We start from the raw sequence: 55505 nt of genomic DNA on the forward strand, positions 1-55505 counted from the left end.
GCATGTGCGCCACCCCTCCGCGCTCGTCTTCGCCCAATCCATGTGGCGCAGAACCCACCAAACCATCAGCAAACGGATCCACTACGCGCAACGACGCCTACGAGCTCTCCAACCGCCCCTGTAGTACTGGACTGCAGGGCCCGGCGCAGGCCGCGCACGGCCGCCAGCTCGGCGGCGGGCAGCAGCAGCTCCTCGCGCCGGGTGCCGGACGGGGTCACGTCGATGGCCGGGAAGATCCGCTTCTCGGCGAGCGAGCGGTCCAGCCGCAGTTCCATGTTGCCGGTGCCCTTCAGCTCCTCGAAGAAGTAGTCGTCGGCCCGGGAGCCGGTGTCGACGAGCGCGGTCGCGAGGATGGTCAGGGAGCCGCCCTCTTCGGCGCAGCGCGCGGCGCCGAAGAGCCGCTTGGGCGCCTGCACCGCGGCGGAGTCGACACCGCCGCTGAGGGTGCGGCCGTTGCCGGGCGCCGCGTTGTTGTGGGCGCGGCACAGCCGGGTGATCGAGTCGAGGAGTATCACCACGTCCTGGCCGAGCTCGACGAGGCGCTTGGCGCGTTCGACGGCCAGTTCGGCGAGGGCGATGTGCTCCTTGGCCGGGCGGTCGAACGTCGAGGCGAGCACCTCGCCGCGCACTGACCGGCGCATGTCGGTGACCTCCTCGGGGCGTTCGTCCAGGAGGACGACCATGAGGTGGGCATCGGGGTGGTTGACGGCGACGGAGTTGGCCAGGCTCTGCAGGAGCAGGGTCTTGCCGGTCTTGGGCGGGGCCACGATGAGCCCGCGCTGGCCCTTGCCGACCGGTGCGACGAGGTCGACGAGCCGGGTGGTGAGGGCGCTGGGCGAGGTCTCCAGCCGCAGCCGCTCACGCGGGTGGACGGGGGTGAGATCACCGAAGTGCGGGCGGACGCCGGGAGCACCGGCTTCGCGGCCGTTGATCCGTTCGACGGTGCCGAGGGCACGCGGCCGGTCGGCGGTGCCTTCGACGAGGTCACCCTTGCGCAGGCCGTACTTGCGGATCTGAGCCGTTGTCACCTGCGGGTCGTCGGGCGTCGGGTGGTAACCGCCGGTGCGCAGGAAGCCCTGGTTGCCGACGATGTCGAGGACGCCGGTGACCGGCGTCGGGAGGGTGGTGCGGGTGGTTCTGGCAGGGGGGTGTTCGAGTGTGGTGGTCATGCTGGGTCCTTTCACGGACATGCCAAAGAAGGGTCCCGGCGGGGGCGGAGTGAGGGTGCGGACGTGTCACGCACCACTGGCTTGCCGACCCGCGAGGGAGAAGGAAGGAGATTCACTGCCGGGCGGCCGGTCCAGAAGGACGGAATTCGCCACGGCGGGGAGTGGAACAAGCACCGGCGCCGAGAAGCGGCGTACTCAAGTGCTGTTCGCACTGTAGCACGCCGCTTCGGGTGGCCGGGGGAATTCCGCCGGAAAGCCGTCGGAAGGCCGTCGGGAACAGCCTTCCACCGCTCTTTCCGGCCTGTCGCGGTCAGCGCGAGCGGAGGTACCGGCGGCGGGCGAAAACGGTACCGGCGGCGGCCGCCACCAGGGCGCCCGCGGCGGCGGACCAGGTCCAGCCGTTCCGGAGCGAGGCGGATTCCGAGGCGGGAGCGGTGGTCATCACCGGTGCCAGCGCGGCGGCCGCCGGCCGGCGCGGCGCCGAGGCGGGCACGGCGCGGGTGACGGTGTTCAGCGTGCCGACCGAGCCGTTCACCCCGGCGGCCTCGAAGCCCCAGTCCAGCAGGGCGCGGGCCTCCTTGTACACGGCCTGTGCGACCCCGGACTGCGGGTTCATCACCGTGGCGATCAGCGTGCGGTCACCGCGCTGGGCGGCGGCGATCAGGGTGTTGCCCGCGTTCGTGGTGTAGCCGTTCTTCACCCCGATGATCCCCGGGTACGTCCCCACACCGTCGGCCCCGGTCAGCAGGCGGTTGGTGTTCTGGATCTGGAACGGCGGCACCTCCCTGCCCCTGGAGTCGGTGCCGCCCGGGAACATCGCGGTGGCGGTGGAGGTGTAGCCGGCGAAGTACGGGGTGGCGAGTCCGGCACGGGCGAAGAGCGTCAGGTCGTAGGCCGACGAGACCTGGCCGGGGGCGTCGTACCCGTCGGGCGAGACCACCTCGGTGTCGTCGGCGCCGAGCATCCGCGCCTTGGCCTGCATCTGGGAGACCGTCAGGGGCACCGAACCGTTCATCCGGGCGAGTACATGGACCGCGTCGTTGCCCGAGCTGAGGAACACCCCGCGCCACAGGTCGGCCACCGTGTACGTCTGCCCCGCCTGCACCCCGACCCGGCTGCTGCCCGCTCCGATACCGGACAGCTCGTCCTCGGTCACGGTGTGGGTGGTCTCCTGCGCGAAGCGCGGCAGGACGGTGACGGCGAAGAGGGTTTTGAGGGTGCTGGCCGGCGGCAGCGCGCGGTGCGCGTCCTTGGCCGCGAGCACCTGACCGGTGCGCGCGTCGGCCACCAGCCAGGACAGGGCCGACAGGCCGGCGGGCAGCGCGGGCGAGCCGGACTTCGGCAGGACGTGCACCCCCGGCCGCGCCAGCGTCGCGCCGCCGATGACGGTGCGGCCGGGTCCGTGGCCGTCGTCACCGTGGGCGAACGCCGGGGCGGCCGGGCAGCTGACGGTCAGACAGACGGCGGTGAGAACCGCCGCGCGGGACCGGAGGGACGGTGTGCGGGCAGGACCGGAAACAGTCATGGGTTCACGGTAGGAACGCTTTCGCCCGTTCTGCGCGGTGACCTGCTCCATACGGTGGAGCAAGCGGCCGGACGGAGGAACCCCGGCGGGTTACGCGCCCTCAGAAACCTGTTCGGACAGCGGATCTGACCGGTCGTCGGAGACCGCCCGGGCGCTGCGCCCCTTGGCCAGCTCGGCGTTGAAATGCGCGCCGACGAGCAGCGCGATGTGGGACACCCACAGCCAGACCAGGAACACGACGGTCCCGGCCAGCGACCCGTACAGCCGGTTGTACGTCCCGAAGACGGAGACGTAGAGGGCGAACCCCACCGAGGAGAGCAGCCACAGCACGACGGCCAGCGCACCGCCCGGCGCCATCGCGCGCAGGGGCCGGAACCTGGCGGGTCCCGAGCGGAACAGGATCAGGACCAGAACCGTCGCCAGACACAGCAGCAGCGGCCACTTCACCACGTTCCAGCTGGTCACCGCCGCCTCGTCCATCCCCAGCACCTGTCCGGCACGACGGGCCAGCTGACCCGTCGCCATCAGGGTGACCGCGCTGCAGACCAGCAGGGTGAGCAGCACCAGCGCGGTGATGACGATGCGCGGCGCGGTCCGCCAGGCCGGCCGGTGGTCGGTCACGCCGTACATCGAGTGCAGCGCCCGCCGGAAGACGGCGAGATAGCTGGAGGCGGACCACATCGCCGCCACCGTGCCGCTGGCCGCCAGGAACCACGCCGCCGAGTGCTCCTGTGCCATGTCCTTCATGGTGCCCGCGACGAGCTGCCGCGACTCGGCCGGCACCACCGCTGTGACCTGGGCGATGAGATCGCTGGTCGAGGCGGTCCCGGCCAGGCCGATCACCGAGACCGTCACCAGGAGGGTGGGGAACAGGGCGAGCATGGCGTAGTACGTGAGCGCCGCGGCCCGCTCGGAGGCGTCCTCGTCCCAGGCGGCGACGGCCGCGCCGCGCAGCGCCGTCAGGATCAGCCGCCGGCGTCCGGTCGCCCGGGCGACCGCCGCGGGCTCGCGGCCGGTGGGCCCCAGGGCCAGTACGGCCTGCTCGTCGATCATTCCGGCTCCTCGGTGGAACGGTGTGCAGCGGATGCTGCCCGGTGGAACGGTGCCCGTCGAGACGGTGCTCGCTGAACGGTACGGAGTCGGCGGTGTGCCGGTCTGCCGGTCGGATACCCGGGAACGGCCGGTCCAGCCCGACCCGGAGCCGGACACGGTTGCCGGGCATCCGGCGGTTGAAGGGCCGAATGCGGGCAAGACGCAGGGATGACCGATCAGTTGTGGACATCGTGTGAACCTCCGGTGTGCTCGGGAGGCTCAAAAAAGCTTGGGAAAGGAAGTCCGGATGCTCGCCATCGCCGCGGCCGTCGTCTTCGCGGTCGCCTTCATCATCAACGCGACCGAAACCTCGACGGACATCGTATTCGCACCCGGTAGCCTCCAGCTCGTGGGGCTCGTGCTGGTCGCCCTCCACCTGGCGGGACTCGGCTCCGGATGGTCCGTCCCCAGCCGCCGCCGGCGCCGCCGCTGACCGCGGACGCCGCGGGCGGACGGGCGGAGAAAGCCGCGGACGGATGTCCGGGGAACACTGAGGTGGCCACCGGCGAGTGGCGCGGCCGGAGCGGGTACAAGACTCCGGACGGGCGCCCGCCGGGCCGGCCCGCCGACTGGAGGACCGGATGAGCGACACCACCCTGGTATGGACCCTGGCGGCACTGGCCGTCGTGGTCATGCTGGTCATCGCCGTACGGCTGGCCGTGCGCCTGGTCCGGGTACGCCGGCTGCTGGTGGCCGCCCATGTTCCGCTGACCGGGAAGGCGATGTTCTGGGGAGCCATCGCCTATCTCGTCTGCCCGGTCGATCTGCTGCCCGACCCGATCCTGATCGACGACATCGGCGTGCTGTGGCTGGCCGTGCGCGCCCTGGAGAGCGCGGCCCGCCGGGCGGGCATCGGCCCGGGCGAGCCGGACGGCGACCGCCCGGCGGCTCCCGCCACGCATGGAACACCGCCGCTGGGGCAGAGGGCGAAGAGAACGAGCACGTGACCGGCGAGGCAGAAGGGGCTCACCCCACATGCTGGATGTACTCACCACCGTGACGGAGCCTCTGCGGCGATCGGTCCGCTACTCGGGCAGAGACGGCAGCATCGCGGCCGCCCGCGACACGGCCGCCGCGTTCCTCGACGACCTCGCCCCGGACCGCGCCGCCCCCGTGCCCGGTGAGCGTGCCGAGGAGATCCTGCTGGTCGTGAGCGAGCTGGTGACCAACGCCGGACGCTACGCCCCCGGGCCGTACGAGATGGAGCTGAGCTACTGCGGCGGCGCCGTCGAGATCACGGTCTGGGACACCAGCTCCCAGCTGCCCCGGCGGTTCGAGCCCGACCCGCTGCGGATCGGCGGTCACGGGATGGAGATCGTCCGCCGGCTGTGCCGGCAGGTCACCGCCGAGCGCGTCCACGGCGGCAAGCGCGTCACCGCCCGCCTGGACGTGGACCGGCCGGCCTGAAGTGACGTGACGCGCGGAGGCCCGGCCGGCGTGGTGCTGGTTGCCGGCCGGGCCGGTGGAGCGGGGATCAGGACGCGTACACCTCGAACTCGGAGAGCTGGCCCGCGGGCCAGCCGGTGTTCGCCGTGAACGTCAGCCGCAGATAGCGGGTGGTGGTTCCGGCGGGCAGCGTGATGCTCGCGCTGTTGCCGCTCGCCGGGTTGAAGGTGTAGCCCGCGGGGCCCTTGAGGGTGCTCCACGAGGAGTTGTCGGCGCTGCCGAGCACGCTCAGGGTCTGCGTGCGGGTGGCCCAGGCCGACGGCGGCGGGAGCTTGAGGACGATCCGGCCGGCCGCGGTCGCAGCACCCAGGTCGACGGTCACCGACTGCGGGAAGGCGTTGCTCGCGCTCTCCCAGTAGCTGGCCGAGTTCCCGTCGTTGGCGTTGCGGGCCGCGTAGACGTCATTGCTGCTGGTGGCGCTGATGTTCTTGCCCGCGGCCAGGTTGCTGTTGGCCGGCGGGGTGGTCGGGGGAGTGGTGGGCGGAGTCGTCGGCGGCGTACCGGTGAGGCGGACCTCCAGCTCGGAGAGCTGGGCGGCCGGCCAGCCGGTGTTGGCCGAGACGGTCACCCGGACATAGCGCACATTCGCCGCGGTGAAGCCGGCGGTGACGGTGTTCGCAGCGCCCGGGTCGAAGGCGTACGCCTTCGGCGCGGCCAGCTGGCTGAAGTTCGTTCCGTCGGCGGAGCCGAGGACCGCGATGTTCTGCGAGCGCGACTCCCAGCCCGGCGGCAGCTTGAACGTCACGCTGTCGACGCCGGTGGCCGCGCAGAGGTCGACGGTCAGCGACTGCGGGAACGCGTTGTTGTTGCTCTCCCAGTAGCTGCCGGCGTTGCCGTCGACGGCGTTCGCCGCACTGTAGCTGCCGTTGGCGCTGGTGGCGGTGACGGGCTTGCCCTGCGCGAGGTTGCCGGTGCCCGGGACGCAGGCCGGCGGGGTGGTCGGGGGAGTGGTCGGCGGCGTCGTGGGCGGGGTGGTCGGCGGGTTCGAGGGGTCCGACGGGATGCCGCCGTTGGTCCAGATCGGGGCGGGCCAGTTGCCGGTGCAGGTGGAACCGGTGTTCCAGCCCGAGTTCCCGCCGCCGTCGACGATCACGAAGCTCGGGCCGACGCAGTTGTGGATCGGGGTGGCCGCCTGGCCGATGTGCTTGGCCGTGACATTGGTGAACTTCATGGTGGCCTGCACCTGGGCCTGGATGGCATAGGTCCCGGCGCCGTCGATGTTGATGTTGGTGAAGTTGACGCCGCTGACGCCGCCCTCGATGGTCTGGATCGCCTCGTAGGAGCTGTCCAGGATGTCGGTGTCGGTGATGTTGATGACCGCGCCGCTGATGGCCTCGTTGAGACCGTCGAACCAGATCGCGCCGACTCCGAAGTTCCAGTTGAAGTCGCTGTTGCCGGTTCTGATCAGGGTGTTGCGGGCCGCGGTGATGGTGCCCGCGACGGCGGTGCCGTTCCCGGACGTGACCCCTGGGTAGCGGTTGGCGATGTGCAGGCCGCCGCCGTTGGAGATGGTGTCCGCCATCACGTTGTCGGAGATCGTGAAGTTCTTGCCGCCGTAGGTGACGATGTTGTTCGCCAGGATCGGCAGGATCACCGTGTTGTGGGTGAAGGAGTCGCCGACGTTCGCGACCCGCTCCGGCCAGGACGCCAGCCCGTCGTCACCGAGGTTGCGCAGGAAGGTGTTGGTGACGGTGGAGTTGGTCACCCCGGTGTGGAAGTTCACGCCGTCCGCGGTCTGGTCCAGGATGCGGCTGTTCTTGATGGTGAAGTTGTCCATCGGGCCGTCCATCCAGGCACCGACCTTGGTGTGCTGGATCCACAGGTTGTCGACCACGGAGTTGGACATCGCGCCGCCGAGGGCGTTGACCTGGTCGTCGTCCGAGCGCTCGCGGATGTCGCCGATGATGGCGAAGTCCTTGAGGGTGACGTTCCGGCTCGGCCCGTTGGCCTCCTGCGGCCGCACCCCGCCGGTGTAGCCGCCGCCGGGGACGTACTTGCCGTAGATGCCCGCGGCGCGGTTGCGGTTCACCGGGTCGCGCCCGCCGAGCACGCTGTACCACGGCCCCGCGCCGGCCAGGGTGACCCCGTCGACGACCACGTGGTCGTAGAGCGTGAAGTTGCCCTGCGGGATGTAGACGGTCCTGCCCTGGGCCTGGCCGGCGTTGACCGCGGCCTGGAACTTGGCGGTGGAGTCGGCGGCGCCGGTCGGGTCCGCGCCGAAGTCGGCGACCACGTCGAGCGCGCCGGCCGGCTTGGCTATCGGGGCCGCGACCTGCTCGAAGTCGGCCAGGTCGATGGTGAAGGTGGGGGAGGCGGCGGTCGAGGCCACCTGCAGCCGGATCTTCGTCCCGGCCGGCAGCGTCGAGCCGAGCAGGGTCCGGGTCTCGTCGTAGAAGTGGTGCGGGTTGGTGTCGCCCGGGTTGTTGTTGAACGGGTAGCCGCCGTAGTACCAGCTGTACTTGGAGGTCACCGGCACGCTCTTCAGCGTGGAGCCGTTGACCTTCAGGTCGATGGCCGCGTCCCGCCCGGCGCCGTTCGACGTGTCGGGCAGGCTGTAGCGGAACGACATGGCGTTCGCGGGGGCGCTCAGTGTGAACTCGACGTACTGCCCGACCGCGTTCAGCGTGACGGCCTGCCGGCCCTGCGCCTCGGACGGCAGATTGCCGTACAGCCGGTCCGGCCCGATCACCGTGCCGTTGGTGGCGGCGTACTCCGCCTCCTGCTCCTTGAACGGCACGACCGCGCCACGGTTCGGAACATCCAGGGGCGACAGCGCGGCGACGCCCGCCGCGTGCGCGGCGGGCGCGGTGGCGAGGCCCACCCCGGTCAGCGCGGCGGCCGCGCTGACGACGAGGGAGACGATCGCGGTGGTACTGCGCCTGAGGCGGGGACTTGGGGGTGCATGCATCACAGAGGCACGTCCTTGCAGGTCGAAGGTGGGGGGCGGGAGGCGCGCGTTGCGGCTGCGCTTCGGGCACGTGTCGTGGGGGTTTCGGCCGGGCGTGGGAGAGACTACGAGCACCCCTGCAGCAAGTCCATAAGTCAGCGCAATATTGCGACGATCGATTGCAAGGAAGAGCTAGACCCATGGCACAAAAGGGCGTTGAAGGGCAGCGCGGGAGACCCGGAGGTCGGAAGCACGCGCTGCGACAGCCGTTTCCGCGGCGGTGGGGACCCGTTATCGGGTGACGAAGACCTCGATGCCGTCGAGCAGGCGGCGCAGCCCGAACTCGAAGATCGTGTCGAGGCTGATCTCCAGGTCGTGGCGCCCGGCGAGGGAGGAGTACGTGGGGAACCGGCCCGACGCCACGATGGCCTGCATCGCCGCGTCGTTGGCGTCCAGATACTGCTGGCTGGTGATCCCGGTGGCGTGCTCGGCCTCCGCCTCGGCCTCCAGGTTCACCGCGGTGCCCCGGGCGTAGTTCACCATCGTGACCGCCACATGGATCATGTCGGCCGGATCGAGGTGGTCCAGTGCGCGCATGGACCACTCGACGACGGCCATCGCGTTGGGCACCAGCGGTGGCCTGGTCGTCGACATCACCTGCGCCAGCCACGGGTGGCGGCGGTACATCTCCCACTGCAGCCGGGTGCCCTGCTCCAGCCGGTCCCGCCAGCCGGACGGTCCCGGCTCGGGCAGTTCGCCCCGGCCGGCCGCCTCGTCGGCCATCAGCACGACGAGCACAGCGTCCGCGAGACCCTGGGCAGCGCCCAGGCGGTGGCCGCGCAGCTGCCCGGCCGGACCGGTGACGCCGTACTGGGCGCGGCGCGCGACGCGTTCGTCGGCGGACTGCACGCCGCCGCCGTCGGCGCCGCGGTGGTGTGCGCCGCGGCGGCCGTCCTCGCGCTGTACGCGCTGCGGGACGTGCCGGCCGCGTCGCCCACCACCGTGGCGGATCCGGAAGCGGGTCAGCCGCGCGGGTACACCGAGGAGAGTACGGACGGCAGCGCGTACCAGTCGGCGGTCACCAGGCTGCCGTGACGCGCGGCGACCTGAGCGGCCTTGGCCCTCGCCTCGGCCTCCGTCGGATGGGTGCCGTCGATGGCGGGCGCCACCTTGTTCACGTCCGTCATCACCACGATGTAGTGCCGGCTGTCGTACCAGGCGGTGTCGATCCCGCCGTCCACATAGGCGGCGGCGTCACCGTCGAAGAACACGAACCACGGACGGAGCGTCGCGTCCGGGTAGCGGGAGGTCCGCGGGTCGGCCGCCGCGGCGCCGTGCACGGCGGGGAAGGCGGCCGCCTGGGGCAGCGTTCCGGCTGCGGCGAGGTTCCGCAGCCGGGTCGCGTACTCCTTGTCGGTCCACAGGCTGTCGAAGGGGTTGCTCTCCTCGACGGTGCCGGGTATCAGGTCGACGAGGAACTTGCCCGCCAGCGCCGCCCGCGTCGGCCAGGCGCCCGCGAGCGCCGCCGCGTCGAGGGTGCCGTGCCCGCCCACCAGGTCCGCCGGGCGGTACAGGGTGTTGCCGAGCTTGCTGCCCACCAGGGCGTCGAACTCGTCGGGGCCCAGGCCGCCCTTGTCGTTGAAGCCGTCCTTCATCTCCACCTTGAGCAGCACCGGGGCGTGTCCGGGGTGCGCGTCGCTCCACGCCTTGATGTCGGCGAGGCAGCCCTCGAAGCTCTGGTTGACCGGCTTGACGCGCAGCTGGGAGGCGTTGGCGGCGTTCTCGCAGTTGTTGTCGTTGCCGAAGGGGTTGCTGTGCGAGACCCGGAACTTCGCGCCGCCCAGCGCATTGGTCCAGACGTCCAGTTCCAGCAGCGCGGCACCGGAGTCCAGCGCGTCGGCGAAGTACGGGTACTTGGCCTTGTCGTACGCGTTGTGCACACCCACCCCGGTGCTGCCGGAGTAGGGGAGGGTGTCGGTGCCCGCCGCCTGCGATCCGGTCGGGACGAGAAGGGTCAGTGCCGCCGCCGCGGCGAGTGCCGCCGCTGCCGATGTGCGTCCGAACATGCGCATGAGCCGCCTCCCATAAAGAGCAAGTGGGAAGCAGGTTAGGGGAGTTGCACTGCCACAGGGTGATCGCGGGACGACGGGAGGTGAACTACTCGGTGCCGGCGGCCAACGAGGACGCCGCTAACCCGTGATGTCCACGATGAAGTTGTCAAAGATGTGCGCACCCGGCCGGCCGCCGGTCTCGGTGAGAGCCTTCCGCAGTGCCGTCAGCTGACCGGTGGTCAGCTGCAGCGGTGGCTCGTCCGGCTGGTATGTGGTGCCGCGCGGATACGCGTCGCCGGGAGTGGTGGTCATCTCGATGTGGCAGCCCAGGATGTGGCTCACCGGGCGGGTGGCGCAGAAGTCGAGCAGCCGGTCGACGGTGGCGGTGAACGCGGCGGTGTCCTGGACGTAGAGCATGCCCGGGTAGAAGGAGTCGCCGGTCAGCAGCAGACCGGTGGCCCGGTCGTAGAGGACGACGGCCGCCTCCTGGTGGCCGGGGCCCGGGATCACGTCCAGGACGCGGCCGCCGCCGAGGTCCAGTTCGGCCCGGGTGTCCGGCCAGCCCGTCAGGCCGAAGAAGTCGATGACGTCCGCCAGGCCGGGTCCCACCACGGTGGTGTCCGGGCGGCCGGTGAACTGGCCGTCGGCCGCGATGTGGTCGCCGTGCCCGTGCGTGTGGGCGACCAGCAGCCCGTAGCCCGGCCGCGGATGGCGTACCAGCCAGTCGTCGATCGCCGCGTCGACCGTGCGGCGCAGCGGGAAGTACCGCTCGTCCGCGGTTGCCCCGGTGTCCAGCAGCAGGGCCCGGTCCGCGCCGAGGAACAGGAAGACGAACGGCGCCTCGAAGTGCACCGACATGTTCTGCCGCAGGATCAGCGTGTGCTCGTCGTACGCGTGCACCTGGATCTCCGGCGCGGGGTCGTGCTTCGCCGACGGCCAGCCGGCGTGCCACCGGACGTCGAGGTCTCCCGGCCCGGCCGGCCCGCTGAAGTCGTTCATGGGGCGACGCTACAGGGCGCCCGCCGGGGTGCCCATGCCCACTGCCACGGCCAGCCGGCCGAAGGAGTCGAGCAGTTCCGCGCGGTCGAAGGTACTGGTGGTCAGCAGGATCTCGTCGGCGCCGGTGCGGCCCACGAGAGCGCCGAGCGCCGCGGCCACCTCGTCCCCGGTCCCGTGGAGCTGGCCCTCCAGCGCCGCGTCGAAGTACGAGCGCTCACGCGCTGACATGTCCAGCGCCTCCACCTCCGCCGTCGGCAGGAGCGGCGGGAAGGCCCCATGGGTGCGGGAGTACGCGCTCGACCAGGCCTCGGACAGCAGCAGCCGGCGCGCGGCCGCCGGTGTCGCGGCGGCCGCGGCGCCGGCGGACACCACGACGTACGGCTCCGCCGACCAGGCGGAGGCACGGAAACCGTCCCGGTACCGCTCGATGGCGCGCAGCATCGGGTCCTCGCCGCGGACGGCGCCGATCACCAGCGGCAGCCCCAGCGCCGCCGCGTGATCGGCCCCGGAGCCGGTGGCCAGCACGAACGCGGGCGGCCGCAGGCCCTCGGCGGGCCAGGCGTGCACCTCGGGGTGCACCCGCTGCTCGCCGGTGAACCAGCCGAGCAGCTCCGTCAGCTGCGCGCCGAAGTCCTCGGCGGCCTCCTTGTCGCGGCCCAGCGCCCGCCGGATGCCGTCGGTGAACCCGACCGACCGGCCCAGGCCCATGTCGACGCGCCCGGGGAAGAGCGCCTCCAGGACGCCGAACTGCTCCGCCACCACCAGCGGCCGGTGATTGGGCAGCATCACGCCGCCCGTACCGACCCGGATCCGCGAGGTGGCGGCCGCGACGGCCGCCGCCAGCACGGTCGGTGCCGAACCGGCCACTCCGGGCACACTGTGGTGCTCCGAGACCCAGAACCGGTGGTAACCGAGCGTCTCGGCCTGCCGGGCGAAGCGGACGGTGTCCCGCAGCGCCTGGGAGTGGCTCTGTCCCTGGCGGGTGCGCGACCGGTCCAGGATGGACAACGGGGTGTCTCGGAGTGCTGATGTCACCTTCGGTTCAACGCCGTGGATCACTGAGGATTCCCGGCCCGGATCCGCCGTCCGGCCCCCGGTGGCGCGGCGCCGGTGCCGAATGCGGGTTCATACGCGAAAATGGGGCAAACGATCAGGACTGCCGAGCCCCAGGAGGCATTGCCGTGCCGATCGCGACCGTGAACCCGGCGACGGGCGAGACGCTCAGGACGTTCGAGGCCCTCGGGACCGCCGGGGTAGAGGAGAAGCTCGCCCTGGCCGAAGCCGCCTTCCGCCAGTACCGCACCACCTCCTTCGGCGAGCGCGCCGAGCTGATGCGCCGCGCGGCCGCGCTGCTGGAGGAGGAGGGCGAGGACATCGCCCGCACCATGACCACCGAGATGGGCAAGACGCTGGTCGCCGCCCGCGCGGAGGCCGCCAAGTGCGCCAAGGCCATGCGCTGGTACGCGGAGCGCGCCGAGGGCCTGCTGGCCGACGAGCACCCGGAACCGGCCGACGTCAAGGACTCCGGTGGCGCGCGCGCCTATGTGCGCTACCGCCCGCTGGGCGTGGTGCTGGCCGTCATGCCGTGGAACTTCCCGCTCTGGCAGGTGGTCCGGTTCGCCGCGCCGGCCCTGATGGCGGGCAACACCGGCCTGCTCAAGCACGCCTCCAACGTTCCGCAGACCGCGCTGTACCTGGGCGACCTGTTCCACCGCGCGGGATTCCCCGAGGGGTGCTTCCAGACACTGCTGATCGGATCCGGCGCCGTCGAGGGGATCCTGCGCGACCCGCGGATCGTGGCGGCGACCCTGACCGGCAGCGAGCCGGCCGGCCGCGCGGTGGCCGCGACCGCCGGTGACGTCGTCAAGCACACGGTCCTGGAACTCGGCGGCAGCGACCCGTTCGTGGTCATGCCGTCCGCCGACACCGCGCGGGCCGCGAAGACCGCGGTCACCGCCCGGGTGCAGAACAACGGGCAGTCCTGCATCGCGGCCAAGCGCTTCATCGTGCACGCCGACGTGTACGACGAGTTCGCCGCGCTCTTCACCGAGACGATGGCCGCGCTGCGGATCGGCGACCCGATGGACGAGTCCACCGATGTCGGGCCGCTCGCCACCGAACAGGGTCGGGCCGACCTGGAGGAACTCGTCACCGACGCCGAGAAGCTCGGCGCGACGGCGCTCTGCGGCGGGCAGCGTCCCGCGTCACAGGCGGCGGGCTGGTTCTACGAGCCGACGGTGCTCGCGGGGATCACCGAGCGGATGCGCATCCATCACGAGGAGGCGTTCGGCCCGGTGGCCACCCTCTACAAGGCCGCGGACCTCGACGAGGCGGTGCGGCTGGCCAACGACACGCCCTTCGGGCTCAGCTCCAACGTCTGGACCCGGGACGAAGCCGAACAGGAGCGCTTCGTACGGGACCTGGAGGCGGGCGGCGTCTTCTTCAACGGGATGACCGCCTCCCACCCGGCCATGCCGTTCGGCGGGGTGAAGCGCTCCGGCTACGGACGCGAGCTGTCCGGGCACGGCATCCGCGAGTTCTGCAACATCACCACGGTGTGGCACAGCGCGGCCTCCTGACGCCTGCCGGTTCGTCCGTGACCCCCGGTGCCCCTGTGGCGCCGGGGGTCACTGCTGAGCGGGTGCGGACATGACACCTGGGGCGGTGTCGGGACGCGGGAGGGGCGGGTGTAGGGTCCGCGTCTCGCACACGCGCGGTTGAACGGGGCTGCCGCCAAGGGAAGTTCATGGAGGATTCATGCAGATAAAGCACCACGGCCGGGTTCGTACCGGTGCGATAGCCGCCGTCAGTTTCGCGGCACTCGTCGGAACGGGCGTTCTCGCCACTCCGGCATCGGCGCACACGCCGGTCTGGTCGGTCACCTGCGACAAGGTCACCGTCGACCTCACGCAGTACAACAGCAAGGTCGAGAACACCGTCACGATCACCGTGGACGGCAAGGACCTGCTGGCGAAGACCAGCTTCAAGAGCTCCTTCCACAAGACGCTGGACCTGGCGAAGCACGGTCAGGACGTGTCCGTGCACCTCGTCGTCAAGGCGGGCGACACGTCGGACAAGCACAACTTCGACAAGGACGAGACCAAGACGGTCGCTCCCTGCAAGGGTGACGAGTCCACCCCCCCCAAGACTCCGCCCACCACGGCGCCGTCCACGAAGCCGTCCACCCCGCCGGCCACGCCGACGTCGAGCGCGCCCGTCGTCAAGCCGAGCCAGTCCACCCCGCCGACCAACCTGGCGGAGACCGGTGGTTCCAGCTCCACGCCGATCATCGGCGGCATCGCCGCGGCCGTCGTGGCCGCCGGTGCGGGCCTGCTCTTCATGAACCGCAAGCGCCGCTCCTCGCACAGCTGATCCACCAGTTCCCACCCGCAGGCGGAATCCCCGTAGCGCGTCGGAGGGCCCGTGCTCCTGGACTGTCCAGGAGCACGGGCCCTTCTCGTCAGGCCTTCCCATCAGGCCTTTTCGTCGGGCCTCTTCGTCAGCCGGCCGCCTGACGGGACGACTTCGGCTGCCGGGGCCCGCCCGGCGCGGCCGGCGCGAAGTGCATGTACGACTTCTCCTGGAAGCGCTCAGCGATACGCCAGGCGCCGCCGACACGGACGAATGCGTCGATGTACCACATACCGCAGTGCAGTACCCCGCCGTCCGCCGCGCCCTGGTCGCCGGGCAGGACCAGCGGGTTGTGGCACATGGTGCGGCCGGTCGCGGTGTCGCCGTCGAGCCGGATCGAGGCGTTGCCCAGGAGGTGCTGGTAGGCGGGGAACCGCCCCATCACGGAGCCGAGGAAGTCCTTGATCTCCGGGAGGGTGCCGCGTGGCCCGCCGGTCGCGGTGTAGTCGATGACGGCGCCCGCGGCGAACACCTCGTCGAGCAGGTCCCATTGCCGGGTGTCGACGGCGTGGCAGTAGTCGACCATCAGGTCCTGTATCTCCAGCCGGTCGGAGATTTCGGTGAGCGTCAGCATGCGGCTCCCGGTACTTCGCGGCCCCCGAGGGGCCGTTGGGCGGTCGGAACCGCCATGGATCGCACGGGCCGTTCGAGAAGTCAAGGGAGGCGGCCGTCCGGGGCCCACTGCCGCGGTGTCTGTGAATACGCGGGGAATCCCACGGCCGGTTCGAGGCCGGCCGTGGAGGCGACCGTAGGATCGGACCATGGATCTTCGACTGCCGCGGCGCAAGCGGTTGCTCACCGGCGCGGTGGTGCTCGCCCTGCTCGGTGGCGCCGGAACGTGGGCGGTGGCGTCGTCGGCCGCCTCGTCCGGCACCGCCGTGCACCAGGAGGACGCGATGCTCCCCGGGCAGGGGGAGCGGCTCGACACGTCGTTCTTCACCTCCGGCGGGACGCAGCGCCGCCCCGCCGTGCTGCTCGGACACGGCTTCGGCGGCAGCAAGGACGACATGCGCGACCAGGCCGAGGACCTGGCCCGCCGGGGCTACGCCGTACTCACCTGGTCCGCCCGCGGCTTCGGGAAGTCCACCGGCACCATCGGCCTCAACGCGCCGGACGGTGAGGTCGCCGATGTGAGCCGGCTCGTCGACTGGCTCGCCAAGCGGCCCGAGGTACGGCTCGACGCGGCGGGCGACCCCCGGGTCGGGGTCGCCGGGGCGTCCTACGGCGGGGCGATCTCGCTGCTCGCCGCGGGGTACGACCGGCGGATCGACGCCATCGCCCCGCAGATCACCTACTGGAACCTCGCCGACTCGCTCTTCCCCGGCGACGTCTACAAGAAGCTCTGGGCCGGGATCTTCTTCTCCAGCGGCGCACGGGCCGGCGATCCGGCGTGCGGACGCTTCGCGCCGGCCGTCTGCGCGATGTACCAGCGGGTCGCCGTCGCCGGGAAGCCCGACGCGGACGCCCGCGCCATGCTGGACAAGCTCAGCCCGTCCGCCGTCGCGGACCGCATCAAGGTGCCGACCCTGATCGTGCAGGGCCAGAGCGACTCGCTCTTCCCGCTCGGCCAGGCCGACGCCATGGCGAAGGCGATCACCGCGAACGGCGCGCCCGTCGACGTCGACTGGATCTCCGGCGGTCACGACGGCGGCGACCTGGAGACCGCCCGGGTGGACGGCCGGGTCGCCGCCTGGTTCGACCACTACCTCAAGGGCGACACCTCGGCCGGCACCGGACCGGCCTTCCGGGTGACCCGCACCGGCGGGGTGAACTCCACCGACGGCCGCGCCGTGTTGCGCGGCGCGACCGCGGACCGCTACCCGGGCCTGGCCGGCACCTCGTCCCGTACGGTCCCGCTCACCGGCGGCGAGCAGACCATCGCCAACCCCGCGGGCGGCAGCCCGCCCGCGATCTCCTCGCTCCCGGGCATCGGCGGCCTCTCCCAGCTGTCCAGCCTCGGCGCGGGCATCTCGCTGGACTTCCCCGGCCAGTCGGCGCACTTCGACTCGGCCCCGCTCGCCTCCGGGATCCGCGTCACCGGCTCGCCCACCGTCACCGTGCGCGTCAGGACCGCGGCGGACGATGCGGTCCTCTTCGCGAAGCTCTACGACGTCTCCGCGGACGGCCGCCAGTCGCTGCCCGCGCAACTCGTCACCCCGGTACGCGTCGGCGGTTCGGCCGGCGGCAGCAGCGTGGAGCTGCGGCTGCCCGCCGTCGACCACCAGTTCGCGGCCGGCCACCGGCTGCGCCTCGTCCTGGCCAGTACCGACCTCGCCTACGCCTCACCGGCCCCGGCCGCCACGTACACGGTCTCGCTCACCGCTCCCGCGCTGACGCTGCCGACCGCCCCCGGGGTCGCCACCGCGGCCGCCGGGCTGCCGTGGTGGACCTGGGGCATGCCGCTCGGCGCGGCCGTCGTCGCCGCGCTGCTGCTCCTCACCGGCCGCCGCCGGGTGCGGACCCCGGCCCCCGACCCGGCGCTGTCCGGGGTACCGCTGCAGATCACCGACCTGAGCAAGAAGTACGCCAAGTCCGCCGACCGCTACGCCGTCCGCGATCTGACGTTCCGTGTCGAACGCGGCCAGGTGCTCGGACTCCTCGGCCCCAACGGCGCCGGAAAGACCACCACACTGCGGATGCTGATGGGGCTGATCCGTCCCGACGGCGGCGAGATCCGGGTCTTCGGCGAGGCCATCAGGCCCGGTGCGCCGGTGCTGTCCCGGGTCGGTTCGTTCGTCGAGGGCGCGGGCTTCCTGCCGCACCTGTCGGGGCGCGCCAACCTCGACCTGTACTGGCAGGCCACCGGCCGGCCCGCGCAGGACGCGCACTTCGAGGAGGCGCTGGAGATCGCCGGCCTCGGCGACGCGCTGCGCCGGGCGGTCCGCACCTACTCGCAGGGCATGCGGCAGCGGCTCGCCATCGCGCAGGCGATGCTCGGCATGCCGGACCTGCTGATCCTGGACGAGCCGACCAACGGCCTCGACCCGCCGCAGATCCGCGAGATGCGCGAGGTGCTCATCCGGTACGCGGCCGAGGGCCGCACCGTGATCGTCTCCAGCCATCTGCTCGCCGAGGTCGAGCAGAGCTGCACCCACCTCGTCGTGATGGACCGCGGACGGCTGATCACCGCGGGCCCGGTCGGGCAGATCACCGGCTCCGCCGACACCCTGCTCGTCGGGGTCGAGGGCGAACTGCCCGAAGGGGTCCTGGAGAAGGTCGCCGAGCTGCCGGGGCTGTCCGGCGCGGTGCGCGGCGACGACGGCCTGCTCATCGCCCTCGACGGGATGACCGTCCCGCAACTCCTCGTCGAACTCGTCCGGCTGGACGTCCCGGTCACGCGGGTCGGACCGCAGCGCCGCCTGGAGGACGCCTTCCTCACCCTCATCGGAGGCAACGCATGAGCGCCACCGCCCCGGCACCTTCCCCGGCCTCCGCTCCCGCCACCTCCACGGCCCCCGGCTACCACCCGCGGCGCACCCTGCCGCTGCGGGTGGAGGCGATGCGGCAGTTGCGGCGGCGGCGCACCCTCGTGGTCGGCGCGGTGCTCGCCGCACTGCCCTTCATCCTCATCGCGGCCTTCGCCATCGGCGGCCAGCCCGACGGCAGCGACAGCCGCAACGGGCCCTCCCTCATCGACACCGCGACCGCCTCCGGCGCCAACTTCGCCGCCACCTGCCTGTTCGTCTCTGCGGGCTTCCTGCTGGTGGTGCCGGTGGCGCTGTTCTGCGGCGACACCATCGCCTCGGAGGCCAGCTGGTCCTCGCTGCGCTATCTGCTGGCCGCGCCGGTGCCCCGGATGCGGCTGCTCACCAGCAAGTTCCTGGTGGCGCTCGGCTTCAGCGCGGCGGCGATGCTCCTGCTGCCCGTCGTCGCCCTCGCGGCCGGCACCGTCGCCTACGGTTGGGGCGATCTGCAGATTCCCACCGGCGGATCCCTGCCCTCCGCCACGGCGCTGCCGCGGCTGGGCATCGTCATCACGTTCATCTTCGTCAGCCAGCTGGTCACCGCGGCGCTCGCCTTCTGGCTCTCGACGATCACCGACGCCCCGCTCGGCGCAGTCGGCGGAGCCGTCGGGCTCACCATCGTCGGCAACGTCCTGGACGCCGTCACCGCGCTCGGCTCCTGGCGCGATCTGCTCCCCGCGCACTGGCAGTACTCCTGGGCCGACGCCCTCCAGCCGCACCTCGAATGGTCCGGCATGATCCAGGGCGCCGCGGTCTCCGTCTCCTACGCCCTGGTGCTGACCGCCCTCGCCTTCCGCGGATTCCGGACGAAGGACGTCGTGTCCTGAGCGGCAGGGCCCCGGCGGGCGGTGCCGTTCGTCCAGTGCTGGGCGGGAGTTCACCGGAACGTGAGGCCGTGTTGGGCCGGACCGCAGAGCCTTGGGGCGCTTGACGTACTGGCGTTCTGGGGAGGTCCGATGGCTCTGCGTTCTCTGCGTCGTCCGGTGGCGGTGGTGATCCCGGTCGCCGCGCTCGCCGCCCTCGGGCTGCCCGGCCAGGCCGACGGCGCGCCCGCCGCGCACCGTCCGGCCGCGCGGGTCACCGGCACCGCCACCCTGCCCGCCATCCCGCTGGGGACGTTCAGCAACCGCCTGCTGCCCGGCACGGTCGGGGACGACCGCGGGGTGAAGCTCGGCGGCATCGGCAGCGACATCTTCCCGGCGGGACGTCCTGGTGAGTACTGGACCGTCACCGACCGGGGACCCAACGGCCAGATCAAGGTCGGCAAGGACAAGCGGCGTACGTTCCCCGTGCCGGGGTTCGACCCGGCGATCGTCAAGTTGAAGGTCGTCGGCGACACCCTCAAGGTACTGACGTCGATCCCCGTCACGACCTCGCACGGCGCGCCCGTCACCGGGCTGTCGGACCAGGCGTCGCGGGACGAGGCGCCCTTCACCTACGACGCGTCGACCCCGCTGGCGTACAACCCGAACGGGCTCGATACCGAGGGCATCGTCCGGGCGGACGACGGCACCTTCTGGCTCGTCGACGAGTACGGCCCCTCGCTGGTCCACGTCTCGGCGAAGGGCCGGGTGCTGGTCCGCTACGTGCCCAAGGGGCTCGGGCTGACCGGTGCCGACTACCCGGTCGTCGAGTCGCTTCCGGCGATCCTGCTCCAGCGCAAGGACAACCGCGGCTTCGAAGGGCTCACCCTGCTGCCCGGCGGCGACCTGGTGATGGCCGTGCAGAGCCCGCTGTCCAACCCGGACAAGACCGCGGGCGAGACCTCGCTGACCACCCGCCTGCTGCGCTTCTCACCGCGCCACCGGGCGGTCACCGCCGAGTACGTCTACCGCTTCGACCCGGTGAACGTCGTCGACCCGAGCGAGACCGACCCCGCCGAGCTGAAGATCTCCTCGGTCGTCGCCGTCGGCCGGGACCGGCTGCTCGTCGAGGAGCGCACCGACAAGGCGGCCCGGCTGCAGCTGGTCACGCTGCGCGGCCGGGACAACGTCCTCGGCCGGTCCTGGGACGACCCCGCGACCGCGCCCTCGCTGGAGCAGCTCGCCGACCCGGCCGCGGCCGGGGTGCCGGTCCTGGCCAAGAAGCTCGTCGTGGACCTGAACACGGTCCCGGGCGTGCCGCAGAAGATCGAGGGAGTCGCCGTCGTCGACCGCTCCACGCTCGTCCTGATCAACGACAACGACTTCGGCATGACGGACGGCCCGGGAGCGTTCGACGCCGCCGGACGCCTGGTCGACAGCGGTGTGCGGACTACCCTGGTACGTGTACGGCTGGACCGGCCGCTGCCCTGGTGAGCCGGATCCGGGAACCAGGACGGACCACTGGGCGTTCTTCCTGACAAGCGCGGCATGTGCCGCGGACGGAGGCGGGGAAGATGTCCAATCGTGCGAAGCTCGCCATCGGCGGAGTGGGCATAGGGATCGTCCTGCTGATTCTGGGCGTCCCCTTCTGGCTCGCACTGCTGGTGGTCATCGGTGTTCCGGTGGCCGCGTATCTGACGCTCGATCCCTCGCAGCGGCGTCGGCTCAAGAGGATCTCCCGCCGGGAAATAGGCCGCTGACCTGCCCCTCGCCGAGAGTAGGGTGATCGTGGAATCATCCACCGGTCGAGGGGGCAACGGCTCATGGGCGGGACGGTCACGGCGGTCAGCCGCAGTGCGGAGCACCACTTCACCAAGCCGAACGAGGAGAGCATCCGGCTGCTCGCCGGTCTCGGTGTGGAGGGCGACGCCCACTTGGGCGTGACGGTCCAGCACCGGTCCCGCGTTGCCCAGGACCCGACACAGCCCAACCTGCGCCAGGTCCATCTGATCCACGCCGAGCTCTTCGACGAGCTGCGGACCGCCGGTTACGACGTCGCCCCCGGCGACCTGGGCGAGAACATCACCACCCGTCAGCTGGACCTGCTCGGCCTGCCGGTCGGCGCCCGGCTGCGGCTCGGTGCGGAGGCGGTCGTCGAGATCACCGGACTGCGCAACCCGTGCCTGCAGATCGAGCACTTCCGCACCGGCCTGCTCAAGGAAGTCGTCTTCCGCGACGAGGCGGGCGAGCTGATCCGCAGGGCAGGGATCATGGGCATCGTGCTCTCCGAGGGCGAGGTGCACCCCGGCGACCCGATCGAGGTCGAACTGCCCGAGGGCCCGCACCGGCCGCTGGAGCGTGTGTGACATGGCGGAAGCGGAAACGGCCGCCGGCGCCCGGTCCGTCGAGGACCTGATCGAGTACGCCCGGCTCGGCCGGCGCGTCAAGTACGTCCACTTCTGGGGCCATCAGCCGCAGCGCGACGGCAGCGTCGGCGCCGGTTGCTTCAGCCAGTGGTGGCCGTCGCCCTTCACCGTGAACGGCGTCGAGTACGCCACCGCCGAGCACTGGATGATGGCCGGCAAGGCCCGCCTCTTCGGCGACGCGGAGGCGGAGCGCGCCGCCGTGACGGCCGTTCACCCCAAGGCCGCCAAGGCCGCGGGGCGTTCGGTGCGCGGTTTCGACGACGCGACCTGGCAGCGGGAGCGCTTCGAGCTCGTCGTCGAGGGCAGCGTGGCCAAGTTCGGGCAACACCCCGAACTACGCGACTACTTGCTCGGCACGAACGAGCGGGTGCTCGTCGAGGCCAGTCCGCTCGACCGGATCTGGGGCATCGGACTGGCCGGCGACGACGAACGCGCCCAGGACCCGGCCCGCTGGCGCGGCCTCAACCTGCTCGGCTTCGCGCTCATGGAGGCCCGCACCCGGCTCGCGGCGGATCCGGCGCACCCGTCGGACGCTCGGACCTGACGGCTACGGGCCGGTGACGGGGGCGCTGCCGTCACCGTTCCCGTCGTCGGTCTCCGCCTCGGTGGCGGCGGGCCCGAGATGGCCGGCCGCCGACCGGCCGGCGGCCGCGACGCGTACGTAGTCCTCGATGGCGGCGTCGAGACCCACGTCGTGCTGGGCCTGCTCGGACAGGAACCAGCGGTGCTCCAGGAGCTCGTGGAACACCTGGGCGGTGTCCAGGGAGGCCCGCAGCTCCTGCGGGACCGCCCGGACCGTCGGCCGGAAGACCTCGCGGACCCAGCGGTGCGCGAGGACCTCAGGACGCGCGCCGAGCGGGTCGCCCGGCGTGTAGTCGTCCTGCGAGGCCATCCAGGTCTCCAGGTCGTTCAGGAGGCTGCGCGCCTGGTTCTCCTCGGCGTCCATGCCGGTCAGCCGCAGCAACTGCCGCTGGTGGTGGCCCGCGTCGACGACCTTGGGGAGGAACGTGACGGCGTCGCCGTCCGGCGACCGCTGGATCTGCATCTCGGCCACGTCGAAGCCGAGTTCGTTCAGGCGGCGGATGCGCCGGTCGATGTAGTGCCGCTTGCCGACCGGATAGACCGACTCCCGGGTCAGCTCGTGCCACAGTTCCTCGTACCGGTCGGCGATCGCCTGGCCGAACAGGACCGGGTCGACCGACGGGTGCAGCGAGCCGCCCGCCTCCAGGTCCATCAGCTCGCCCGAGATGTTCACCCGGGCGACCTCGATGTCGTACTCGCGCTGCCCGCGCGTCAGCTTCGGCTGGATCTGGCCGGTCTCGGCGTCCACCAGATAGGCGGCGTACGCTCCGGCGTCCCGCCGGAAGAGCGTGTTGGAGAGGCTGCAGTCGCCCCACGCGAAGCCGGTCAGATGCAGCCGGACCAGCAGCACGGCCAGGGCGTCGAGGAGCCTGCTGACGGTGCCGGGCCGCATCGTCGTCTCGAACATCGACCGGTAGGGCAGCGAACCGTTGAGGTGCCGGGTGATCAGTACCGGCTCCAGCGGCTCCCCGTCCGCGTTGGTGCGGCCGGTCACCACCGCGACCGGGTCGACCGCGGGTATCGCCATCCGGTCGAGATCGCGCAGCAGCCCGTACTCGCGCACGGCGGCCCACTCGCCGACCTCCTTCACCGCGACGACCTCGTCGCCGGCGCGGGCGAACCGCACCACGTGGCGCGAGATGCCGCGCGGCAGGGCGACCAGGTACTCGTCGGGCCACTCCTCCAGCGGGATGCCCCAGGGCAGGTCGAGGAGGGCCGCCGGGTGTTCGGGCGCGGTCGCGGTGATCTGCAGCTCCATGACGCACCAGTGTGCGGCAGCCTCGGCGCGCCCGGACAGGCGGGTCGGGGAAACTCTCGGGGGCCGGGTTCCGTTGAGTGATCATGCGGTGGCGCGGGTCGCGGTGGCCGCGGAGGCTGACAAGGAGCGTGGGAGACATGGCGGAACGACTGGTCGTCATCGGCGGGGACGCGACAGGGATGTCGGCCGCCTCGCAGGCACGCCGGCGCCGGGGCCCCGACGACCTGGAGATCATCGCCTTCGAGCGCGGTCATCACACGTCCTACTCGGCCTGCGGCATCCCGTACTGGATCGGTGGCGAGGTCGACGGGGCGGACGCGCTGGTCGCGCGGACCGCCGCCGAGCACCGCGAGCGCGGGATTGACCTGCGGCTCGGCACCGAGGCCGTCGGGATCGACCTCGACCGGCGGCGGGTGCGCACCCGGGAAGTGGCGGGCGGCGCCGAGTCCTGGACCGGGTTCGACCAGCTCGTCATCGCCACCGGCGCCGTCCCCACCCGGCCGCGGATTCCCGGCATCGACGCGGACGGGGTGCACGGCGTGCAGACCCTGGACGACGGTGAGGCCGTGCTGCGCACCCTGGAACGCGGCGGCGCACGGCGGGCCGTGGTCGTCGGAGGCGGCTACATCGGCGTCGAGATGGCCGAGGCCATGATCCGCCGCGGGCTGGAGGTCACCATGGTCGACCGGGGCGAGCAGCCGATGTCCACGCTCGACCCCGACATGGGCCGGCTCGTGCGCGCGGCGATGGAGGGCATGGGCATCGAGGTGGTGTCCGGCGCGGAGGTGCGCAAGGTGCTCACCGGGGACGACGGCCGGGTGCGGGCGGTCGCGACCGAGGACGCCGAGTACCCGGCCGACGTCGTGGTGCTCGGGCTCGGCGTCCGGCCCAACACCGCGCTCGCCCGGGACGCGGGCCTCGCCCTCGGCGAGCACGACGGGCTGCTCACCGACCTGGCGATGCGGGTGCACGGCGCGGAGGGCGTCTGGGCCGGCGGCGACTGCGTCGAGGTCCTCAACCTGGTCTCCGGCACCCACCAGCACATCGCGCTGGGCACGCACGCGAACAAGCACGGACGGGTCATCGGCATCAACATCGGCGGCGGGTACGCCACCTTCCCCGGCGTCGTCGGTACCGCGGTCAGCAAGGTCTGCGACGTCGAGATCGCCCGCACCGGTCTGAAGGAGTCGCAGGCGCGGGCCGCGGGGCTGCGCTTCGTCACCGCCGTCATCGAGTCCAGCAGCAGGGCCGGTTACTACCCGGGAGCCGCGACCATGACGGTCAAGATGCTCGCGGAACTCCGCACAGGGCGGCTGCTCGGTCTGCAGATCGTCGGACGCGAGGGCGCGGCCAAGCGCGTCGACATCGGCGCCGTCGCCCTCACCGCGGGCATGACCGTCGACGGGATGACAGCGCTCGACCTCGGATACGCGCCGCCGTTCTCTCCCGTCTGGGACCCGGTGCTGGTCGCGGCGCGCAAGGCCGCCGACAAGGTGGAGGCGGAACTGCGGGGGCACTGAGGTGCTGGTTGAGGGCGCTGGAGTATCGATATATCGATGCCGATGGGGCGGCTCGGTGCGCTCAGACGGGCCGGGCGGCCAGTCGGTTCAGCGCGTCCAGCAGGGCCGGCAGCGCCGGGCCGCGCCGGACCGGATGGACCTCGCCCGGTTCCTCGTCGAGGAGTACGAACGCCATGTCGTCGGTCCGCGCCACCAGGCTCCAACCGGGCCCGTCCGCGCGCACCGCTCCATGGGCGGCCCGGACGCGTCCGGGCGGCGGCGGTGAGCTGAGATACGCCTCCGCGCTCTCCAGCGCCCGGCGCACGCCAGCATGGTGCACGGCCAGGGCCACGGTCCCGGCGTCGTCGCTCCCGACCGCGTCGTCCGTGGCGTCCTCGTCGGCGGAGGCGTTGCCCGTGGCGTCCTCGTCCGTAGGGGCCTCGTCGGTAGCGGCTTCGGCATCGGGCGCCGCGTCCGGTGCGGTCGCCTCACCGGTCGCCTCGTCACCGGCCGTCGCGTCGCCGGGCGCTCCGTCCTCGGGCGCCGGAGCGTCCTCGGTCGTTGCTTCGTCCCCGGCCGCCACCTCGTCGACGGCGTCATCGGTGAGCTGTTCGCGCCAGGCCCACCACCGCAGTGCGATCTCGTCCGCGCCCAGCCGCCGTTGCGCCCCGCCCCAGGTCTCCAGGTCGGGCGGTGCCAGTGGCGGCCGGCCGCCCTCCTCCTCCGACGGATCGTGCGGATCGGGCACACCCGGCGCGGCGACCGCCACCGGCAGCGGCCAGCCCGGCAGGGCCGCGGCGACGTAGCGCTCGTCCGGTGAGAGGTCGTACTCCAGCCCGCAGTCCCAGGCCGCCAGCGCGCACGCGACCAGGGCCGTGTCGGTGATCGCGACGGTCCACCGGGCCCCGCCGCCGTCCTGTCCGAAGAGCAGACCGTAACCGTCCCGCGCCGGCTCCAGGCCGAGCACCTCGCAGGCCTGCGGGTAGTCGTCGGCGAGCACGCTCGGGAATTGCGCCGGCGTCAGCATCGCCGCCGTGAGCACGAACAACGCGTCGTCGTCCTGCTGCGTGTAGTCGTCCGTATCGGTCACGGGGCCCCTCCCTCTCTTCGGTCCGCGCACCTTAACCAGCGGGTAACGTCCGCGTCGATAGCGGGGCCCGCCCGGAGGAAAAACCGCTCGGAACGGAGGCGCGGCGCCCCTTACCCTGCGGGGTATGGGTGTCCACCGCACGCACTACGTCTGCCTCCCGTGCCGCGCCTCCTACAAGCAGGAGTACGGGCCGGAGCGGGCCCGGCGCTGCCCGCGCTGCGCGGCCGGGCTGATCCACGCCGGCTCCGCGTTCGCGGCGCCCCGCCGGAGCGACGCCCCGGCATGGCGGGCACTCACCGTGCTCCTCACCGCGGGGGTCGGATTCCACACGTCCTGCTGCGGCGGTCCCGGCTTCCGTCCGCGGACCCCGCGCGAGGTGCGCGAACGCCTGGCGCACGCGGCCGCCACCGGCGAACCCGTGGTGCGCGCCCTGACCCGCTACGACCTCTCCTTCACCGACCGCCGTCCCGGTAAGCCGGGTTCCCGCCCGCTGCAGCGGAGATAACCCAGGGGAGAGCGCGGACTCGGCGACGGGGAGAGGTGATTGACATGCCCGGCCTGCTGCACAGGATCGGCGACGTGTTCAGACTGCCGGTGCGAGCACCCGACCCGGCGGGTCCCGGCGACCGGGCCCCGCTGGAGCACAACCTGTTCGACGCGGCCGCGACCTATGTGGTGGCCTGCATCGCCGACGACCAGGACCGGATCGACGAGGCCGTGGGCCGAGTCGCCCCGGACGCCCTGATGTTCGGCGTCAACGAGCTCGCGCAGCGCGCGGTGCTGACGCTGGCCCGGGAACACGGAACCGAGCCGGAGATCATGGCCCGCACCTTGCTCGGCCTGCCCGCGGCGTAGGGCCGGTCCGGGGCCGTTCCCGCTACTTCGCGCCCGGATCGTCGCCCAGTTCCGTCAACGTGCCGCGCAGCCAGTCCAGTTCGGCGCGGCTGGTGGCGCGGGCGATGGTGAGGACGCCCCTGCGGTAGGGATCGTCGAGCTCCTCGGCCCGCACCGGCCGGTCGCCGTCGTAGAAGAAGCTGGCGGGCTGCTCCAGGAAGGCGAGCCGGCGGCGGAGCACCGCGGCTTCCTGGCGGGCGTCGTCGAGGTGGCGCAGGAACGCGAGGAGGGTGAACCAGCGGTTCTCGTCGCTCAGATCGAGCTCCGCGGGCTCGGCCAGCCGCCGCCGCAGTTCGGTGCGGCCCTCGGCGGTGAGGGTGAGGACATGGCGGGGAGCGGCGACCGCGCCGGGCTGTGTCTCCCGCCGGAGCCAGCCCGCCTTCTCCAGTCGTTTGATGGCCGGATACAGGGTGCTCTCGGCGACGGGCTTGACGTGCCCGGTGAGGGCGGCGATGCGTTTGCGCAGCTCATAGCCGTGCAGTGAGGCGTCGTACAGAAAACCGAGGATCGCGAGCTCCAGCATGAGGGCATTCTCCCGCATCGTCACGCGCAGCGGTGTACATCGATAGCGCTATACATCGGCACCGATGTATAGTCGCATCGTCCGGTGGACGCGTTGTCCGGCGCAGACGAAGGGGAGTCAGATCATGCGGCAGACGGAATTCGGGCCGGCGGCACAGGGAGCGGCCGGTACGGCGGAGGAGCGGCGGCCGTTCATCCGCTGGACGGAGGCGGCCGGCAACGGCCCCGCGCGGGTGTACCTGCATGGACTCGGCTCGGCCTCCGGGCCGTACTTCGCCCATGTCGCGGCGCATCCGGCGCTCGCCGGCCGGCACTCGCTCTTCGTCGATCTGCCCGGATTCGGGATCAGCGACCGGCCCGCGGACTTCGGCTACTCGCTGGAGGAGCATGCCGACGCGGTCGCCGCGGTCCTGGAAGCGGCCGGTGTGAGCGGCGCCGAGGTCGTCGGGCACAGCATGGGCGGCGCGGTCGCGATCGTCCTGGCGCACCGCCGCCCGGACCTGGTGGCCCGGCTGGTGCTCGCCGAGGCCAACCTCGACCCGAACCCGCCGGTCGGAGCCGGCAGCAGCGGTATCGCGCGGTACGAGGAGCGGGAGTTCGTGGACGGCGGTGGATTCGCCGCCGTGCTGGAGCGGGTGGGCCCGATCTGGGGAGCCACGATGCGGCTCGCCGACCCGGTGGCGCTGCACCGCACCGCCACCCGGCTGGCGCGGGGCAGCGAACCCACGATGCGGACGATGCTGCTGGCCATGGACATCCCCCGCACCTTCCTGGTGGGGGAGTTGAGCCCGGACGTCGACGGCCGGGCGGAACTGGTGGCTGCGGGTGTCGGGGTCGAGACGGTGGCGGCCGCCGGTCACAACATGATGTTCGACAACCCCGAGGCGTTCGCCGCGGTGATCGCCGGGGCCGGTTCGGCAGCGGTCAGTTCACCCGCGTAGCCACGGCCAGGTACCGGTCCTCGGAGTCGTCGTACACCGTCAGCTCCCAGCCCGCGTCGGTCAGCAGCGGGGGGAGGTTGGGCTTCGCGCGGACGTCGTCCTCGTGCAGCTCATGGCCGCGCCGGGCGGCGAGCGCGGCGCGGCCGATCGGGTGGAAGAGCGCGAGCCGGCCGCCGGGCCGGGTGACCCGGGCGAACTCGCGCAGCCCGGCCGCCGCGTCCGGCAGATGGTGCAGCAGCCCGGCGGCGAAGACGGCGTCCAGGCAGGCGTCGCGCAGCGGAAGACGGGCGCTGTCCGCCTCGATCAGCGCGCCGGAACGGTGGCGGCCGAGCGCGGTCGCCTCGTGCAGCATCTCCGGGGTCAGATCGGCGCCGATCACGGTGCCCGCCGGGCCGACGGCGGCTCGCAGCGGGGGCAGCGCGCGGCCGGTGCCGCAGCCCACGTCGAGGGCCGACCGGCCGGCTCGCAGGCCCAGTTCCGCGACGGCCGCCGCGTAGGCGGGACCGTCGTCGGGGAAGCGCTTCTCCCAGCCCACGGCCTTGGCGGCGAAGAATTCGCGGACTCGTTCACGTTCGGTCTCCATGCATCATGTTCGCATGATCACGCTGCGTTCCGCCGCTCTGTTCGTCCTTGCCGCACTGCTGGAGATCGGCGGTGCCTGGCTGATCTGGCAGGGCGTCCGCGAGCACCGCGGCTGGGCCTGGACGGTCGCGGGTGTGGTGGCCCTCGGGTGCTACGGGTTCGTCGCGACCCTGCAGCCGGACGCCGAGTTCGGACGGATCCTGGCCGCGTACGGCGGTGTGTTCGTCGCCGGTTCGCTCGTGTGGGGGATGGTGGCCGACGGCTACCGGCCCGACCGGTTCGACGTGGTGGGGGCGGTGGTCTGCCTGGTGGGAGTGGGCGTCATCATGTATGCGCCACGCAGTGGCTGAAACGTCCCGCCTGCGCGCACGTTCGAGCGTTGCGCGATCGTTCGGGGCCGGATCAGCGTACGAGACGGTCAATAACCGTCGGGTTCCGAACTGCCCGAAGGACTGCGAACATCACGGGGCTAGCGTCCCGGACCCATGGGACACATGGACCAAGCCGGCTTCGGCTGGCTGACCCCGACGCTGTCGTACGTGATGGCCTGCGTGGGCTCGACGCTCGGCCTGCGCTGCACCGTACGGGCGCTCGGCGCGACCGGCCGCTCCCGGCGCAACTGGCTGCTGACCGCGGCCAGCGCGCTCGGCACCGGCATCTGGACGATGCACTTCGTCGCGATGCTCGGCTTCCGGGTCTCCGGCACCGAGATCCGCTACAACGTGCCGCTGACCGTCCTGAGCCTGCTGATCGCCGTCGCCGTCGTGGGCGTCGGTGTGTTCATCGTCGGCTACGGGCGGGGCCGCATCCGTTCCCTGCTGGCGGGGGGCCTGGCCACCGGACTCGGCGTCGCCGCCATGCACTACGTCGGGATGGCGGCCCTGCGGCTGCACGGCACCATCGGCTACGACCCGGTGCGCGTCATGCTGTCCGTACTGATCGCGCTGGCCGCCGCCACCGCCGCGCTGTACGCGGCGCTGACGGTGCACCGGCCGGTCGTCGTGGCCGGGGCGTCGCTGGTGATGGGCGCGGCGGTGAGCAGCATGCACTACACGGGGATGTTCGCCGTGCGGGTGACGGTCCTTCCGTCGTCCGAGGTGCTGCCGGGCGCGAGTGCCACCGCGTTCCTCTTCCCCCTGGTGGTCGGCCTCGGCTCGTACCTCTTCCTGACGTCGGCGTTCGTCGCGCTCTCCCCGAGCGCCCGTGAAAGCGCCGCCTCCGCGTCGGCCCAGTCGCTGCAGGAGGGTGCGGCGTGAGCGCTCCGCGCGGCCGCCGCGCGCATGCCGGACCGCCCGCCGACGAGCGGATGTCACCGCTGGCCCTGGCCGCGGGCGCACCCCGGGCGGGGGGTTCCGGGGGTCCGGATGTCCCGTCGTGGACGGATGGGGATGCGGACGCGCCTGCCGGGGTGAACGTTTCCGCCGGAGCGAACGTTTCTGCCGGGACCGGTGGTCCGCGACGGCCCGGGGCAGGGCCGCCGGTTCGGTCGCGGTTCGTCCCGGGGCTGGTGCTGCGGCCGAGGACGGTGCGGGCGAAGATCGTCTCCATCCTCATGGTGCCCGTCGTGTCGCTGATGGCCCTGTGGGCCTTCGCCGCCGTCAACGCCGCCCAGGACGTCTCCGGCCGGCTGCGCACGCAGCAGGTCGAGAAGGAGGTCAGCGGCCCCGTCGCCGCCTCCGTCACCGCTCTGCAGGCCGAACGCCGCGCCGCCGCCCTGTACCTGGCCGCCCCGACCGCCGCCCGCGCGGCGCAGCTCGACAGCGCCGCCGCCACCACCGACCGGACGGCCGGCGCGCTGCGGCAGGGGAGCAGCCACACGATCGCCGACGGCATCGGGCTGCCCTCGGACGTCGCGCCCCGGCTGCGGACGTTCATCGACGGCGTGACCGGGCTGCGCGCGCTGCGGGCACGGGTCACGGCCCGCAGCGCCGGCTGGGACGAGACGTACCGCGGCTACTGCGACGCGATCGAGAACGCCTTCTCCGCCATCGGCGTACTGACCGCCGGCTCCGACCCGGTCCTGACCTCCGGCAGCCGTGTCGCCCTGGAGTTCGGGCGGGCGGGCGAGATGCTCGCCCGTGAGGACGCCCTGATCTCCGTCGCGGAACTCACCGGCACCCTGGACGGCCCGCGCTACCGCGACTTCACCGGTGCCGTACAGGCCCGGCGGCTGCTGCTCGACGCCTCGGCCGGTGACCTGGGGGGCGGCGGCCGCTCGTCCTGGGAGAGGCTGAGCGGCTCCGCACCGTACAGCGCACTGCTCGGCGTGGAGGACGGGGTGCTGCGCGCCGACCCAGGGCCGCGCGCCGCGGCCGCCGCGCCCGCGGGCACCTGGACGGCGGCCTCCGGACCGGTCATCGGCGGACTGCGCGCCATCGACAACCCGGCGGGCGGCGCGGCGGCCGCCTCGTCCGGCACCGACCCGATCATCCGGGGGCTGGCGAGCACCTCCGGTGCGGCGGTGCTGCTCGGCCTGCTCGCCGTCATCGTCTCGCTGATCGTCTCGGTGCGGATCGGGCGCGCCCTGGTCACCGAACTCGTCGAACTGCGCAACACCGCACTGGAACTCGCCCGCCGCAAGCTGCCGTCCGCCATGCGCCGGCTGCGCGCGGGCGAGGAGATCGACCTGGACGCCGAGGCGCCGCAGGGCACCCATGGCGCGGACGAGATCGGCCAGGTCGGCGAGGCGCTGCGGACCGTCCACCGTGCCGCGCTCACCGCCGCCGTCGAACGCGCCGAGCTGCTCAGCGGCGTCACGGGGGTCTTCGTCAACCTCGCGCGCCGCAGCCAGGTCCTCGTCCACCGCCAACTCGCGCTGCTGGACAGCATGGAGCGGCGTACGGAGGACCCCGGCGAGCTGGAGGACCTGTTCCGGCTCGACCACCTCACCACCCGCATGCGCCGGCACGCCGAAGGCCTGATCATCCTGTCCGGCGCGGCCCCTGGCCGGGCCTGGCGCCGGCCGGTGCCCCTGCAGAACGTGGTGCGGGCCGCGGTCGCCGAGGTGGAGGACTACGCGCGCGTCGAGGTGCGGCGGCTGCCGCAGGCCGCCGTCATCGGCGGCGCGGTCGCCGACCTCACCCACCTGATCGCCGAACTCGTCGAGAACGCCACCCAGTTCTCGCCGCCGCACACCAAGGTGCGGATCAGCGGTGAACAGGTCGGCAACGGATATGTGCTGGAGGTCGAGGACCGCGGGCTGGGCATGGGCGGCGGGGCGCTCGAAGAGGCCAACCGGCGGATCGCCCGCGCCCAGGCACTGGACCTGTTCGACAGCGACCGGCTCGGGCTGTTCGTGGTGAGCAGGCTCGCCGCCCGGCACGACGTCAAGGTCTCGCTGCGCCCGTCCCCGTACGGCGGGACGACGGCCGTCGTGCTGCTGCCCACCGCGCTCATCGAGCGCTACGTTCCCGACCCGGCCCCCGCCCGCCGCGCCGCCGAGCGCAACCGCGCCCAGCGCGCCCACCGCGAGGACCCGGTCGTCGTCCGGCCGCTTCCGTCGCGGAACGGTGCGGAGTCGCGGAACGGCAGGGCGTTGGAGAACGGGAAGGCGTTGGGAAACGGTAGAGCTTTCGGGAACGGCAAGGGGCTGGGGAACGGCGACGAGCGGGACGACGGGTCCGCGGAGCCGGTCGTGGTCCGCGGGTCCGCCGCCTCGTCCGCGCATCCGCCGCCGGGTCCGGACGGCCCTGCCGGCCCTGCCGGCCCTGCCGGTCCTGCCGCACCGGCCGCCCCCGTGGGTCCGGCGGCGAACGGCACCGCGCACGGCGACGACGATCTGCCGCGCCGGGTACGGAAGGCGAACCTCGCCCCGCAACTGCTGGAGCGACCCGCTCCGGAGCGGGACGGCCATGCGCCGGGCAACGGGTCGGACGGTGAGTCGGAGGACGCGGGCGGGCGTACTCCTGAGCAGATCCGCGCCATCATGACCGCGTACCGCAGCGGTTGGGCGCGCGGCGGTGGCCGTCCGGCCGGCCGCCCGGCGTCGAACGAGGGAGACCCGGCATGATCGAGGCGAACCGTTCCGGCCGGCTGGACTGGCTGCTGGACGAGCTGACGGACCGGGCGGCCGGGGTGCGGCACGCCGTGGTCCTGTCCAACGACGGTCTGGCGGTGGGCGCCTCACGGGCGCTGAGCCGCGAGGACGCCGAGCATCTGGCGGCGGTCGCGTCCGGATTCCACAGCCTAGCCAAGGGCGCCGGCCGGCATTTCGCCGCCGGTGACGTACGGCAGACCATGGTCGAACTGGACGGCGGCTTCCTCTTCGTGGCCGCCGCGGGCGAGGGGTCGTGCCTCGCGGTCTTCGCGACCGCCGGGGCCGACGTCGGGCTGGTCGCCTACGAGATGGCCCGGCTCGTCAAACAGGTCGGCGAGCATCTGCGGACGCCCGCCCGGCCGGACTCCGACACCACGGCAGGCGGCTGAGCACGGATGGACGGCCGCTGGTACGACGACGAGGCGGGCCCGATGGTCCGTTCCTACGCCCTGACCGGCGGCCGGACCCGGGGAGACGGCGGCAGCGCGCATCTCGACCTGATCGCGCAGGTCGTCGCCGAACCGGGCGCGGAGCCCGGCGCCGCAGGCGACCCGGCCCTGGCCCCGGAACACGGCACGATCCTCGCCCTGTGCCGGACCGATCCGCTGTCGGTCGCGGAGATCGCGGCCGACTCCGACCTGCCGGTGGGCGTCGTACGCGTCCTGCTGGGCGACCTGCTCACGCTGGGATGGGTCCGGGTGCGCCGGCCGGTGGCGCCCGCCGAACTTCCCGGCGAAGACATTCTGCGAGAGGTGATCGATGGACTTCGGGCGCTCTGAACAACCGGGCAGGCGTGATGAGCCCGCGCTGGCGTTGAAGATTCTGGTCGCGGGCGGCTTCGGGGTCGGCAAGACCACCCTGGTGGGAGCCGTCAGCGAGATCCGGCCGCTGCGCACCGAGGAATCGCTCAGCGAGGCGGGCCGGGGAGTGGACGACACCGGTGGGGTGGAACGCAAGACCACCACCACGGTCGCCATGGACTTCGGGCGGATCACGATCCGGGCGGGGCTGTCGCTCTATCTCTTCGGCACCCCTGGGCAGGATCGTTTCTGGTTTCTGTGGGACGAGCTGTCCCACGGCGCGCTGGGCGCCGTCGTGCTGGCCGACACCCGCCGGCTGGAGGACTGCTTCCCCGCAGTCGACTTCTTCGAGCACCGCGGCATCCCCTTCGCGGTCGGCGTCAACTGCTTCTCCGGCGCGCGCTCCTACCGGCCCGAGGACGTCTCACGGGCCCTGGACCTGACGGAGGGGACGCCGGTCGTGCTGTGCGACGCGCGGGACCGTGAATCCGGCAAGGACGTGCTCATCGCCCTGGTCGAGCACGCCGAACGGATGCACGCCGAGCGTCAGCTGCGACGGGTCGGCTGACGGGACCCACCGGTGGGGCCGCTGGTGGGGTTATTGGTGAGGTCTGTTGGTGGGGGCTGTTGGTGAGGGCGGGCAGGCCATCCCGGTGGGGCCCGCTGCCGGATACCGATGCCGGTCGTGACCCGATGGGGACTTGCCGTAGCGCGCTGTTCAGGACAGTCTCGTACCGCAGTCGATACGGGGAGGCCGGGAATGACGGTGGGCAATGGACTCGCATGGCTGTTGGACGACCTGACGGAGCGGGTGCCGCATGTGCAGCACGCGCTCGTACTGTCCAACGACGGCCTGGTGACCGGGGCCAGCGGCAGTCTGGACCGGCCGACGGCCGAGCATCTGGCGGCCGTTTCGTCCGGGTTCCACAGCCTTGCGAAGGGTGCCGGCCGGCAGTTCCGGGTCGGTGGAGTGCGCCAGACGATGGTGGAGTTCGACGAGGGCTACCTCTTCGTGACCGCGGCCGGCGACGGCAGTTGTCTGTCGGTGCTGAGCGGTATGGAGGCCGACGTCGGGCAGGTCGCCTATGAGATGACGCTGCTCGTGCACCGGGTGGGCGAGCACCTCGGGGTCGCGCCCCGGCAGCCAGGGATCACGCCTACCGGAGGGTGAGCCTGCGGGCCGTTGATGTTTGCTGCCGCAGGCGGTGTGCCGGTGGGGGCGGAGTTATCCACAGGCCACGTGGTTGGGTCATCGGGCTGCGCTACATTCGTCACTGTCAGTAGTCGAGGCGGTGGGGGAAGTCATGGTGGTACGGGAGTCACTCGCGGTCGGGGTCGCCGTCGCAGCGGCAGCGGCAGCGGCAGCGGCAGTCGGTAAGGAATCGCCTGCGGGCGGGGCGCCGGCGGGCGAAGCGCTCGGGATGAACCGGGCCAGGGAAGAACTGGAACTGGAAACGGGGGAGTTCGAGCTGGCCGTCCAGCTCGGCGAGGTCCGGGCCGTACCGGCCGGGCCGGGCCGCAGGCGCGTCATGCGCGAGGAGGTCGACCGGCTGCGAGCGGCCGAGGGCTTCCCGCAGGCGCTGCGCGACCGGCTGCGCGTGGTCGGCAGCGGCGATGGAGCGGAGCTCATCGGGGTCAGCCGCGACCGCTTCGTCAAGCTGGCGAAGGGCGGCTTCATCCGGCCGGTCCGCTGGTACGTCAACCGCTACCGGGCCGTCGTCTGGATGTATCTGGCCGACGAGATCGGGCAGTACGCCCGGGACCATCCTGAAGCGCTGCACGGCAGGCTGCCGGTAACGCTGCGTGGCGCTCTGGATGACGGCGCGGACCACCGGGCACGTGGCTGGCGGGCCCGCAGGGCCGGGCAGTTGGTGCGGGACGCGGCCGACGCCTGGGAGGAGGCGGCGGTCTGGGCGGCGCTGCTCGGCACCGACGGCGCGGCCGAGGTGGTGCCGGATCTGTACGAACGGGCCTATCTGCGCAGGTTGCGGTCCGGTCTGCCACCGGGCAGGCCCGGAGAGTTCGCCTCCCGTGAACTGATCGACGCGGCGGTCACCGCGGACCATCCGGACGAGATCGCCCTGGCCCGGCTCTCCCTGGCCGAGGCTCTCGACCGCGCCCGGCAGGCCCGTCCGGCCCCCCGCCCGGCACCGGCCGCGGAGCGGGAGCCACGCCCGGCCCCTGCAGTGGGACCGGAGCCGGAGCCGGGGCCGGGTCCCGAGCACGAACCCGACCACGAACCCGAGCGCGAACCGCAGTTGCGGCCGCGGCCGGAACCTGCGCCGGAGCCGTGTTCCGAGCGTGGGCCGGAGCCGCGCCCGCGCCGGGGCTGGCGGTTGCAGCGGCCCGGGGACAGCGCGGGGACCCGCCGCCGGAAGAAGCTGTTCCGGCGTCCCTGAACGGCGGCGCCTGCTGCCGCCTGCCGCTGCCGCGTGGGGTGCTGGTCAGCCGCCGATCTTGCGGAAGAGCCCTTCCTGCATCACGGAGACCAGCAGCCGGCCCGAGCGGTCGTAGATCTGGCCGCGGGCCAGGCCGCGGGCGCCGGTCGCGATCGGGGACTCCTGCTCGTAGAGGAACCACTCGTCGGTGCGGAAGGGGCGGTGGAACCACATCGCGTGGTCGAGGGAGGCCATGTCGAAGCCGCGGGGGCCCCACAGCGGTTCGACCGGTACCCGCACCGCGTCGAGCAGCATCATGTCGCTCGCGTACGTGAGCGCGCACGTGTGCACCAGCGGATCGTCGCCCAGCGGTCCCACCGCGCGCATCCACACCGCGCTGCGCGGTTCGGCGCCCTCGATCTCCTCGGGCGTCCAGCGCAACCGCTCGACGTAGCGGATGTCGAACGGCTGGCGGCGGGCCATCCGCTCCAGCGACTCGGGCAGTACCCCCAGATGCTCGCGCAGCTCGTCGCCCAGCTTCGGGAGACTCTCGGGCTCGGGTACATCGGGCATCGGGATCTGGTGCTCGAAGCCCGGTTCCGGCTGATGGAAGGAGGCGGTCAGATTGAAGATCGTGCGACCCTGCTGGATCGCCACCACCCGCCGGGTGGTGAACGACCGGCCGTCACGCACCCGTTCGACCTGGTACACGATCGGCACACCCGGCCGGCCGGGCCGCAGGAAGTACGCGTGCAGCGAGTGCACCGGCCGCTCGCCGTCCGTGGTGCGGCCGGCCGCGACCAGTGCCTGCCCCGCGACCTGCCCGCCGAACACCCGCTGCAGCCGCTCCTCGGGGCTGCGGCCGCGGAAGATGTTCTCCTCGATCCGCTCCAGGTCGAGCAGATCCACCAGCCGCTCGGCGGGGTTGGTCATCGGAACTCCCTCGTGTCGTGCCCGGTCACAGCTCGCCGACGGTCGTCACACGGATGATCGCCCGGCCCTCCTCGTCGGAAGCTGCCAGATCGACCTCGGCGGAGATACCCCAGCCATGGTCGCCGTTGGGGTCCGCGAACGTCTGGCGGACCCGCCAGAGCGCGTGCTCCGGCTGCTCCTCGATCTGCAGCAGCTTCGGGCCGCGGGCGTCGGGGCCGGTGCCCAGGTCGTCGTACTCGTCCCAGTACGCGTCCATCGCCTCCGCCCACGCGTCGGCGTCCCAGCCCGACTCGGCGTCCAGCTCGGCCAGCACGTTGTACTTCTCCAGCGCCGCCAGCTCGACCCGGCGGAACATGGCGTTGCGCACCAGCACCCGGAAGGCTCGGGCGTTGGCGGTGACCGGCTTGACCTGGTCGGCGCGTTCGGCGGCCTGCTCGGCCGTCTCGACCTCGGGGTTGGCGAGCTGCTCCCACTCGTCCAGCAGGCTGGAGTCGACCTGGCGCACCAGCTCGCCGAGCCACGCGGTCAGGTCCTGGAGGTCCTCGGACTTCAGATCGTCCGGGACGGTGTGTTCCAGGGCCTTGTACGCGCCCGCCAGGTAGCGCAGCACGATCCCCTCGGTGCGGGCCAGTTCGTAGTGCGAGGTGAACTCGGAGAACGTCATGGCGCGCTCGTACATGTCGCGCACGATCGACTTGGGGGACAGCGGGTGGTCGCCCACCCACGGGTGGCTCTGCCGGTAGATGCCGTAGGCGTGGGAGAGCAGTTCCTCCAGCGGCTTGGGGTACGTGACCTCCTGCAGCCGCTCCATCCGCTCCTCGTACTCGACCCCGTCGGCCTTCATCAGCCCGATCGCCTCACCGCGCGCCTTGTTCTGCTGCGCGGCCAGGATCTGGCGGGGGTCGTCGAGCGTGGACTCGACGACGGAGACCATGTCCAGGGCGTACGACGGCGACTCCTTGTCGAGCAGCTCGAAGGAGGCCAGCGCGAACGTCGACAGTGGCTGGTTCAGCGCGAAGTCCGACTGGAGGTCGACGGTGAGCCGGACGATGCGGCCCTCCGCGTCCGGTTCGGCCAGCCGCTCCACGACGCCGCCCGCCTCGAGGGAACGGTAGATGGCGATGGCCCGCCGGATGTGCCGCAGCTGGTTGCGCCGCGACTCGTGGTTGTCCTCCAGCAGGTGCCGCATCGCCTCGAAGGCGTTGCCCGGCCGGGCGATCACCGACAGCAGCATGGTGTGGGTGACCCGGAAGCGGGAGGTGAGCGGCTCGGGGTCGGAGGCGATCAGCTTCTCGAAGGTCGCGTCGGACCAGTTGACGAAGCCCTCGGGAGCCTTCTTGCGGACCACCTTGCGGAGCTTCTTCGGGTCGTCCCCGGCCTTGGCGACGGCCTTCTTGTTCTCGATGACGTGCTCGGGCGCCTGCGCGACGACGAAGCCCGCGGTGTCGAACCCGGCACGGCCGGCCCGCCCGGCGATCTGGTGGAACTCCCGGGCCCGCAGGGTGCGGACCCGTGTGCCGTCGTACTTCGTCAGGGCGGTGAAGAGCACGGTCCTGATCGGCACGTTGACGCCGACACCGAGGGTGTCAGTACCGCAGATGACCTTCAGCAGGCCCGCCTGCGCGAGCTTCTCCACCAGCCGCCGGTACTTCGGCAGCATGCCCGCGTGGTGCACGCCGATGCCGTGCCGGACGAACCGGGAGAGATTGCGGCCGAAGGTGGTGGTGAAGCGGAAATTGCCGATCAGGTCGGCGATGGCGTCCTTCTCGGCGCGTGTGCACATGTTGATGCTCATCAGTGCCTGCGCCCGCTCGACGGCCGCCGCCTGGGTGAAGTGCACGATGTAGACGGGCGACTGCCGGGTCTCCAGCAGCTCCGTCAGCGTCTCCGTCAGTGGTGTCGTCACGTACTCGTAGGAGAGCGGCACCGGCCGGGTCGCGGAACGCACGACGGTCGTCGGGCGTCCCGTGCGGCGGGTGAGGTCCTCCTCGAAGCGGGACATGTCGCCGAGGGTCGCGGACATCAGCACGAACTGGGCCTGCGGAAGCTCCAGCAGCGGGATCTGCCAGGCCCAGCCGCGGTCCGGTTCCGCGTAGAAGTGGAACTCGTCCATGACGACCTGGCCGACATCGGCGTTCCGGCCGTCGCGCAGCGCTATCGAGGCGAGCACCTCGGCCGTGCAGCAGATGACCGGTGCGTCCGCGTTCACCGAGGCGTCGCCGGTCAGCATGCCGACGTTCTCGGTGCCGAAGAGCTTGCAGAGGTCGAAGAACTTCTCCGACACCAGCGCCTTGATCGGAGCGGTGTAGAAGGTGACCTGGTCCTTCGCCAGCGCGGCGAAGTGCGCCCCCGCCGCGACCAGGCTCTTCCCGGAGCCGGTCGGGGTCGAAAGGATCACGTTCGCCCCGGAGACGACCTCGATCAGCGCCTCCTCCTGAGCGGGGTAGAGGGTGATGCCCTGGCTCTCCGCCCAGGTCGAGAAGGCTTCGTACAGGGCATCGGGGTCGGCCTCGGGAGGCAGCTGATCAATGAGGGTCACCCCACCATCTTGCCTGGCTTCGGGCCCCGCGGCGGAACCGGCGGTAATACGGAAGATCGCCAACGGTATGGTGTGCCGTCGACTGGGCGTCAACTCCGCCTGCGGGCGGGCCGAAAGGGGCGGGGCACCACACATGATGGGACCGGCACATTCACTTTCCGGAGCGGCGGCATGGCTGGGGGTGGGGGCGGGCGCGGCCGCGCTCGACCACCCCATGCCGTGGCCGACGCTTGTCGTCGGCGCCCTGATCTGCGCCGGCGCCGCTCTCGCTCCGGACCTGGACCACAAGGCGGCGACCATATCGCGCGCTTTCGGGCCCATCTCCAAAGCGCTGTGCGAGATCATCGACAAGCTGTCGTACGCCACCTACAAGGCCACCCGTATGAAGGGCGACCCGCGCCGTACCGGCGGCCACCGCACCCTGACGCACACCTGGCTGTGGGCCGCCCTGATCGGCGGCGCCTGCTCGGCGGCGGCGCTCTTCGGCGGGCGCTGGGCGGTGCTCGGCATCCTCTTCGTCCATATGGTGCTGGCCGTCGAGGGTCTGCTGTGGCGCCAGGCCCGTGCCTCCAGCGATGTGCTGGTCTGGCTTCTCGGGGCGACCGGCGCCTGGGTCCTGGCCGATGTCCTGGACGACCCGGGCAACGGCAAGGACTGGCTCTTCACCGAGCCCGGCCAGCACTATCTGTGGATCGGCATCCCGATCGTGCTGGGCTCGCTCGTGCACTGCATCGGCGACGCCCTGACCGTGTCCGGCTGCCCGATCCTGTGGCCCATCCCGATAGGCCGCAAGCGCTGGTACCCGATGGGGCCGCCGAAGTTCATGCGGTTCCGGGCCGGCAGCTGGGTCGAGATCAAGGTGCTCACCCCGGCGTTCTTCCTGCTCGGTGGAGTCGGGGCACTGGGCGCTCTGGGCTTCCTCGGCTGACGCCCCCGGTTCCGTGCCCGCCGCCGAGCAGGCGGCGGGCACGGAACCCGGGAACGGGAAGCGGCGGGCCGCTCCTAGCCGTGCCAGGAGCGCCACAGGGCCGCGTACGCCCCGTCCGCCTCGACCAGCTGGTCATGGCTGCCCAGCTCGCTGATCCGGCCCTCCTCGACGACCGCGATGACATCCGCGTCGTGCGCGGTGTGCAGCCGGTGCGCGATGGCGATCACGGTGCGGCCCTCCAGCACCCGCGCCAGCGAACGCTCCAGATGCCGGGCGGCCCGCGGGTCCAGCAGCGAGGTCGCCTCGTCCAGCACGAGGGTGTGCGGATCGGCGAGCACCAGCCGGGCCAGGGCCACCTGCTGGGCCTGTGCCGGGGTGAGGGTGGAGCCGCCGGAGCCGACCTCGGTCTCCAGACCGTCGTCCAGCGCCCGCGCCCAGCCGTCGGCGTCCACCGAGACCAGCGCGTCCCACAGCTCGGGATCGTCCGCCCCGGACCGGGCCAGCCGCAGATTGTCCCGCAGCGAGCCGACGAAGACGTGGTGCTCCTGGTTGACCAGCGCCACATGCCGCCGTACCCGCTCGGCCGGCATCCGGGCCAGCTCGGCCCCGCCGAGCGTCACCTCGCCGGTCCGCGGCGCGTAGATTCCGGCGAGCAGCCGCCCGAGGGTGGACTTGCCCGCGCCCGAAGGCCCGACCAGCGCCAGCCGGGTGCCCGGCCGCAGCCGCAGCGACACCCCGTGCAGCACGTCGCTGCCCTCCCGGTAGCCGAAGCGCACCTCGTCGGCGTGCATGTCGCGGCCGTCCGGGATGACGTGCTCGTCCGACTCGTGCTCCTCGACCTCGCGGACCCCGACCAGCCGTGCCAGCGATACCTGGGCGACCTGCAGCTCGTCGTACCAGCGCAGGATCAGGTTGACGGGGTCGACGAGCATCTGGGCGTAGAGCGCCCCGGTGGTCAGTTCGCCGACCGACACCCAGCCGTGCAGCGCGAAGGTCCCGCCGATCATCAGCACCGACGCCAGGATCAGGGTGTGCGTCAGGTTGATCACCGGGAAGAGCACGCTGCGCAGCCACATCGTGTAGCGCTCCCAGCCGACCCAGGTCCTGATCCGCTCGTCGGAGTCCGTGATCCGGCGGGCGCCCAGCCCGTGCGCCTCGATGGTCCGGCCGGCGTCGACCGACTCGGCGAGCGAGGCGGCGACGGCCGCGTACCCGGCGGCCTCGGAGCGGTAGCCGGCGGGTGCGCGCCGGACGTACCAGCGGCAGCCGACCAGCAGCAGCGGCAGGGCGACCAGCACCGACAGCGCCAGTGGGGGAGAAGTGACGGCGAGCGCGCCGAGCAGCAGCGCGGCCCACACCACGGCGATGGCCAGCTGCGGCACGGCCTCGCGCATGGCGTTCGACAGCCGGTCGATGTCGGTGGTGATCCGGGAGAGCAGATCGCCGGTACCGGCCCGCTCCAGGACGCCGGGCGGCAGCCCGACGGACCGGACGAGGAAGTCCTCGCGCAGGTCGGCCAGCATCCGCTCACCGAGGATCGCACCGCGCAGCCGGACCAGCCGGACGAATCCTGCCTGGACGGCGAGTGCGGCGAGGAAGAGCCCGACCGTGAGCTCCAGATGCAGCTCCCGGCGCCCGGCCGACAGGTCCTCGACCAGCTGTCCCAGCAGATAGGGCCCGACCATGGAGGCGACCACGGCGACCGTGTTGACGGCGACCAGCAGGGTGAAGGCGCCGCGGTGGCGGCGGGCCAACTCGGTCACGTAGGTGCGTACGGTGGCCGGCGAACCGACCGGCAGCGTCGTCGTCTGCTGCGGCGCGTCCGGATCGTGCTCCGGTGGCTTCACGCCGATCATGCGGATTCCTCGATCCTGGTGTTCTCCACGGCCCCGGACGGGACCACGGACGGGCCTTCAGCGGTGACAGCGGCCGTGACGCCGCCGTTCACAGCGGCGGTCACACCGGCCGGCTCCTCGGTCTCGCGGGTGACCACGGCGCGGTACTGCTGGTCGGCGCGCAGCAGCTCGTGGTGGGTTCCGGTGGCCGCCACCGCACCGTCGGCGATGAAGACCACCAGGTCGCAGCGGTCGAGCAGCAGTGGGCTCGACGTCAACACCACCGTGGTGCGGTCCGCCCTGATCCCCTTGAGGCCGCGCGCGATACGGGCCTCGGTGTGCGAGTCGACAGCCGACGTCGGCTCGTCCAGAACCAGCGCCTCCGGGTCCGCGACCAGCGATCTGGCCAGGGCCAGCCGCTGGCGCTGGCCGCCCGACAGGGAGCGTCCGCGCTCGGTGATCCGGGTCCGCATCGGATCACCGGAGTCGTCCACCGAGGCCTGGGCGAGCGCCTGCAGCACGTCTCCGCACTGGGCGGCCGTCAGGGCGTCGGTGGCGGAAACGTTGCCGGAGGACGGTACGTCGAGCAGCTCGTGCAGGGTGCCGGAGAGCAGCACCGGGTCCTTGTCCTGCACCAGTACGGCGGCGCGCGCCGCCGCCAGCGGCAGCTCGTCGAGCGCCGTGCCGCCCAGCAGGACCGAGGACTGGCCGGCCACCCGGTCCGGGCTGTGCCCGCCGAGCCGGTCGGCCAGCCGCCCGGCGGCGTCCGGGTCCCCGCACACGACTGCCGTCAGCTGCCCGGCAGGAGCGAGCAGACCGGTCTCCGGGTCGTACAGATCACCGGAAGGAGACACATCAGGCGAAGGAGCTGAAGGAAGTGACGGAGATGTATCCGGCTCCACGCCCCGCACCAGCGCCAGCACCCGCGCCGCGCGCTTCGCCGACGGCCGGGAGAAGGACCACGCCATCGCGATCTCCTCGAAGTGCCGCAGCGGGAACATCAGGAAGGCGACGGTCCCGTACACGGTCACCAGCTCTCCGACCGAGATCCTGCCGTCCAGCGCGAGGACCGCCCCGTACCAGGCCACCCCCACCAGCAGCAGTCCTGGCAGGACCACCTGTACGGCGCTGATCAGCGCCCACATCCGGGCACTGTGCACGGCGGCCGTACGGACCTCCTGCGAGGCCTTGCGGTACCGGTCGAGGAACAGCTCCTCGCCACCGATACCGCGCAGCACCCGAAGACCCGCGACGGTGTCGGAGGCCAGCTCGGTGGCCTTGCCTGCCTTCTCCCGCTGGACGTCGGCGCGCTTGGTCGCCGCCGGCAGCAGCGGCAGCACGGCGAGGGCCAGGACGGGGATGGCGGCGGCCACCATGAGGCCGAGTTCCGGCTGGTAGAAGGCGAGGGCCACCGCGATGCCGATGGTGGCGAGGAAGGCGGAGGTGAAGCGGGCGAACGCCTCCACGAACCAGCCGATCTTCTCGACGTCGCCCGCGCCGACGGTGACGATCTCGCCGGCCGCGACCTGCCGGGTGAGCACCGAGCCCAGTTCGACGGTCTTGCGGCTCAGCAGCTGCTGGACGCGGGCGGCGGCGGTGATCCAGTTGGTCACCGCGGTGCGGTGCAGCATGGTGTCGCCGAGCGCGCTGAGTCCGCCGAGCGCCAGCATCAGCCCACCGGACAGCGCCAGCCGCCGGCCGGAATGGTCGACGACCGCCTGCACGGCCAGGCCGACGGCTGCCGGGAACAGTGCGATGGACGCCATCAGCAGAGTGCCCCACGCGGCGGCTGTGAGCTGCCCGCGCAGCTGGCGTTTCTCCAGCCAGAGCAGGAAACGGAATCCCGATCTGACGTCGGGGACACCGGGGTCCTGGAAGGGGAGTTGGCGAAGCGACATGACGTCCCGAGATGCTCTGGATGGGGGGTGCGAAGACGTGCAAGGTTCGCGTCACCGCACGTACCGGGTCAACCGATTTACGGCCGCCACGCCCGGAATAGTCCGGTATCGGCCAAGGTCGCCGGCGGGGCCGTCCCGCGGGCGAGGCGGTCTGTCGCGCGGCGCCCGACCGGGCCAAGCTGTGCGCTGTACTTCGTGGTCATCGCATGACGAGGAGGCACCACCGCGTGGGAAGACGGATACTCGCGGCGCTCGCCGCGGCAGTGGGGTTCGCGCTTTTCGCGGGCCCGGCGGCCGCGGCCACCACCGCGCCCCCGGCAGAGTTCGGCACCGACTGGCACGACCCCCTGACGGCCGCCCCGCCCATCAGGACCCCCGGCGGCCCGTCCTGCACCACCCAGATCGTGGCGGCGCAGTTCAGGGACTTCACGCCGTACACGAGCACGTACACCCCGCCGCGCGGCTGTGGTGACCGCTGGAGCAAGGTCGTGCTGCGGCTGGACGGCCAGGTCGCCGGGCGGCAGTACGACCGGCTGGGCTATCTGCGGATCGGCGGCGTGGAGGTGCTGGACACCTCGACCCCCGAACCGTCGCCCGAGGGCATCGCCTGGAAGGTCGAGAAGGACGTCACGCGGTACGCGGCCGCGCTGCGCGGCCCGCAGCCGGTCGAGATGCTCATCGGCAACGTCGTCAACGACACGTACACCGGCGTGATCGACGTCAAGGTCTCGCTGACGTTCTACCCGGCACGCGGAGCGGGCGGCGGGGACCCGGCGGGAGCCGCGCCGGACCAGGTGCTGACTCTGGCCGGTTCGCACAGTGAGGGCACGGCGCTCGTCGGCGACCTCACCACGCCGCGCAACAGCGAGCGCATCGTCGCCGAGGTGTACGCCACCGGATCCGGCGGCGGCTGCGAGGAGTTCTGGTACCTGGCGGTGCCCGCCGATGTGCCGTACTCCTGCCAGGCCGGTGGTCCCTACCGGGAGGTGCAGCTGCGGGTGGACGGCCAACTGGCGGGGATGGCCGCGCCGTTCCCGACCGTGTGGACCGGCGGCTGGTCCAATCCCTTCCTCTGGTACGTGATCCCGGGCCCGCGCGCCTTCGACGTCAAACCCGTCGAGTACGACCTGACGCCGTACGCCGGCCTGCTCAACGACGGGAAGGCACACCGCGTCGAGGTCTCGGTGCTGGGCGTGCCCGCGGGCCAGAGCGGCTGGAGCGTGCCGACGAACGTGCTGGTCTGGCAGGACGAGCACCGCGCTCATGTGCCGGGCGCTCTGACCGCGCACCAGGAGAGCACCCCGGACACCTCCACCTCCTACCGGCCCGGTGACGAACGGGCCCTCGACGCGACCGGCAGCCACAGCCTGACGGTCTCCGGCTATGTCGACACGTCGCACGGCCGCGTCGCCACCACCGTCCGCCGCGCGCTGTCCGCCACCTCCACCCACCGGTGGAACGCCGACGAGAGCACCGACGCGCTGACCGCCCGGTGGACCGACGACGCGACGGTGACCACGGCCGGCCACGGCCCGGCCACCAGCACCGCGGTACGCCGCGCGTACACGATGGACGGCCGTACGTCGGTCGGCGCGGCCGACCGGCTGCGTACGGTGATGCTGCTCGGCGACCGCGCCGACACCGTGGTGACACGCGGGGGCCGGACCGTCGGCAGGTCACTGTTGGGCGACGTCTACCAGGGCGACGCGTCCTTCACCCTCAATGTGCCGCGCGAGCAGCGGCACGCCACCGGCACCTCGTCCGAGCACTACCGGATACTCGGCTCGGACGCTCCCGGCGGTTGCTACGACCGCCGGATCGCGACCGCGCAGGGCGCGCTGACGGAGGACCGCACGATCCGTTGAACCGGCGCGTGCAGGCGTTTGGAAGAGGTTTCCGCAAGTAGTTGAAAATGTTTCCACCGGTCTCTTGACGTGCTCACAGCCACGGCGGGAAGCTCCTCGGCGGAACCCCGTGGGACGCGGGGTTCCGCACCCCCACCCGGCGGCTTGGCGCGGGCTGCCTTCGAGGGCACAGCTGTGCCCGCACTCCGGAGGAGCCGCTCATGCGATCCCGCACATCCCGGGTACCCCGAACACCCACGCCATCCACGCCATCCCGGACCTTCCGCTCCTCCCGCCGATCCCGGGCCCTGCACGGCGCGCTCGCCGCACTGCTCGCCGCGACCGGCCTCACCGTCGCCGCCCAGCAGCCGGCGCAGGCGACCCCGCCGGGCAGCAAGGACGTCACCGCCACCCTCTTCGAGTGGCGCTTCGACTCCGTCGCCAAGGCGTGCACCGACACCCTCGGCCCGGCCGGCTACGGCTTCGTGGAGGTCTCCCCGGCCCAGGAGCAGATCCAGGGCGCCCAGTGGTGGACCTCGTACCAGCCGGTCAGCTACAGGATCGCCGGACGGCTCGGTGACAGCACCGCGTTCCAGCACATGGTGGCCACCTGCCACACCGCGGGCGTCAAGGTCATCGCCGACGCGGTGATCAACCACATGGCGGCCGGCCCCGGCACCGGGACCGGCGGCACGAACTACTCGAAGTACAACTACCCCGGCTACTACCAGGACCAGGACTTCCACACCTGCCGCAGCAACATCACCAACTACGCCGACCGGAACAACGTCCAGAACTGCGAGCTCGTCGGGCTCGCGGACCTGGACACCGGCAGCGACTACGTCCGCTCCACGATCGCCGGCTATCTCAACAACCTGATCGCACTGGGCGCCGACGGCTTCCGGATCGACGCGGCCAAGCACATCGCGGCGGGCGACCTCGCCGCCATCAAGTCCAAGCTCAGCAACCCGGGCGTCTACTGGGCGCAGGAGGTCATCTACGGGGCCGGTGAAGCGGTGCAGCCGGGCGAGTACACCGGCACCGGGGACGTGGACGAGTTCCGCGCCGCCACCGACCTCAAGCGGATCTTCACGAGCGAGAAGCTGTCGTCCCTGAGCAACTGGGGGGCCTCCTGGGGCTATCTGCCCAGCGTCAACGCGCGGACCTTCACCGACAACTGGGACACCGAGCGCAACGGCTCGACCCTCAACTACAAGGCGGGCGCCACTTACACCCTCGCCAACGTCTACCTGCTGGCCTGGCCCTACGGCTCGCCGAACGTCTACTCCGGCTACGAGTTCTCGGACAACGACGCGGGGCCGCCCAACGGCGGCACGGTCAACGCCTGCTACGCCGACGGATGGAAGTGCCAGCACGCCTGGCCGCAGATCGCCGGCATGGTCGGCTTCCGCAACGCCGTCTCCGGCACCGCGGTGACCAACTGGTGGTCCAACGGCAACAACGCCATCGCGTTCGGCCGCGGCAGCAAGGGCTTCGTCGCGATCAACCACGAGAGCGGCGCGCTCACCCGGACGTACACCACGTCGCTGCCGGCGGGCAGCTACTGCGACGTCCAGCACTCCGGGACCAGCTACACCGTCGGCTCCGACGGCCGGTTCACGGCCACCATCGGCGCCAACGACGCGGTGGCGCTCTACACGGGGGCGACCTGCGCCAGCGGCGGCACGGGCGGCGGCGGGACCACCGACCCGGCCTCCGGCGCCTCCTTCGCGGTCAACGCCACGACCACGCCGGGCCAGAACATCTACGTCACGGGCAACAACGCCACCCTCGGCAACTGGGACACCGGCAAGGCCCTGCTGCTCTCGTCGGCCGCCTACCCGGTGTGGAAGCTCGACGTCGCGCTGGGCGCGGGCACGTCGTTCGAGTACAAGTACCTACGCAAGGACGCCGCCGGGAACGCGACCTGGGAGACCGGTGCCAACCGGACCGCCACGGTGCCCGCGAGCGGAAAGGTGTCACTCAGCGACAACTGGCGCGGGTGATGGTGGGCAGGCGGTCAGGATCAGGGGAGACTGGCACATTCCAGTTTCGTGATCACAGAGGGGATTCCTGAGTTATGAAGGGCTTTCGTACGTTCCTGCTGCGCGGCAACGTCGTCGAACTCGCGGTCGGCATCGTGGTGGGTGCGGCCTTCACCGCACTGGTCAGCGGCTTCGTCAAGGCGTTCCTGACCCCGGTCGTCGGGCTCATGTCGGGAGCTTCCGGCGACTACTCCCGCAAGGCGTTCACCGTCTCGGGAGTGACGTTCCCGTACGGCGCCTTCATCGACGCGACGATCAGCTTCGTGATCGTCGCCTCGGTGATCTACTTCCTGGTCATCCTGCCGATGAACCGGATGCAGGAGCGGTTCTTCCCGAAGGCCGCCGCGGCGCCGATGGGTGAGTGCCCGGAGTGCCTGACCCCGATACCCCAGGCCGCCCGCCGGTGCAGCGCCTGCACCGCAGTGGTCCAGCAGGTGCCTTCCGAGAACGGCGCCGGCCACCGCATGCCGTCCCAGCGCTAGCGGTCGCCGGCGGTTCGCGGTTCCTCCCGGCGGAGGGAACGCCGCCGGGTGAGTTCCACCACGACGCCCCCTCGGGCGCGCTTCAGCAGCGCGGCCGAGGGGGCGCCGCCGCGTCCAGGGTGGCGAGCAGCGCGGTCAGCGCCTCGCGCTGGGGGGTGTCCAGCGGGGCGAGGAGATCCTCGGCGGCGGCCCGGCGGGCCAGCCGCAGCCGGTGCAGCGTCGCGCCGCCGGCCTCGGTCAGCTCGATACGGATCACCCGGCGGCTGGCGGGGTCGGGGATCCTGCGCACCAGGTCGTGCGTCTCCAGCGCGTCCACCAGCGTGGTCACCGCACGCGGAACGACATCCAGCCGCCGGGCCAGGTCCGCCATCCGCGGCGGGGCCTCGCTGTGCGCGACGGTCCGCAGCAGCCGGGACTGGGCCGGGGTGATGCCGAGCGGCTCCAGGTGCCGGCGCTGGGCCCGGTGGAGGCGCTTGGTCAGATTGAGCAGCTGGTCGGCGAGGCGGCCGGTGGTCTCGGCGGCGGCGGACTCCGCCGCGGACTCAGCGGCGGGTTCGGGCGCGGGGGTGGTGCGGGGATCCATGGCCCAAGGATATCAGGATGTAAGTCATTGTGAACATAGGTAACAATGACTTACACTCCTAAAGTCGGCCCGGCCCGGCGGTCTGTGCGGGCACTGTTCCGACACCGCCGGCCCGAACCGGCACCGACCTCCAGCAACCTCCCGAGGAGCCCTTTGCACCCCGACAAAACACGGTGGACGCCACCGCCCAAGGACCCCGACACACCCACCGACGTACGCCGCATCGTGCGGCTCTTCCGTCCCTACCGCGGCAAGCTCGCCTTCGTGGGCGTGCTGGTCGCCCTCTCCTCCCTCGTCTCGGTCGCCTCGCCCTTCCTGCTGAAGGCGATCCTGGACACCGCGATCCCGCAGGGCCGCACCGGGCTGCTCAGCCTGCTCGCCCTCGGCATGATCGCCACCGCCGTCGTCACCAGCGTCTTCGGCGTGCTGCAGACCCTGATCTCGACCACCGTCGGCCAGCGCGTCATGCACGATCTGCGCACCTCGGTCTACGAGCAGCTGCAGCGCATGTCGCTCGCCTTCTTCACCAGGACCCGCACCGGCGAGGTGCAGTCCCGTATCGCCAACGACATCGGCGGCATGCAGGCGACCGTGACGTCCACCGCGACCTCGCTGGTCTCCAACCTCACCGCCGTCATCGCCTCCGTGGTCGCGATGCTCGCCCTGGACTGGCGGCTGACGATCGTCTCGCTGCTGCTGCTCCCGGTCTTCGTGTGGATCAGCCGCCGGGTCGGCCGTGAGCGCAAGAAGATCACCACCCAGCGGCAGAAGCAGATGGCCTCGATGTCGGCCATCGTCACCGAGTCGCTGTCCGTCAGCGGCATCCTGCTCGGCCGCACCATGGGCCGCTCCGACTCGCTGACCCGCTCCTTCTCCGACGAGTCCGAGCAACTGGTCGACCTCGAAGTGCGCTCCAACATGGCCGGGCGGTGGCGGATGTCCACCATCGGCATCGTCATGGCCGCCATGCCCGCGCTGCTGTACTGGGCCGCCGGCCTGACCATGAGCAACGGCGGGCCCGCCATCTCCATCGGTACCCTCGTCGCCTTCGTCTCGCTCCAGCAGGGACTGTTCCGCCCGACCGTGAGCCTGCTGTCGACCGGTGTCCAGGTGCAGACCTCCCTGGCGCTCTTCCAGCGCATCTTCGAATACCTCGACCTGCCCGTCGACATCACCGAGCGCGCCGACCCGGTCCGCATGGACCGCGCCCGCGGCGACGTGCGCTTCGAGAACGTCGACTTCTCGTACGACCCCTCCGGCGCCCCCCGCACGCTGCACGGCATCGACCTCGCCGTACCGGCCGGCGGCAGCCTGGCCATCGTCGGCTCCACGGGTTCCGGCAAGAGCACGCTCAGCTATCTGGTGCCCCGGCTCTACGACGTGACGGGCGGCCGGGTCACGATCGACGGCGTCGACGTCCGCGACCTCGCCTTCGACACGCTCGCCGAAACGGTCGGCGTCGTCGCCCAGGAGACCTACCTCTTCCACGCCTCGGTCGCCGAGAACCTGCGCTTCGCCAAGCCCGACGCGACCGACGAGGACATCGTCGCCGCCGCGAAGGCCGCCCAGATCCACGACCACATCGCCGGTCTCCCCGACGGCTACGACACCCTCGTCGGCGAACGCGGCTACCGCTTCTCCGGCGGCGAGAAGCAGCGGCTGGCCATCGCGCGCACCATCCTGCGCGACCCGCCGGTCCTCATCCTCGACGAAGCCACCAGCGCGCTCGACACCCGCACGGAACAGGCCGTCCAGGAAGCCATCGACGCACTGTCGGCCGGCCGCACCACCATCACCATCGCCCACCGGCTCTCCACCGTCCGCGACGCCGACGAGATCGTGGTCCTCGACGCGGGCCGGATCGCCGAACGCGGCACCCACGACGAGCTGCTGGCACGCGACGGCCGCTACGCGGCGCTGGTCCGCCGTGACGAGCGGCTCTCCACCGCCGAGTTCGCCAAGTCCGCGTAGACCGTCGGATCAGCCGCTCACCGCGCCGGTTCGCCCACCAGGATCACTTCCAGCGTGCGCGGACCGTGCACGCCCTCCACCCGGTCGAGCTCGATGTCGCTGGTGGCCGAGGGGCCGGAGATCCAGGTCAGCGGGCGGGCGGGGTCGAGGCGTTCCATCGCCTCGGGGATCGAGTCGACGATCTGGCCGGGGGCCAGGACCACACAGATGTGATGGTCGGGCACGAGCGTGATGCGGCGCCTGCCCTGGCCCGCGGAGCCGTCCAGCACGATGGTGCCGGTCTCCGCGACGGCCACGGCGCAACCGGTCACCACGCTGTCCACCGCGTCGAGTTCCCGCGCCGTCAGGGCGAGGGTGTCCGCGACGAGTTCCACCCCGGTGAGGGCGGTGAGCCAGCTGTCGGGCAGGCCGTCGGGAACGACGGCGGAGCGGGCGCCGCGCTCGGCGAGCAGCGTGGCGATCAGCTCCGCCAGCCCGTCGGCCGGGCACCGGTGGACCAGCGCGCGGTAGTCCGCGAGATGGACGGCCAGCAGGTCGGCGGTCTGCTCCGGGGTCCGGGTCCCGTGCACCCGCAGATAGTCGCGGTCCAGCGGGACGCTGCCGGGGAGCTCGTCGCGCGGCACATCGGCCAGCGCGCGGCGGATCCGTCCGAGGACCCGCTCCCGGCTGCTCGCACCGCCCGGCCGGCTCACAGGGTTGGGGTGGCTCATGTGTTCTTTCCTTCTCCCCGGGTGCGCTGCCACCAGTCACGGAACGATTCGGCGGGTACGGCCGGCAGTTCGCGGGTGGCGGACCAGGCCCGCCCCGGGCCCGGCAGCCGGGCCGGGTGCAGCCGCCGGGTGCGGGCGGCCAGCCGCTGGCCGGCGCGGAGTGCGGCCGGATGGTCGAGCGTCCAGCGGGCGGCGCGCATCGCGGCCCGCTCGGCGGCGTGCCCCTTGGCCGGCTTGATGACGGCCCGGGTGCCGCGCAGCGTCACCGCTCCGCCCTCGACCACCCGTTCCCGCAGGTGGACCAGGACTTCGGGGATGTCGATCGCGACCGGGCAGACCTCGTAGCAGGCGCCGCACAGCGTCGACGCGTACGGCAGTGAGGCGTCCAGCGCCGAGGCCGTACCGCGCAGTTGCGGGGTGAGGATGGCGCCGATGGGTCCTGGGTAGGCGGAGCCGTACGCATGGCCGCCGGCCCGCTCGTAGACCGGGCAGACGTTCAGACAGGCGGAGCAGCGGATGCAGCGCAGCGCCTGGCGGCCGACGGTGTCGGCGAGGGTGTCGGTGCGGCCGTTGTCGAGCAGCACCAGGTGGAACGTCTGCGGTCCGTCGCCCTCCGTGGTGCCGGTCCAGGTCGAGGTGTACGGGTTCATCCGCTCGGCGGTCGAGGAGCGGGGCAGCGTCTGGAGGTAGATCTCCAGGTCCCGCCAGGTGGGGATGGTCTTCTCGATGCCGACGACCGAGATGAGGGTCTCGGGCAGGGTCAGGCACATCCGGCCGTTCCCCTCGGACTCCAGGACGACGAGGGTGCCGGTCTCGGCCACCATGAAGTTCGCGCCGGAGATGGCGACCTTGGCCCGCAGGAACTTCTCCCGCAGGTGCAGCCGGGCCGCGTCGGCGAGGTCGGCGGGCTCGTCCGACAGCCCGGCGGGCGCCGCCCGGCCCCAGTCGCCCATCCGCTCGGTGAAGATGTCGCGGATCTCGGACCGGTTCTTGTGGATCGCGGGGACCAGGATGTGCGACGGGAGATCGTCGCCGAGCTGCACGATCAGTTCGGCGAGGTCCGTCTCGTAGGCGTGGATGCCGGCCTCGGCGAGGGCCTCGTTGAGCCCGATCTCCTGGGTGGCCATCGACTTGACCTTGACGACCTCGGTCTCGCCGGTGGCGCGGACGAGGTCGGTCACGATCCGGTTGGCCTCCGCGGCGTCGGCCGCCCAGTGGACCACGCCGCCCGCGGCCGTGACCGCCGTCTCCAACTGCTCCAGATAGTGGTCGAGATGGCGCAGCGTGCGGTCCTTGACGGCGGCGCCGGCGGCCCGCAGCTGCGGCCAGTCGTCCAACTCGGCCACCGCCACGGCGCGTTTGGCGCGGATGGTGTGCGTCGCATGCCGCAGATTGCCGCGCAGCTGGGTGTCCTGGGTCGACTTCGCGGCGGCCTCCGGGAAGGCCGGCATCCCCAGATACGTGCCGCTCATCGGACCTCTTCCATCGGGTAGGGGTGCTCCTCCGTCGCGGCGAGGATCTCGGCGATGTGCACCGGCCGGACCGGCGAGCCCTCCCGGGCCAGCGTGCCGCCGATGTGCATCAGACAGGAGTTGTCGACGGTGCAGACGGCCGCCGCCCCGGTGCCGGCGATGTGCCGGGTCTTGTCCGCGCCCATCGCGCCGGACACCGCCGCGTTCTTGACGGCGAAGGTGCCGCCGAAGCCGCAGCACTCCTCCGCGCCCTCCAGCTCCCGCAGCTGCAGACCTCCGACCTTCTCCAGCAAGGCGAGCGGGCGCCGCCCGAGCCCCAGGACCCGCAGCCCGTGGCAGGTGGGGTGGTAGGTGACCGCGTGCGGGAAGTACGCCCCGACGTCGGTCACCTTCAACACGTCCACCAGGAACTCCGTGAGTTCGTACGTCCTGGGCACCACGGACGCCGCCGCTTCCGCGAGGCTGTCGCCGCGCCCCTCGGCGGCGGCCTTCGCCCCGATCCGCGGGTAGTTCTCGCGCACCATGGCCACACAGGAACCCGACGGGGTCACGATGTAGTCGTAGCCCTCGAACGCGGCCGCGTACCGGTGCACCAGCGGTTCGGTCTCGTGCCGGTAGCCGGTGTTGAACTGGGGCTGCCCGCAGCAGGTCTGCGCCGGGGGAAAGTCGACGTCCACGCCCAGCCGTTCGAGCAGCGCCACGGTGGCCCGCCCGGTGTCCGGGTAGAGCATGTCGTTCACACAGGTCACGAAGAGGGCTACGCGCATGGGCTCATACTGCCGTAGCGCGGGAGCAGTGGGAAGCAGACATCGGATGTTTTCTGGCGTGCCGTGCTCCAGTGGCCTCGTAGCGCCCAGGGGGCAGCCGTATCGAGGGCGCCGGGGAAGGCGGGGAGCTCCCGCCGCGAGCGCGAGTTGACCATGGGCGGAAGGTTAGCGCTCCCCGCGGCCGGGCGGTCAGTGCGCGAGGGCGGGGGACCGTACGGGGGTGGGCTCCTCCGGTTCACGGGCTCCGCGGGCTCCGCGGGCTCCGCGGGCTCCGCCGGCGAGGAGTTCGCGGATCTCGCGGACCGCGGTGCGCCCGGCCCGGTTGGCGCCGATGGTGCTGGCGGAGGGCCCGTAGCCGATGAGGTGGATGCGGGGGTCCTTCGCGACGCGGGTGGTGCCGTCCAGCCGGATGCCGCCGCCGGGCTCACGCAGCCGCAGCGGGGAGCGGTGGTCGAGGGCCGCGCGGAAGCCGGTGGCCCAGAGGATGACGTCGGCCGTCAGCTCGCGGCCGTCGTTCCAGGCGACGCCGTGTTCGGTGACCCGGTCGAAGGCCGGCAGCGGGTCGAGGATCCCGCGCGCCCGCGCGGCGCGGACCGCCTCGGTGGCCGCCAGGCCGGTGACGCTGACCACGCTCTGCGGCGGCAGCCCGGCCCTGACCCGCTCCTCGACGAGGGCGATCGCGGCGCGGCCCCAGTCCTCGTCGAACGGCTGCTCGCGGAAGAGCGGCGGACGCCGGGTGACCCAGGTCGTGTCGGCGACCTCGGCGAGTTCCATCAGCAGCTGCACGGCGGAGGTCCCGCCGCCGACGACGATCACCCGGCGGCCGGCGAACTCCGCCGCGCCCCGGTAGCCGGCGGTGTGGAGCTGGCGGCCGAGGAAGGTCTCCTGGCCGGGGTAGTGCGGGATGAACGGGCGGTCCCAGGTGCCGGAGGCGTTGATCAGCGCGCGGGCGGACCACGCTCCGGCGTCCGTCTCGACGAGCAGCCGCCCGCCGCCCGCCTCGCGGACCGCCGATACGTTCACCGGGCGGTGGACGCGCAGGTCGAAGGTGCGCTCGTAACGGTCGAAGTACTCGGAGACCACCTCGGCGGAGGGCCGGGCCGGGTCGGCGCCCTCCAGCGGAAGGCCTGGCAGGTCGTGGACGCCGTGGGCCTTGGCGTAGGTGAGCGAGGGCCAGCGGAACTGCCACGCGCCGCCGGGGCCGGGGGAGTGGTCCAGGACGGCGAAGCCCTCGTCGGGACGGAATCCGGCGCGGCTGAGGAAGTACGCGCCCGACAGGCCCGCCTGTCCTGCTCCGATGACGGCGACGTCGACCTCGTGCACTCCGCTCAAGTCGTTCACGGTTCTACCAACCGTGGGCGGCGCGGAAAGCTTCCCGCGAAGGGTCAGTGGCGAGTGGCCGAAGCGTGCGCCGAAACAGGGGTCGAGGAGGAGGCCGCGGCCTGTTCCGCGGCCGTCGGTGCCGGCATCCGCGGCTCCGACGCCCAGCGCCGCAGCCTGGCCACCCGCTCGGCGGCCTCTTCCAGCCGGGCGGGTGCGAGGTCCCCGTCGGCCACCGCGCGGGCGGCGGCGGTGTGGATCGCCTCGCGCACCCCCGCACCGCACGCCGGGCCGAGCTGTACGAGGTCGACGCCGGCGATCCA

General features: G+C 72.1%; 52 protein-coding genes (1 of these 52 running past the window's edge). 29 read left to right on the forward strand and 23 right to left on the reverse strand.

All coding sequences use genetic code 11. The annotated features are described in order from the left end of the window. Positions 1-65 precede the first annotated feature (65 nt). The 3 genes from rho to O3W51_RS26235 form a co-directional block, all read right to left on the reverse strand. A complete protein-coding gene (rho, locus tag O3W51_RS26225; protein WP_269287465.1) occupies positions 66-1169 on the reverse strand; it encodes a transcription termination factor Rho in 1104 nt (367 codons plus the stop codon). A 310-nt stretch (positions 1170-1479) separates the two neighbouring features. After that, positions 1480-2694 (reverse strand): D-alanyl-D-alanine carboxypeptidase family protein, encoded by a 1215-nt coding sequence (locus O3W51_RS26230; RefSeq protein WP_198357462.1) that lies wholly within the window; start codon positions 2692-2694, stop codon positions 1480-1482. A gap of 90 nt (positions 2695-2784) precedes the next feature. Continuing rightward, on the reverse strand, positions 2785-3747 hold the full coding sequence (locus tag O3W51_RS26235) for a YihY/virulence factor BrkB family protein (RefSeq protein ID WP_138353065.1): 963 nt from the start codon (positions 3745-3747) through the stop codon (positions 2785-2787). Positions 3748-4033: 286 nt separating this feature from the next. Between O3W51_RS26235 and O3W51_RS26240 the strand changes: the two genes are divergently transcribed. From O3W51_RS26240 to O3W51_RS26250, 3 genes are all read left to right on the forward strand, one after another. Further along, the gene (locus O3W51_RS26240) at positions 4034-4219 is read left to right on the forward strand and encodes a hypothetical protein (RefSeq protein ID WP_138353066.1); all 186 of its coding nucleotides are present in this window, start codon (positions 4034-4036) and stop codon (positions 4217-4219) included. Between the two features lie 148 nt (positions 4220-4367). Beyond that, positions 4368-4733: a DUF1232 domain-containing protein gene (locus O3W51_RS26245; RefSeq protein ID WP_138353067.1), complete on the forward strand. Its 366-nt coding sequence runs from the start codon at positions 4368-4370 to the stop codon at positions 4731-4733. Between the two features lie 28 nt (positions 4734-4761). Beyond that, positions 4762-5193 carry an ATP-binding protein gene (locus O3W51_RS26250; RefSeq protein WP_138353068.1) on the forward strand — a complete coding sequence of 144 codons (432 nt, stop codon included), beginning with the start codon at positions 4762-4764 and terminating at the stop codon, positions 5191-5193. 67 nt (positions 5194-5260) lie between these two features. Here O3W51_RS26250 and O3W51_RS26255 read toward each other — a convergent pair whose 3' ends face one another. Together O3W51_RS26255 and O3W51_RS26260 are read right to left on the reverse strand one after the other, a co-directional pair. Then, positions 5261-8140 (reverse strand): galactose-binding domain-containing protein, encoded by a 2880-nt coding sequence (locus O3W51_RS26255; RefSeq protein WP_138353069.1) that lies wholly within the window; start codon positions 8138-8140, stop codon positions 5261-5263. Positions 8141-8410: 270 nt separating this feature from the next. Next, the gene (locus O3W51_RS26260; protein WP_138353070.1) at positions 8411-8917 is read right to left on the reverse strand and encodes a TetR/AcrR family transcriptional regulator C-terminal domain-containing protein; all 507 of its coding nucleotides are present in this window, start codon (positions 8915-8917) and stop codon (positions 8411-8413) included. A 33-nt stretch (positions 8918-8950) separates the two neighbouring features. On the opposite strand from O3W51_RS26260, the gene O3W51_RS26265 reads away from it, so the two are divergent. After that, a complete protein-coding gene (locus tag O3W51_RS26265) occupies positions 8951-9214 on the forward strand; it encodes a hypothetical protein (protein ID WP_138353071.1) in 264 nt (87 codons plus the stop codon). On the opposite strand, the gene O3W51_RS26270 is transcribed toward O3W51_RS26265, so the two are convergent. The 3 genes from O3W51_RS26270 to O3W51_RS26280 all read right to left on the reverse strand — a co-directional run bounded on the left by O3W51_RS26270 (position 9142) and on the right by O3W51_RS26280 (position 12204). After that, complete coding sequence (locus O3W51_RS26270; protein ID WP_232485047.1) at positions 9142-10191, reverse strand: phosphatidylinositol-specific phospholipase C domain-containing protein; 1050 nt, start codon at positions 10189-10191, stop codon at positions 9142-9144. The genes O3W51_RS26265 and O3W51_RS26270 overlap by 73 nt on opposite strands. A gap of 117 nt (positions 10192-10308) precedes the next feature. Continuing rightward, on the reverse strand, positions 10309-11169 hold the full coding sequence (locus tag O3W51_RS26275) for an MBL fold metallo-hydrolase (RefSeq protein WP_138353072.1): 861 nt from the start codon (positions 11167-11169) through the stop codon (positions 10309-10311). Between the two features lie 9 nt (positions 11170-11178). Continuing rightward, positions 11179-12204, reverse strand: coding sequence for an MsnO8 family LLM class oxidoreductase (locus O3W51_RS26280; protein WP_138353073.1), 1026 nt, complete (start codon positions 12202-12204; stop codon positions 11179-11181). Positions 12205-12350: 146 nt separating this feature from the next. On the opposite strand from O3W51_RS26280, the gene O3W51_RS26285 reads away from it, so the two are divergent. Both O3W51_RS26285 and O3W51_RS26290 read left to right on the forward strand, forming a co-directional pair. Then, a complete protein-coding gene (locus O3W51_RS26285; protein ID WP_138353074.1) occupies positions 12351-13748 on the forward strand; it encodes an NADP-dependent succinic semialdehyde dehydrogenase in 1398 nt (465 codons plus the stop codon). A gap of 178 nt (positions 13749-13926) precedes the next feature. Further along, entirely contained in the window at positions 13927-14541 is a 615-nt protein-coding gene (locus O3W51_RS26290) for an LAETG motif-containing sortase-dependent surface protein (RefSeq protein ID WP_269287467.1), read from the forward strand. A 127-nt stretch (positions 14542-14668) separates the two neighbouring features. On the opposite strand, the gene O3W51_RS26295 is transcribed toward O3W51_RS26290, so the two are convergent. Next, the gene (locus O3W51_RS26295) at positions 14669-15154 is read right to left on the reverse strand and encodes a nuclear transport factor 2 family protein (protein ID WP_164294298.1); all 486 of its coding nucleotides are present in this window, start codon (positions 15152-15154) and stop codon (positions 14669-14671) included. A gap of 187 nt (positions 15155-15341) precedes the next feature. Between O3W51_RS26295 and O3W51_RS26300 the strand changes: the two genes are divergently transcribed. The 6 genes from O3W51_RS26300 to O3W51_RS26325 all read left to right on the forward strand — a co-directional run bounded on the left by O3W51_RS26300 (position 15342) and on the right by O3W51_RS26325 (position 21817). Then, entirely contained in the window at positions 15342-17981 is a 2640-nt protein-coding gene (locus O3W51_RS26300) for an alpha/beta fold hydrolase (RefSeq protein ID WP_269287468.1), read from the forward strand. Further along, the gene (locus O3W51_RS26305; RefSeq protein WP_164294297.1) at positions 17978-18871 is read left to right on the forward strand and encodes an ABC transporter permease; all 894 of its coding nucleotides are present in this window, start codon (positions 17978-17980) and stop codon (positions 18869-18871) included. The genes O3W51_RS26300 and O3W51_RS26305 overlap by 4 nt, the downstream gene beginning before the upstream one ends. Before the next feature lie 129 nt (positions 18872-19000). Further along, positions 19001-20341 carry an esterase-like activity of phytase family protein gene (locus tag O3W51_RS26310; protein ID WP_269287469.1) on the forward strand — a complete coding sequence of 447 codons (1341 nt, stop codon included), beginning with the start codon at positions 19001-19003 and terminating at the stop codon, positions 20339-20341. Positions 20342-20421: 80 nt separating this feature from the next. Continuing rightward, entirely contained in the window at positions 20422-20607 is a 186-nt protein-coding gene (locus tag O3W51_RS26315; RefSeq protein ID WP_138353079.1) for a hypothetical protein, read from the forward strand. A gap of 63 nt (positions 20608-20670) precedes the next feature. Continuing rightward, positions 20671-21213 (forward strand): MOSC domain-containing protein, encoded by a 543-nt coding sequence (locus O3W51_RS26320; protein ID WP_138353080.1) that lies wholly within the window; start codon positions 20671-20673, stop codon positions 21211-21213. 1 nt (position 21214) lies between these two features. Further along, complete coding sequence (locus O3W51_RS26325; RefSeq protein WP_138353081.1) at positions 21215-21817, forward strand: NADAR family protein; 603 nt, start codon at positions 21215-21217, stop codon at positions 21815-21817. Between the two features lie 3 nt (positions 21818-21820). On the opposite strand, the gene O3W51_RS26330 is transcribed toward O3W51_RS26325, so the two are convergent. Continuing rightward, the gene (locus tag O3W51_RS26330; RefSeq protein WP_138353082.1) at positions 21821-23113 is read right to left on the reverse strand and encodes a DUF4032 domain-containing protein; all 1293 of its coding nucleotides are present in this window, start codon (positions 23111-23113) and stop codon (positions 21821-21823) included. A 137-nt stretch (positions 23114-23250) separates the two neighbouring features. Between O3W51_RS26330 and O3W51_RS26335 the strand changes: the two genes are divergently transcribed. After that, complete coding sequence (locus O3W51_RS26335) at positions 23251-24633, forward strand: FAD-dependent oxidoreductase (protein ID WP_164294292.1); 1383 nt, start codon at positions 23251-23253, stop codon at positions 24631-24633. A gap of 61 nt (positions 24634-24694) precedes the next feature. Here O3W51_RS26335 and O3W51_RS26340 read toward each other — a convergent pair whose 3' ends face one another. Then, entirely contained in the window at positions 24695-25702 is a 1008-nt protein-coding gene (locus O3W51_RS26340; protein ID WP_443048338.1) for a hypothetical protein, read from the reverse strand. A gap of 124 nt (positions 25703-25826) precedes the next feature. On the opposite strand from O3W51_RS26340, the gene O3W51_RS26345 reads away from it, so the two are divergent. Together O3W51_RS26345 and O3W51_RS26350 are read left to right on the forward strand one after the other, a co-directional pair. Further along, on the forward strand, positions 25827-26207 hold the full coding sequence (locus O3W51_RS26345; RefSeq protein ID WP_138353085.1) for a deoxyxylulose-5-phosphate synthase: 381 nt from the start codon (positions 25827-25829) through the stop codon (positions 26205-26207). Between the two features lie 44 nt (positions 26208-26251). Continuing rightward, on the forward strand, positions 26252-26557 hold the full coding sequence (locus O3W51_RS26350; protein ID WP_232485046.1) for a hypothetical protein: 306 nt from the start codon (positions 26252-26254) through the stop codon (positions 26555-26557). 22 nt (positions 26558-26579) lie between these two features. On the opposite strand, the gene O3W51_RS26355 is transcribed toward O3W51_RS26350, so the two are convergent. After that, positions 26580-27119: a PadR family transcriptional regulator gene (locus tag O3W51_RS26355; RefSeq protein ID WP_138353129.1), complete on the reverse strand. Its 540-nt coding sequence runs from the start codon at positions 27117-27119 to the stop codon at positions 26580-26582. Positions 27120-27243: 124 nt separating this feature from the next. On the opposite strand from O3W51_RS26355, the gene O3W51_RS26360 reads away from it, so the two are divergent. Further along, on the forward strand, positions 27244-28059 hold the full coding sequence (locus O3W51_RS26360) for an alpha/beta fold hydrolase (protein WP_138353086.1): 816 nt from the start codon (positions 27244-27246) through the stop codon (positions 28057-28059). Here the strand turns inward: O3W51_RS26360 and O3W51_RS26365 are convergent. Beyond that, positions 28043-28642 carry a class I SAM-dependent methyltransferase gene (locus O3W51_RS26365; RefSeq protein WP_138353087.1) on the reverse strand — a complete coding sequence of 200 codons (600 nt, stop codon included), beginning with the start codon at positions 28640-28642 and terminating at the stop codon, positions 28043-28045. The genes O3W51_RS26360 and O3W51_RS26365 overlap by 17 nt on opposite strands. A 13-nt stretch (positions 28643-28655) precedes the next feature. On the opposite strand from O3W51_RS26365, the gene O3W51_RS26370 reads away from it, so the two are divergent. From O3W51_RS26370 to O3W51_RS26405, 8 genes are all read left to right on the forward strand, one after another. After that, entirely contained in the window at positions 28656-28991 is a 336-nt protein-coding gene (locus O3W51_RS26370; protein WP_138353088.1) for a YnfA family protein, read from the forward strand. A gap of 135 nt (positions 28992-29126) precedes the next feature. Then, positions 29127-29897, forward strand: coding sequence for an MHYT domain-containing protein (locus tag O3W51_RS26375; protein WP_138353089.1), 771 nt, complete (start codon positions 29127-29129; stop codon positions 29895-29897). A gap of 269 nt (positions 29898-30166) precedes the next feature. Next, complete coding sequence (locus O3W51_RS26380; protein WP_443048339.1) at positions 30167-32650, forward strand: nitrate- and nitrite sensing domain-containing protein; 2484 nt, start codon at positions 30167-30169, stop codon at positions 32648-32650. Further along, a complete protein-coding gene (locus tag O3W51_RS26385) occupies positions 32647-33066 on the forward strand; it encodes a roadblock/LC7 domain-containing protein (protein ID WP_138353090.1) in 420 nt (139 codons plus the stop codon). The genes O3W51_RS26380 and O3W51_RS26385 overlap by 4 nt, the downstream gene beginning before the upstream one ends. 6 nt (positions 33067-33072) lie before the next feature. Continuing rightward, positions 33073-33456, forward strand: coding sequence for a DUF742 domain-containing protein (locus O3W51_RS26390; protein ID WP_269287473.1), 384 nt, complete (start codon positions 33073-33075; stop codon positions 33454-33456). Next, positions 33437-34045 carry a GTP-binding protein gene (locus tag O3W51_RS26395; protein ID WP_138353092.1) on the forward strand — a complete coding sequence of 203 codons (609 nt, stop codon included), beginning with the start codon at positions 33437-33439 and terminating at the stop codon, positions 34043-34045. Before O3W51_RS26390 ends, O3W51_RS26395 begins: the two co-directional genes overlap by 20 nt. A gap of 192 nt (positions 34046-34237) precedes the next feature. Beyond that, complete coding sequence (locus O3W51_RS26400; protein ID WP_138353093.1) at positions 34238-34648, forward strand: roadblock/LC7 domain-containing protein; 411 nt, start codon at positions 34238-34240, stop codon at positions 34646-34648. Between the two features lie 133 nt (positions 34649-34781). After that, a complete protein-coding gene (locus O3W51_RS26405) occupies positions 34782-35876 on the forward strand; it encodes a DUF6397 family protein (RefSeq protein ID WP_269287474.1) in 1095 nt (364 codons plus the stop codon). Positions 35877-35921: 45 nt separating this feature from the next. Here the strand turns inward: O3W51_RS26405 and O3W51_RS26410 are convergent, their stop codons facing one another. Together O3W51_RS26410 and O3W51_RS26415 are read right to left on the reverse strand one after the other, a co-directional pair. After that, positions 35922-36788, reverse strand: coding sequence for an acyl-CoA thioesterase (locus O3W51_RS26410; RefSeq protein WP_138353095.1), 867 nt, complete (start codon positions 36786-36788; stop codon positions 35922-35924). 25 nt (positions 36789-36813) lie between these two features. Continuing rightward, complete coding sequence (locus O3W51_RS26415) at positions 36814-39327, reverse strand: DEAD/DEAH box helicase (RefSeq protein ID WP_138353096.1); 2514 nt, start codon at positions 39325-39327, stop codon at positions 36814-36816. Between the two features lie 133 nt (positions 39328-39460). Here O3W51_RS26415 and O3W51_RS26420 point away from each other — a divergent pair, with 133 nt between their 5' ends. Next, on the forward strand, positions 39461-40255 hold the full coding sequence (locus tag O3W51_RS26420) for a metal-dependent hydrolase (protein WP_138353097.1): 795 nt from the start codon (positions 39461-39463) through the stop codon (positions 40253-40255). A 74-nt stretch (positions 40256-40329) separates the two neighbouring features. Here O3W51_RS26420 and O3W51_RS26425 read toward each other — a convergent pair whose 3' ends face one another. After that, entirely contained in the window at positions 40330-42111 is a 1782-nt protein-coding gene (locus O3W51_RS26425; RefSeq protein ID WP_269287475.1) for an ABC transporter ATP-binding protein, read from the reverse strand. Continuing rightward, positions 42108-43988: an ABC transporter transmembrane domain-containing protein gene (locus O3W51_RS26430; RefSeq protein ID WP_138353099.1), complete on the reverse strand. Its 1881-nt coding sequence runs from the start codon at positions 43986-43988 to the stop codon at positions 42108-42110. The genes O3W51_RS26425 and O3W51_RS26430 overlap by 4 nt, the downstream gene beginning before the upstream one ends. A 206-nt stretch (positions 43989-44194) precedes the next feature. On the opposite strand from O3W51_RS26430, the gene O3W51_RS26435 reads away from it, so the two are divergent. The 3 genes from O3W51_RS26435 (at position 44195) to mscL (ending at position 48359) form a co-directional block, all read left to right on the forward strand. Further along, positions 44195-45853, forward strand: a complete 1659-nt coding sequence (locus O3W51_RS26435) for a peptide-N4-asparagine amidase (RefSeq protein ID WP_138353100.1) — start codon at positions 44195-44197, stop codon at positions 45851-45853. A gap of 200 nt (positions 45854-46053) precedes the next feature. After that, a complete protein-coding gene (locus tag O3W51_RS26440) occupies positions 46054-47838 on the forward strand; it encodes a carbohydrate-binding module family 20 domain-containing protein (RefSeq protein ID WP_138353101.1) in 1785 nt (594 codons plus the stop codon). Between the two features lie 74 nt (positions 47839-47912). Then, a complete protein-coding gene (gene mscL / locus O3W51_RS26445; protein WP_138353102.1) occupies positions 47913-48359 on the forward strand; it encodes a large conductance mechanosensitive channel protein MscL in 447 nt (148 codons plus the stop codon). Between the two features lie 82 nt (positions 48360-48441). Here mscL and O3W51_RS26450 read toward each other — a convergent pair whose 3' ends face one another. After that, positions 48442-48942, reverse strand: coding sequence for a MarR family winged helix-turn-helix transcriptional regulator (locus tag O3W51_RS26450; protein WP_138353103.1), 501 nt, complete (start codon positions 48940-48942; stop codon positions 48442-48444). Between the two features lie 153 nt (positions 48943-49095). Here O3W51_RS26450 and O3W51_RS26455 point away from each other — a divergent pair, with 153 nt between their 5' ends. After that, positions 49096-50913, forward strand: a complete 1818-nt coding sequence (locus O3W51_RS26455; protein ID WP_138353104.1) for an ABC transporter ATP-binding protein — start codon at positions 49096-49098, stop codon at positions 50911-50913. Between the two features lie 17 nt (positions 50914-50930). Here the strand turns inward: O3W51_RS26455 and O3W51_RS26460 are convergent, their stop codons facing one another. From O3W51_RS26460 to O3W51_RS26480, 5 genes are all read right to left on the reverse strand, one after another. Beyond that, complete coding sequence (locus O3W51_RS26460) at positions 50931-51623, reverse strand: LutC/YkgG family protein (RefSeq protein ID WP_198357456.1); 693 nt, start codon at positions 51621-51623, stop codon at positions 50931-50933. Next, positions 51620-53095 carry a lactate utilization protein B gene (locus tag O3W51_RS26465; RefSeq protein ID WP_138353106.1) on the reverse strand — a complete coding sequence of 492 codons (1476 nt, stop codon included), beginning with the start codon at positions 53093-53095 and terminating at the stop codon, positions 51620-51622. The genes O3W51_RS26460 and O3W51_RS26465 overlap by 4 nt, the downstream gene beginning before the upstream one ends. After that, on the reverse strand, positions 53092-53862 hold the full coding sequence (locus tag O3W51_RS26470; protein WP_138353107.1) for a (Fe-S)-binding protein: 771 nt from the start codon (positions 53860-53862) through the stop codon (positions 53092-53094). The genes O3W51_RS26465 and O3W51_RS26470 overlap by 4 nt, the downstream gene beginning before the upstream one ends. 189 nt (positions 53863-54051) lie before the next feature. After that, entirely contained in the window at positions 54052-55203 is a 1152-nt protein-coding gene (locus tag O3W51_RS26475) for an NAD(P)-binding domain-containing protein (protein ID WP_443048340.1), read from the reverse strand. Between the two features lie 44 nt (positions 55204-55247). After that, positions 55248-55505 carry the 3' end of a glycoside hydrolase family 3 N-terminal domain-containing protein gene (locus O3W51_RS26480; protein WP_269287477.1) on the reverse strand. Its footprint extends 630 nt past the window's final position, so the window shows 258 of its 888 coding nt (coding positions 631-888); the start codon falls outside the window, past its right edge; the stop codon is at positions 55248-55250.

It is taken from the genome of Streptomyces sp. H39-C1, assembly GCF_027158125.1.
Classification (GTDB): Bacteria; Actinomycetota; Actinomycetes; order Streptomycetales; family Streptomycetaceae; genus Actinacidiphila; species Actinacidiphila fildesensis.

Excerpts from the sequence above, each read along its gene's own strand:
- rho (WP_269287465.1), bottom strand. The coding sequence starts at position 1,169 with ATGACCACCACACTCGAACACCCCCCTGCCAGAACCACCCGCACCACC.
- O3W51_RS26230 (WP_198357462.1), bottom strand. The coding sequence starts at position 2,694 with ATGACTGTTTCCGGTCCTGCCCGCACACCGTCCCTCCGGTCCCGCGCG.
- O3W51_RS26235 (WP_138353065.1), bottom strand. The coding sequence starts at position 3,747 with ATGATCGACGAGCAGGCCGTACTGGCCCTGGGGCCCACCGGCCGCGAG.
- O3W51_RS26240 (WP_138353066.1), top strand. The coding sequence starts at position 4,034 with ATGCTCGCCATCGCCGCGGCCGTCGTCTTCGCGGTCGCCTTCATCATC.
- O3W51_RS26245 (WP_138353067.1), top strand. The coding sequence starts at position 4,368 with ATGAGCGACACCACCCTGGTATGGACCCTGGCGGCACTGGCCGTCGTG.
- O3W51_RS26250 (WP_138353068.1), top strand. The coding sequence starts at position 4,762 with ATGCTGGATGTACTCACCACCGTGACGGAGCCTCTGCGGCGATCGGTC.
- O3W51_RS26255 (WP_138353069.1), bottom strand. The coding sequence starts at position 8,140 with ATGCATGCACCCCCAAGTCCCCGCCTCAGGCGCAGTACCACCGCGATC.
- O3W51_RS26270 (WP_232485047.1), bottom strand. The coding sequence starts at position 10,191 with ATGCGCATGTTCGGACGCACATCGGCAGCGGCGGCACTCGCCGCGGCG.
- O3W51_RS26275 (WP_138353072.1), bottom strand. The coding sequence starts at position 11,169 with ATGAACGACTTCAGCGGGCCGGCCGGGCCGGGAGACCTCGACGTCCGG.
- O3W51_RS26290 (WP_269287467.1), top strand. The coding sequence starts at position 13,927 with ATGCAGATAAAGCACCACGGCCGGGTTCGTACCGGTGCGATAGCCGCC.
- O3W51_RS26295 (WP_164294298.1), bottom strand. The coding sequence starts at position 15,154 with ATGCTGACGCTCACCGAAATCTCCGACCGGCTGGAGATACAGGACCTG.
- O3W51_RS26300 (WP_269287468.1), top strand. The coding sequence starts at position 15,342 with ATGGATCTTCGACTGCCGCGGCGCAAGCGGTTGCTCACCGGCGCGGTG.
- O3W51_RS26305 (WP_164294297.1), top strand. The coding sequence starts at position 17,978 with ATGAGCGCCACCGCCCCGGCACCTTCCCCGGCCTCCGCTCCCGCCACC.
- O3W51_RS26310 (WP_269287469.1), top strand. The coding sequence starts at position 19,001 with ATGGCTCTGCGTTCTCTGCGTCGTCCGGTGGCGGTGGTGATCCCGGTC.
- O3W51_RS26315 (WP_138353079.1), top strand. The coding sequence starts at position 20,422 with ATGTCCAATCGTGCGAAGCTCGCCATCGGCGGAGTGGGCATAGGGATC.
- O3W51_RS26320 (WP_138353080.1), top strand. The coding sequence starts at position 20,671 with ATGGGCGGGACGGTCACGGCGGTCAGCCGCAGTGCGGAGCACCACTTC.
- O3W51_RS26325 (WP_138353081.1), top strand. The coding sequence starts at position 21,215 with ATGGCGGAAGCGGAAACGGCCGCCGGCGCCCGGTCCGTCGAGGACCTG.
- O3W51_RS26330 (WP_138353082.1), bottom strand. The coding sequence starts at position 23,113 with ATGGAGCTGCAGATCACCGCGACCGCGCCCGAACACCCGGCGGCCCTC.
- O3W51_RS26335 (WP_164294292.1), top strand. The coding sequence starts at position 23,251 with ATGGCGGAACGACTGGTCGTCATCGGCGGGGACGCGACAGGGATGTCG.
- O3W51_RS26345 (WP_138353085.1), top strand. The coding sequence starts at position 25,827 with ATGGGTGTCCACCGCACGCACTACGTCTGCCTCCCGTGCCGCGCCTCC.
- O3W51_RS26350 (WP_232485046.1), top strand. The coding sequence starts at position 26,252 with ATGCCCGGCCTGCTGCACAGGATCGGCGACGTGTTCAGACTGCCGGTG.
- O3W51_RS26355 (WP_138353129.1), bottom strand. The coding sequence starts at position 27,119 with ATGCTGGAGCTCGCGATCCTCGGTTTTCTGTACGACGCCTCACTGCAC.
- O3W51_RS26360 (WP_138353086.1), top strand. The coding sequence starts at position 27,244 with ATGCGGCAGACGGAATTCGGGCCGGCGGCACAGGGAGCGGCCGGTACG.
- O3W51_RS26365 (WP_138353087.1), bottom strand. The coding sequence starts at position 28,642 with ATGGAGACCGAACGTGAACGAGTCCGCGAATTCTTCGCCGCCAAGGCC.
- O3W51_RS26370 (WP_138353088.1), top strand. The coding sequence starts at position 28,656 with ATGATCACGCTGCGTTCCGCCGCTCTGTTCGTCCTTGCCGCACTGCTG.
- O3W51_RS26375 (WP_138353089.1), top strand. The coding sequence starts at position 29,127 with ATGGGACACATGGACCAAGCCGGCTTCGGCTGGCTGACCCCGACGCTG.
- O3W51_RS26385 (WP_138353090.1), top strand. The coding sequence starts at position 32,647 with ATGATCGAGGCGAACCGTTCCGGCCGGCTGGACTGGCTGCTGGACGAG.
- O3W51_RS26390 (WP_269287473.1), top strand. The coding sequence starts at position 33,073 with ATGGACGGCCGCTGGTACGACGACGAGGCGGGCCCGATGGTCCGTTCC.
- O3W51_RS26395 (WP_138353092.1), top strand. The coding sequence starts at position 33,437 with ATGGACTTCGGGCGCTCTGAACAACCGGGCAGGCGTGATGAGCCCGCG.
- O3W51_RS26400 (WP_138353093.1), top strand. The coding sequence starts at position 34,238 with ATGACGGTGGGCAATGGACTCGCATGGCTGTTGGACGACCTGACGGAG.
- O3W51_RS26405 (WP_269287474.1), top strand. The coding sequence starts at position 34,782 with ATGGTGGTACGGGAGTCACTCGCGGTCGGGGTCGCCGTCGCAGCGGCA.
- O3W51_RS26410 (WP_138353095.1), bottom strand. The coding sequence starts at position 36,788 with ATGACCAACCCCGCCGAGCGGCTGGTGGATCTGCTCGACCTGGAGCGG.
- O3W51_RS26420 (WP_138353097.1), top strand. The coding sequence starts at position 39,461 with ATGATGGGACCGGCACATTCACTTTCCGGAGCGGCGGCATGGCTGGGG.
- O3W51_RS26425 (WP_269287475.1), bottom strand. The coding sequence starts at position 42,111 with ATGATCGGCGTGAAGCCACCGGAGCACGATCCGGACGCGCCGCAGCAG.
- O3W51_RS26430 (WP_138353099.1), bottom strand. The coding sequence starts at position 43,988 with ATGTCGCTTCGCCAACTCCCCTTCCAGGACCCCGGTGTCCCCGACGTC.
- O3W51_RS26435 (WP_138353100.1), top strand. The coding sequence starts at position 44,195 with ATGACGAGGAGGCACCACCGCGTGGGAAGACGGATACTCGCGGCGCTC.
- O3W51_RS26440 (WP_138353101.1), top strand. The coding sequence starts at position 46,054 with ATGCGATCCCGCACATCCCGGGTACCCCGAACACCCACGCCATCCACG.
- mscL (WP_138353102.1), top strand. The coding sequence starts at position 47,913 with ATGAAGGGCTTTCGTACGTTCCTGCTGCGCGGCAACGTCGTCGAACTC.
- O3W51_RS26450 (WP_138353103.1), bottom strand. The coding sequence starts at position 48,942 with ATGGATCCCCGCACCACCCCCGCGCCCGAACCCGCCGCTGAGTCCGCG.
- O3W51_RS26460 (WP_198357456.1), bottom strand. The coding sequence starts at position 51,623 with ATGAGCCACCCCAACCCTGTGAGCCGGCCGGGCGGTGCGAGCAGCCGG.
- O3W51_RS26465 (WP_138353106.1), bottom strand. The coding sequence starts at position 53,095 with ATGAGCGGCACGTATCTGGGGATGCCGGCCTTCCCGGAGGCCGCCGCG.
- O3W51_RS26470 (WP_138353107.1), bottom strand. The coding sequence starts at position 53,862 with ATGCGCGTAGCCCTCTTCGTGACCTGTGTGAACGACATGCTCTACCCG.